41 protein-coding genes and 1 pseudogene (2 of these 42 cut by a window edge) are annotated in these 57,671 nt (G+C 69.0%); 23 read left to right on the forward strand and 19 right to left on the reverse strand.

Going from position 1 to position 57,671, the window contains the following annotated elements; genetic code table 11:
- The 16 genes from G6N37_RS18870 to G6N37_RS18945 all read left to right on the forward strand — a co-directional run.
- Positions 1-377: the end of an SPFH domain-containing protein gene (locus G6N37_RS18870; protein ID WP_163682710.1), read on the forward strand. 763 nt of this gene lie to the left of the window's left edge; only the last 377 of its 1,140 coding nucleotides appear in the window; the start codon falls outside the window, past its left edge; the stop codon is at positions 375-377.
- Positions 378-505: 128 nt separating this feature from the next.
- Positions 506-985: a GreA/GreB family elongation factor gene (locus tag G6N37_RS18875; RefSeq protein ID WP_163682712.1), complete on the forward strand. Its 480-nt coding sequence runs from the start codon at positions 506-508 to the stop codon at positions 983-985.
- Between the two features lie 53 nt (positions 986-1,038).
- Positions 1,039-1,467 (forward strand): GtrA family protein, encoded by a 429-nt coding sequence (locus G6N37_RS18880; RefSeq protein ID WP_232075093.1) that lies wholly within the window; start codon positions 1,039-1,041, stop codon positions 1,465-1,467.
- A gap of 31 nt (positions 1,468-1,498) precedes the next feature.
- The gene (locus G6N37_RS18885; protein WP_163682714.1) at positions 1,499-2,890 is read left to right on the forward strand and encodes an FAD-binding oxidoreductase; all 1,392 of its coding nucleotides are present in this window, start codon (positions 1,499-1,501) and stop codon (positions 2,888-2,890) included.
- An 11-nt stretch (positions 2,891-2,901) separates the two neighbouring features.
- The gene (locus G6N37_RS18890) at positions 2,902-3,666 is read left to right on the forward strand and encodes a decaprenylphospho-beta-D-erythro-pentofuranosid-2-ulose 2-reductase (protein WP_163682715.1); all 765 of its coding nucleotides are present in this window, start codon (positions 2,902-2,904) and stop codon (positions 3,664-3,666) included.
- Between the two features lie 2 nt (positions 3,667-3,668).
- Complete coding sequence (locus tag G6N37_RS18895; RefSeq protein ID WP_163682718.1) at positions 3,669-5,567, forward strand: galactan 5-O-arabinofuranosyltransferase; 1,899 nt, start codon at positions 3,669-3,671, stop codon at positions 5,565-5,567.
- A 10-nt stretch (positions 5,568-5,577) separates the two neighbouring features.
- Positions 5,578-8,844, forward strand: a complete 3,267-nt coding sequence (locus G6N37_RS18900; protein WP_163682719.1) for an arabinosyltransferase domain-containing protein — start codon at positions 5,578-5,580, stop codon at positions 8,842-8,844.
- A gap of 63 nt (positions 8,845-8,907) precedes the next feature.
- Positions 8,908-9,231, forward strand: a complete 324-nt coding sequence (locus tag G6N37_RS18905) for an ArsR/SmtB family transcription factor (RefSeq protein WP_163682721.1) — start codon at positions 8,908-8,910, stop codon at positions 9,229-9,231.
- Entirely contained in the window at positions 9,228-9,713 is a 486-nt protein-coding gene (locus tag G6N37_RS18910) for an SRPBCC family protein (protein ID WP_163682723.1), read from the forward strand. Before G6N37_RS18905 ends, G6N37_RS18910 begins: the two co-directional genes overlap by 4 nt.
- A complete protein-coding gene (locus tag G6N37_RS18915; RefSeq protein ID WP_163682725.1) occupies positions 9,710-10,333 on the forward strand; it encodes a maleylpyruvate isomerase family mycothiol-dependent enzyme in 624 nt (207 codons plus the stop codon). The genes G6N37_RS18910 and G6N37_RS18915 overlap by 4 nt, the downstream gene beginning before the upstream one ends.
- A 65-nt stretch (positions 10,334-10,398) precedes the next feature.
- On the forward strand, positions 10,399-13,725 hold the full coding sequence (locus G6N37_RS18920; protein WP_163682727.1) for an arabinosyltransferase domain-containing protein: 3,327 nt from the start codon (positions 10,399-10,401) through the stop codon (positions 13,723-13,725).
- The gene (locus G6N37_RS18925; RefSeq protein WP_163682730.1) at positions 13,722-16,949 is read left to right on the forward strand and encodes an arabinosyltransferase domain-containing protein; all 3,228 of its coding nucleotides are present in this window, start codon (positions 13,722-13,724) and stop codon (positions 16,947-16,949) included. Before G6N37_RS18920 ends, G6N37_RS18925 begins: the two co-directional genes overlap by 4 nt.
- 156 nt (positions 16,950-17,105) lie before the next feature.
- A complete protein-coding gene (locus G6N37_RS18930) occupies positions 17,106-17,612 on the forward strand; it encodes a hypothetical protein (RefSeq protein ID WP_163682732.1) in 507 nt (168 codons plus the stop codon).
- 124 nt (positions 17,613-17,736) lie between these two features.
- Positions 17,737-18,204, forward strand: a complete 468-nt coding sequence (locus G6N37_RS18935) for a hypothetical protein (RefSeq protein ID WP_163682734.1) — start codon at positions 17,737-17,739, stop codon at positions 18,202-18,204.
- Positions 18,201-18,650: an FHA domain-containing protein gene (locus G6N37_RS18940; RefSeq protein WP_269475730.1), complete on the forward strand. Its 450-nt coding sequence runs from the start codon at positions 18,201-18,203 to the stop codon at positions 18,648-18,650. The genes G6N37_RS18935 and G6N37_RS18940 overlap by 4 nt, the downstream gene beginning before the upstream one ends.
- Positions 18,651-18,660: 10 nt before the next feature.
- Positions 18,661-20,433: an acyl-CoA dehydrogenase family protein gene (locus G6N37_RS18945; RefSeq protein WP_163682736.1), complete on the forward strand. Its 1,773-nt coding sequence runs from the start codon at positions 18,661-18,663 to the stop codon at positions 20,431-20,433.
- On the opposite strand, the gene G6N37_RS18950 is transcribed toward G6N37_RS18945, so the two are convergent.
- Positions 20,430-21,371 (reverse strand): SDR family NAD(P)-dependent oxidoreductase, encoded by a 942-nt coding sequence (locus G6N37_RS18950; protein WP_197745711.1) that lies wholly within the window; start codon positions 21,369-21,371, stop codon positions 20,430-20,432. The two genes, G6N37_RS18945 and G6N37_RS18950, sit on opposite strands and share 4 nt — an antisense overlap.
- A 112-nt stretch (positions 21,372-21,483) precedes the next feature.
- On the opposite strand from G6N37_RS18950, the gene G6N37_RS18955 reads away from it, so the two are divergent.
- On the forward strand, positions 21,484-22,329 hold the full coding sequence (locus G6N37_RS18955) for a helix-turn-helix transcriptional regulator (protein WP_163682738.1): 846 nt from the start codon (positions 21,484-21,486) through the stop codon (positions 22,327-22,329).
- Positions 22,330-22,343: 14 nt separating this feature from the next.
- On the opposite strand, the gene G6N37_RS18960 is transcribed toward G6N37_RS18955, so the two are convergent.
- The 11 genes from G6N37_RS18960 to glf all read right to left on the reverse strand — a co-directional run bounded on the left by G6N37_RS18960 (position 22,344) and on the right by glf (position 41,638).
- The gene (locus G6N37_RS18960; RefSeq protein WP_232075564.1) at positions 22,344-23,849 is read right to left on the reverse strand and encodes an acyl-CoA carboxylase subunit beta; all 1,506 of its coding nucleotides are present in this window, start codon (positions 23,847-23,849) and stop codon (positions 22,344-22,346) included.
- 65 nt (positions 23,850-23,914) lie between these two features.
- Positions 23,915-29,284, reverse strand: coding sequence for a polyketide synthase Pks13 (pks13, locus tag G6N37_RS18965; RefSeq protein ID WP_163682742.1), 5,370 nt, complete (start codon positions 29,282-29,284; stop codon positions 23,915-23,917).
- Positions 29,285-29,297: 13 nt separating this feature from the next.
- Positions 29,298-31,196, reverse strand: a complete 1,899-nt coding sequence (gene fadD32, locus G6N37_RS18970; RefSeq protein WP_163682743.1) for a long-chain-fatty-acid--AMP ligase FadD32 — start codon at positions 31,194-31,196, stop codon at positions 29,298-29,300.
- A gap of 288 nt (positions 31,197-31,484) precedes the next feature.
- On the reverse strand, positions 31,485-32,495 hold the full coding sequence (gene culp6, locus G6N37_RS18975) for a carboxylesterase Culp6 (RefSeq protein WP_163682745.1): 1,011 nt from the start codon (positions 32,493-32,495) through the stop codon (positions 31,485-31,487).
- Between the two features lie 155 nt (positions 32,496-32,650).
- Positions 32,651-33,553: an esterase family protein gene (locus G6N37_RS18980; protein ID WP_163685238.1), complete on the reverse strand. Its 903-nt coding sequence runs from the start codon at positions 33,551-33,553 to the stop codon at positions 32,651-32,653.
- A 158-nt stretch (positions 33,554-33,711) separates the two neighbouring features.
- Entirely contained in the window at positions 33,712-34,752 is a 1,041-nt protein-coding gene (gene ag85A / locus G6N37_RS18985; RefSeq protein WP_163682747.1) for a diacylglycerol acyltransferase/mycolyltransferase Ag85A, read from the reverse strand.
- A 329-nt stretch (positions 34,753-35,081) separates the two neighbouring features.
- Entirely contained in the window at positions 35,082-37,061 is a 1,980-nt protein-coding gene (gene aftB, locus G6N37_RS18990) for a terminal beta-(1->2)-arabinofuranosyltransferase (RefSeq protein WP_269475731.1), read from the reverse strand.
- Positions 37,048-37,965 (reverse strand): decaprenyl-phosphate phosphoribosyltransferase, encoded by a 918-nt coding sequence (locus tag G6N37_RS18995; protein WP_163682749.1) that lies wholly within the window; start codon positions 37,963-37,965, stop codon positions 37,048-37,050. The genes aftB and G6N37_RS18995 overlap by 14 nt, the downstream gene beginning before the upstream one ends.
- Positions 37,958-38,506: a phosphatase PAP2 family protein gene (locus G6N37_RS19000; protein ID WP_163682751.1), complete on the reverse strand. Its 549-nt coding sequence runs from the start codon at positions 38,504-38,506 to the stop codon at positions 37,958-37,960. Before G6N37_RS19000 ends, G6N37_RS18995 begins: the two co-directional genes overlap by 8 nt.
- Positions 38,499-40,394, reverse strand: coding sequence for a glycosyltransferase (locus G6N37_RS19005; RefSeq protein WP_163682753.1), 1,896 nt, complete (start codon positions 40,392-40,394; stop codon positions 38,499-38,501). The genes G6N37_RS19000 and G6N37_RS19005 overlap by 8 nt, the downstream gene beginning before the upstream one ends.
- The gene (glf, locus tag G6N37_RS19010; protein WP_163682755.1) at positions 40,394-41,638 is read right to left on the reverse strand and encodes a UDP-galactopyranose mutase; all 1,245 of its coding nucleotides are present in this window, start codon (positions 41,636-41,638) and stop codon (positions 40,394-40,396) included. Before glf ends, G6N37_RS19005 begins: the two co-directional genes overlap by 1 nt.
- A 265-nt stretch (positions 41,639-41,903) precedes the next feature.
- On the opposite strand from glf, the gene G6N37_RS19015 reads away from it, so the two are divergent.
- Together G6N37_RS19015 and G6N37_RS19020 are read left to right on the forward strand one after the other, a co-directional pair.
- Positions 41,904-42,980 carry a PirG gene (locus G6N37_RS19015; protein WP_174813851.1) on the forward strand — a complete coding sequence of 359 codons (1,077 nt, stop codon included), beginning with the start codon at positions 41,904-41,906 and terminating at the stop codon, positions 42,978-42,980.
- Between the two features lie 132 nt (positions 42,981-43,112).
- Entirely contained in the window at positions 43,113-44,747 is a 1,635-nt protein-coding gene (locus tag G6N37_RS19020; RefSeq protein WP_179961862.1) for an LGFP repeat-containing protein, read from the forward strand.
- Between the two features lie 13 nt (positions 44,748-44,760).
- Here G6N37_RS19020 and G6N37_RS19025 read toward each other — a convergent pair whose 3' ends face one another.
- Genes G6N37_RS19025 through G6N37_RS19040 form a run of 4 tightly spaced genes read right to left on the reverse strand, consistent with a single transcriptional unit; the run spans position 44,761 to position 47,940 of the window.
- A complete protein-coding gene (locus G6N37_RS19025) occupies positions 44,761-45,576 on the reverse strand; it encodes an HAD family hydrolase (RefSeq protein WP_163682759.1) in 816 nt (271 codons plus the stop codon).
- Between the two features lie 34 nt (positions 45,577-45,610).
- Entirely contained in the window at positions 45,611-46,396 is a 786-nt protein-coding gene (locus tag G6N37_RS19030; protein WP_163682761.1) for a lysophospholipid acyltransferase family protein, read from the reverse strand.
- Positions 46,397-46,410: 14 nt separating this feature from the next.
- On the reverse strand, positions 46,411-47,166 hold the full coding sequence (locus G6N37_RS19035) for a lysophospholipid acyltransferase family protein (RefSeq protein ID WP_163682764.1): 756 nt from the start codon (positions 47,164-47,166) through the stop codon (positions 46,411-46,413).
- A 6-nt stretch (positions 47,167-47,172) separates the two neighbouring features.
- On the reverse strand, positions 47,173-47,940 hold the full coding sequence (locus G6N37_RS19040) for a lysophospholipid acyltransferase family protein (protein WP_163682765.1): 768 nt from the start codon (positions 47,938-47,940) through the stop codon (positions 47,173-47,175).
- A 231-nt stretch (positions 47,941-48,171) separates the two neighbouring features.
- On the opposite strand from G6N37_RS19040, the gene G6N37_RS19045 reads away from it, so the two are divergent.
- Entirely contained in the window at positions 48,172-49,722 is a 1,551-nt protein-coding gene (locus G6N37_RS19045; protein ID WP_163682767.1) for an MBL fold metallo-hydrolase, read from the forward strand.
- Entirely contained in the window at positions 49,719-50,054 is a 336-nt protein-coding gene (locus G6N37_RS19050; protein WP_163682769.1) for a hypothetical protein, read from the forward strand. Before G6N37_RS19045 ends, G6N37_RS19050 begins: the two co-directional genes overlap by 4 nt.
- Here G6N37_RS19050 and G6N37_RS19055 read toward each other — a convergent pair.
- Entirely contained in the window at positions 50,037-51,461 is a 1,425-nt protein-coding gene (locus G6N37_RS19055; RefSeq protein WP_163682771.1) for a condensation domain-containing protein, read from the reverse strand. The genes G6N37_RS19050 and G6N37_RS19055 overlap by 18 nt on opposite strands.
- Positions 51,462-51,906: 445 nt before the next feature.
- Here G6N37_RS19055 and G6N37_RS19060 point away from each other — a divergent pair, with 445 nt between their 5' ends.
- Positions 51,907-52,644 carry a GAP family protein gene (locus G6N37_RS19060; RefSeq protein ID WP_163682773.1) on the forward strand — a complete coding sequence of 246 codons (738 nt, stop codon included), beginning with the start codon at positions 51,907-51,909 and terminating at the stop codon, positions 52,642-52,644.
- A 41-nt stretch (positions 52,645-52,685) separates the two neighbouring features.
- Positions 52,686-53,607 (forward strand): annotated as a pseudogene (locus G6N37_RS19065) (PE-PPE domain-containing protein); the annotation flags it as partial.
- Positions 53,608-53,780: 173 nt separating this feature from the next.
- Here G6N37_RS19065 and G6N37_RS19070 read toward each other — a convergent pair.
- Both G6N37_RS19070 and G6N37_RS19075 read right to left on the reverse strand, forming a co-directional pair.
- Positions 53,781-56,984 carry an MMPL/RND family transporter gene (locus tag G6N37_RS19070; protein ID WP_232075104.1) on the reverse strand — a complete coding sequence of 1,068 codons (3,204 nt, stop codon included), beginning with the start codon at positions 56,982-56,984 and terminating at the stop codon, positions 53,781-53,783.
- A 23-nt stretch (positions 56,985-57,007) separates the two neighbouring features.
- On the reverse strand, positions 57,008-57,671 hold the 3' end of the coding sequence (locus G6N37_RS19075) for a condensation domain-containing protein (protein WP_163682777.1). The gene runs 773 nt beyond the window's last position; 664 of the gene's 1,437 nt are visible here — the last part of the coding sequence; its start codon lies beyond the right edge, outside the window — the gene reads right to left on this strand; its stop codon occupies positions 57,008-57,010.

Raw genomic sequence — 57,671 nt, forward strand, 5'->3', positions numbered from 1 at the left:
TGCGCCAACAGGAACTGGTCGCCGAGGTGGTCAAACCCGCCGAGGCCGACGCCGAACGCGTCCGGATCCTGGCGATCGCGGACGCGGAGAAGATGAAGATCCTGGCCGAGGCGGCGGCGTCGCACGACCGGGTGGCGCTGGACAAGGCGCTGATCGACCAGCTGCCCGAGATCGTGGAGAAGGCCGCCCGGGGGCTCGCCAACGCGAACGTGACCGTGCTCAACGGGGCCGAAGGGCTTACCGAGGTGGCCAGCGGCCTCGTCGCGCAGGGCCGGGCCATCTTCGACGCCCTGCGCGGCACCGTCGACTACTACGACGACGAGGACGCCGCACCGCCGATCGCCACCAACTCCGAAGCCGGCTCGGCCGCCCGCTGAGCCGGCCGGCGCGGATACCGGTTCGGCAACGGGGCGAACGCTTGCCGGATAATGGTGGCGGGCGTCTCGCCGTGGTGCAACACTGGAACGCCACCCACCTGTGCAAACCGGGCGAAAGGTCCATCGACGTGAGCAAGAAGGTCCAATCAGCGGCGGACGCTGCGCGGGAGAACCTCGCCGCGGAGCTGGAGCGGCTACGGCAGCGGCGGGACCGCCTCGATGTCGAGGTCAGGAACGACCGCGGCATGGTGGGCGATCACGGCGACGCCGCCGAGGCGATCCAGCGCGCCGAGGAGCTGGTCGGGCTCAGCGACCGGATCAACGAGTTGGACCGCCGGCTGCGGACCGGGCCGTCGCGGTCCGACGAATCGGAGACGCTGCCCGGCGGCACCGAGGTCACCCTGCGGTTCTCCGACGGTGAAGTGGTCACGATGCACGTCATCTCGATCGTGGAAGAGACGCCGGTCGGCCGGGAAGGTGAAACGTTGACCGCGCGCAGCCCATTGGCCCAGGCCCTGGCCGGACACAAGGCGGGCGACACGGTGACCTACTCGACGCCGCAGGGCGAGGATCAGGTCGAGCTGATAGCGGTCAAACTCCCCCGCTGACGCGCCCCCGCCGCGCCCCCGCCCGTTCCGGCGGCCCGGTTAGACTCCCCCCAATGGTTGCCCCGCTGCCCGATGCCGCGCCGCCCAGCCCGCAGTTGAGTCTGACGACACAGGTGACGCGGTTCGTCGTCACCGGCGGCCTGGCGGGGATCGTTGACTTCGGCCTCTACCTGGTGCTGTACCAGGCGGTGGGCGTCCAGGTCGACCTCGCCAAGGCCGTCAGCTTCGTCGTCGGCACCATCACCGCCTACCTGATCAACCGCCGGTGGACGTTCCAGGCCACCCCGAGCACCGCGCGCTTCGTCGCCGTCATGATCCTCTACGGCATCACCTTCGCCGTGCAGGTCGGGCTCAACCATGTGTGCCTCGCGCTGTTGCAGTACCGCGGGTGGGCGATACCCGTCGCGTTCGTGATCGCGCAGGGCACCGCGACCGTGATCAACTTCGTCGTCCAGCGAGCCGTTATCTTCCGCATCCGCTGAGCCACCGGCGCAAGCGGTACCCTCTTTGACGATGTTGAGCACCGAGGCTTCGACCACCCCCACCCGGCTGACCGGCTTTGGCCGCACCGCGCCGTCGGTGGCCGAGGTGCTCTCGACCCGCGATCCGGAGGCGATCGCCAAGGCCGTCGCGCGGGTGGCCGAATCCGGCGGGCCGAACGGGCGGGGCGTCATCGCGCGCGGGCTGGGCCGCTCCTACGGCGACAACGCGCAAAACGGCGGCGGCCTGGTGATCGACATGACCGGCCTCAATCGCATCCACTCGATCAGCGCCGACACCCGGTTGGTCGACGTCGACGCCGGCGTCAGCCTGGACCAGCTGATGAAAGCCGCGCTGCCCTTCGGGCTGTGGGTTCCGGTGCTGCCGGGCACGCGCCAGGTCACCGTCGGCGGCGCGATCGCCTGCGACATCCACGGCAAGAACCACCACAGCGCCGGCAGCTTCGGCAACCACGTGCGCTCGATGGACCTGCTGATGGCCGACGGCACCGTCCGCACCGTCACCCCCGACGGTGAGGACGCCGAGCTGTTCTGGGTCACCGTCGGCGGCAACGGCCTGACCGGGATCGTCCTGCGCGCGACCGTCGAGATGACGCCGACGGAGACGGCGTACTTCATCGCCGACGGCGTGGCCACCAAGGATCTCGACGAGACGGTCGCCGTTCACCTCGACGGCAGCGAGGCCAACTACACGTACTCCAGCGCCTGGTTCGACCTGATCAGTCCGCCACCCAAGCTGGGCCGGGCCGCGGTTAGCCGCGGCAGTTTGGCCAAGCTGGACCAGCTGCCCACCAAGCTGGCCAAGAACCCGCTGAAATTCGATGCGCCGCAACTGTTGACGGTGCCGAACGTCTTTCCGGTCAGCGCCATGAACAAGCTGTCCTTCATGGCCATCGGCGAGGTGTACTACCGGCTGGGCGGCACCTACACCGGCAAGATCATGAACCTGTCGCAGTTCTACCACATGCTCGACCTGGTCAGCGGCTGGAACAACGCCTATGGCCCAATGGGTTTCGCCCAACACCAGTTCCTGGTCCCGCCGGACGCGATGGACGAATTCAAGGCCATCATCCGCTGGATCCAGACCCGCGGCCACTACTCGGCGCTGAACGTCTTCAAACTGTTCGGCCCGGGCAACCGCGCGCCGCTGAGCTTCCCCATGGCCGGGTGGAACGTCGCCATGGACTTCCCCAACAAGCCCGGCATCAACGAGTTCCTCAACGAACTCGACCGGCGCGTACTGGAATTCGGCGGCCGTGTCTACACCGCCAAGGATTCCCGGACCAGCGCCGAGACCTTCCACGCCATGTACCCGCGCATCGACGAGTGGATCGCGGTGCGCCGCAAGGTGGATCCCTCCGGGGTGTTCGCCTCGGACATGGCCCGACGTTTGGAGCTGTTGTAAATGGTGCGCCAATGGTTTTAGATGCCGTGGGAAATCCGCAGACGATCCTGCTGCTCGGCGGCACCTCGGAGATCGGGCTGGCGATCTGCGAGCGCTACCTGCAGAACGCACACGCCCGGATCGTGCTGGCCGCCATGCCCGACGATCCGGGGCGCGACGCCGCCGTCGCCCAGATGAAGGCGGCGGGCGCGCGGTCGGTGGAGCTGATCGACTTCGAAGCCACCGATCCCGACAGCCATCCGAAGATGATCGATCAGGCGTTTGCCCATGGCGACGTCGACGTGGCGATCGTCGCCTTCGGCATCCTCGGCGACGCCGAGGAGCTGTGGCAGGACCAGCACAAGGCCGTGTTGGCGGCCGAGATCAACTACACCGCCGCGGTTTCGGTGGGGGTGCTGCTCGGTGAGAAGATGCGCGCCCAGGGCTTCGGCCAGATCATCGCCATGAGCTCGGCGGCCGGAGAGCGGGTGCGGCGGTCCAACTTCGTCTACGGCTCCACCAAGGCCGGACTGGACGGCTTCTATCTGGGCCTCGGAGAAGCGTTGCGCGAGTACGGGGTTCGCGTTCTGGTGATCCGCCCGGGTCAGGTGCGTACCAGGATGAGCGCCCACGTCAAGGAGGCCCCGCTCACCGTAGACAAGGAATACGTCGCCAACCTCGCGGTGACCGCGGCCGCAAAGGGTAAGGAATTGGTTTGGGCGCCAGCAGCATTCCGTTACGTGATGATGGTGTTGCGACACATCCCGCGGAGCGTGTTCCGCAAGCTGCCAATCTGATCATGCGTAACGCGCTGGCCGCCCTGGGCCAGATGGCTCTGGCGGTTGCGGTGGCCGTCGTCGTCGCCGCGATCTCGCTCGTGGCCATCTCCCGGGTGCAGTGGCCGGCGTTCCCGTCGTCCAACCAACTGCACGCGCTGACCACCGTGGGCCAGGTCGGCTGCCTGGCCGGCCTGGTGGCCGTGGGCTGGGCATGGGGACGCTCCGGCCGGTATCGGTGGGCGGCCCAGCTGGGCGGGTTGGTGTTCGTCTCCGCGTTCACCGTCGTGACGCTGGGCATGCCGCTGGGCGCGACCAAGCTGTACCTGTTCGGCATCTCCGTCGACCAGCAATTCCGCACCGAGTACCTCACTCGGCTCGCCGACAGCCCGGCCCTGCGCGACATGACCTACATCGGGCTGCCGCCGTTCTACCCGCCGGGCTGGTTCTGGATCGGCGGGCGGGCCGCCGCGCTGAGCGGAACGCCGGCCTGGGAGATCTACAAGCCATGGGCCGTCACCTCGATCGCCGTCGCTGTCGCCGTCGCCCTGGTGCTGTGGTGGCGGATGGTCCGCTTCGAGCACGCGTTGATCGTGACGACCGCCACCGCCGCCGCGACCCTGGCCTACGGCTCACCGGAGCCCTACTCGGCGATGATCACCGTCCTGCTGCCGCCGGTGCTGGTGCTGACCTGGTCGGGGCTGCGCGCGGGCGAGCGGGGCGGTTGGGCCGCGGTGATCGGAGGCGGGCTGTTCCTCGGCTTCGCGGCCACCTGGTACACGCTGCTGTTCGGCTTCAGCGCCTTCACGATGTCGGTGATGGCGCTGCTGCTGGCCGGCGCGCGCTGGCAGCAGAACAGGGGGGCTGGCGGCATCAGGGCCGCGTTGGATCCGCTGCGCCGGCTGGCCGTCATCGCCGTCATCGCCGCGGCCATCGCGAGCACCACCTGGCTGCCGTTCGCGTTGCGGGTGGCGACCAGCCCGGTCAGCAACAGCGGCAGCGCCTTCCACTACCTGCCCGCCGACGGCGCCGAGCTGACCTTCCCGATGCTGCAGTTCTCCCTGCTGGGCGCGATTTGCCTGCTGGGCGCGCTGTGGCTGGTGGTGCGTGCCCGGTCGTCGGTGCGGGCCGGCGCCCTGGCCATCGGCGTGCTGGCCATCTACCTGTGGTCGCTGCTGTCGATGATGACGACGCTGGCGCGCACCACGCTGCTCTCGTTCCGGCTCCAGCCCACCCTGACCGTGCTGCTGGTGGCCGCCGGGGCGTTCGGTTTCATCGAGGCGGTGCGGGCGCTGTCCGCCCGGGGCCAGGCCTGGGAAAAGGCGACACTGCCCGTCGCGGGGGCCGTCGGCCTGGCCGCTGCGATCGCGTTCAGCCAGGACATTCCCGACGTGCTGCGCCCGGACCTCACCATCGCCTACACCGACACCGACGGCAACGGCCAGCGCGGCGACCGGCGCCCGCCGAGCTCGGAGAAGTTCTACCCCGACGTCGACCACGCCATCGCGACCGTGACCGGCAGGCCCCGCGACCAGACCGTGGTGATGACCGCCGACTACAGCTTCCTGTCCTTGTATCCCTATTGGGGATTTCAGGGACTGACGTCGCACTACGCCAACCCGCTGGCGCAGTTCGACCTGCGGGCCGCCCAGATCAACAAATGGTCCAAGCTCAAGTCGGCCGACGAACTCCTCCACGCGCTCGACACCTGTCCCTGGCCGCCACCGACGGTTTTCCTCATGCGCCGCGGGGCGAACGGCAACTACACGCTGCGGCTGGCCGAGGACGTGTATCCCAACCAGCCCAACGTCCGTCGCTACACCGTCGACCTGCGGGCCGCCCTCTTCGACAGCCCCCAGTTCGTCGTGCACAGCGCCGGCCCGTTCGTGGTCGCCATCCGCAAGCCCCCGGCGGGCCACTGACAAGCCGCCGATGAGCACCGACACCTCGCCGCCGAGCGTCGAAGAACTAGCATCTAGCACCGTGACCGACACGGGAGCCAACCACCGGATCACCCGGTGGGTTGCTACCGTCGCCGGGCTGCTGGGGGCCCTGCTGGCCATCGCCACGCCGCTCCTGCCGGTCAACCAGACCACCGCGCAGCTCAACTGGCCGCAGAACGGCACGTTCGAGAGCGTCGACGCGCCGCTGATCGGGTACGTGGCGACCGACCTCAACGTCACCGTGCCGTGCCAGGCCGCCGCCGGGCTGGCCGGCCCGCAGAACGCCGGCAAGACGGTGCTGCTGTCGACGGTGCCCAAGCAGGCCCCCAAGGCCGTCGACCGCGGGCTGCTCATCCAGCGCGCCAACGACTACCTGGTGGTGGTGGTGCGCAACGTCGCGGTGGTGACCGCGCCGCTGAGCCAGGTGCTCAGCCCGGCCTGCCAGCGGTTGACCTTCACCGCGCACGCCGAGAAGGTCACCGCCGAGTTCGTCGGTCTGACCCAGGGACCCAACGCCGAGCACCCCGGCTCGCCGCTGCGCGGCGAGAAGAGCGGCTACGACTTCCGGCCACAGATCGTCGGCGTGTTCACCGATCTCAGCGGGCCGGCCCCGCCGGGCCTGAGTTTCTCGGCGACCATCGACACCCGCTACAGCAGCAGCCCCACCCAGCTGAAGATGGCCGCGATGATCCTCGGGGTGGTGCTGACCGCCGCCGCCCTGGTCGCGCTGCACCTGCTCGACACCGCCGACGGCACCCGGCACCGCCGTTTCCTGCCGTCGCGCTGGTGGTCGGTCAGTGGGCTGGACGCGCTGGTCATCGCCGTGCTGGTGTGGTGGCAGTTCGTCGGCGCCAACACCTCCGACGACGGCTACATCCTGACCATGGCCCGGGTCTCCGAGCACGCCGGCTACATGGCCAACTACTACCGCTGGTTCGGCACGCCGGAGGCCCCCTTCGGCTGGTACTACGACCTGCTGGCGCTGTGGGCCCACGTCAGCACCGCCAGCATCTGGATGCGGTTGCCCACCCTGGTCATGGCGCTGACGTGCTGGTGGGTGATCAGCCGTGAAGTCATGCCGCGCCTGGGTCGTGCCGTCAAACAGAATCGTGGTGCGGCGTGGACGGCGGCCGGCATGTTCCTGGCCGTGTGGCTACCGCTCAACAACGGCCTGAGGCCCGAGCCGATCATCGCGCTGGGCATCCTGCTGACCTGGTGCTCGGTGGAACGCGCGGTGGCCACCAGCCGGCTGCTGCCGGTGGCGGTCGCCTGCATCATCGGTGCGCTGACGCTGTTCTCCGGGCCGACGGGCATCGCCTCGATCGGCGCCCTGCTGGTCGCGATCGGGCCGCTGCGGACGATCCTGCACCGCCGATCCAGACGGTTCGGCGCGCTGCCACTGGTCGCGCCCCTGCTGGCCGCGGCCACCGTCACCGCCATCCTCATCTTCCGCGACCAGACCCTGGCCGGCGAGGTGCAGGCCAGCATGCTCAAGCGCGCCGTCGGGCCCAGCCTGAGTTGGTTCGACGAACACATCCGCTACGAGCGGCTGTTCATGGCCAGCCCCGACGGCTCGGTCGCCCGCCGCTTCGCCGTGCTGGCGCTGGTGCTGGCGCTCGGCATCACGGTCGCAATGTCCTTGCGCAAGGGCCGGATTCCGGGCACGGCCGCCGGGCCGAGCCGCCGCATCGTGGGGATCACGATCATCTCGTTCATCGCGATGATGTTCACTCCCACCAAGTGGACCCACCACTTCGGGGTGTTCGCCGGCCTGGCCGGGTCCCTGGGCGCGCTGGCCGCGGTCGCCGTGACTGCCGCGGCGATGCGATCGCGGCGCAACCGCACCATGTTCGCCGCCGTGGTGCTGTTCCTGTGCGCCCTGTCGTTCGCCAGCGTCAACGGCTGGTGGTATGTCTCCAATTTCGGTGTGCCATGGTCGAATTCGTTCCCCGCGTGGCACTACGCCTTCGCCACCGCGCTGCTCGGGCTGACCGTCCTGGTGTTGCTGCTGGCGGCGTGGTTCCATTTCGTCTCGCCAAACGATGGGCCGCCCAAGACCCGCTACGGAGCACGCGTGGCGGGAATCGTCCAGTCCCCGTTGGCAATTGCGACGTGGGTGCTGGTGGTGTTCGAGGTGGCGTCGCTGACCCTGGCGATGACGGCCCAGTACCCCGCGTGGTCGGTGGGCCGCTCCAACCTGCAGGCTCTGGCCGGCAAGTCCTGCGGCCTGGCCGAGGACGTGCTGGTGGAACAGGACCCCAACACCGGCGCGCTGTCGCCGGTGAGCGCCGCCGTGGGCGGTGCCCTCGGCGCGGGCCTCTCGGAAGCCTTCACGCCCAACGGCATTCCCGCCGACGTCCGCGCCGACCCGGTCATGGAGCGCCCGGGTGACCGCAGCTTCATCAACGACGACCGGCTCGTGACCGGCGCCGAGGCCGGCACCGAGGGGGGCACCACCCCGGCGCCGGGGATCAACGGTTCGGTCGCCCAGCTGCCCTACAACCTGGACCCCTCGCGCACGCCGGTCCTGGGCAGCTGGCGCCCGGGCATCCAGGTGCCGGCCCACCTGCGATCGGGCTGGTACCGGCTGCCGGCCCGCGACCGGGCGCGGCCGCTGCTGGTGGTCAGCGCGGCCGGCCGCTTCGACCCCCGCGAGGTCCAGGTCCAGTGGGCCACCGACGAGGAAGCGGCGAGCGGACACCCCGGTGGGTCGTTCCAGTTCGCCGACGTGGGGGCCTCGCCGGCGTGGCGGAACTTGCGGCTGCCGCTGTCGGCCATCCCCGGCAGCGCCACCCAGATCCGGTTGGTCGCCGACGACGAAGACCTGGCGCCCCAGCACTGGATCGCGCTCACACCGCCGCGGATTCCTCAGCTGCGCACGCTACAAGAGGTGGTCGGCTCGAAAGACCCGGTGTTCCTGGACTGGCTGGTCGGCCTGGCGTTCCCGTGCCAGCGGCCGTTCGGCCACCAGAACGGCGTCGACGAGACGCCGAAATGGCGCATCCTGCCGGACCGTTTCGGCGCCGAGGCCAATTCGCCGGTGATGGACAACAACGGCGGCGGTCCGCTCGGGGTGACCGAACTGCTGGTGAAGCCGACGACGGTGGCCACTTATCTGAAGGACGACTGGTCGCGCGACTGGGGCTCGCTGCAACGGTTGACGCCGTACTACCCCGACGCGCAGCCCGCCCGTCTGCAGCTGGGAACGGCCACCCGCAGCGGCCTGTGGAACCCGGCGCCCCTGCGCAAGACCTGAGCAGCGCCTTCGCCTTCGACGGAGCCTTGCCGCCCCCCATCCGTAAGTCTATGCTTACCGTTCGTGGCCACTTACCAAAGCGGCGACGTGTGGCTGGCCCTGGCCGACGGGACACGGCGGGCCATCGTGGAACGTCTCGCGCACGGCCCGTCGGCGGTCGGCGAATTGGCTCGCGGCCTGCCCGTCAGCAGGCCGGCAGTGTCCCAACACCTCAAGGTGCTCAAGTCCGCGGGATTGGTGCGCGACCGCGTCGCGGGAACGCGTCGCGTCTACCAGCTCGACCCGGCGGGGTTGGCGGCATTGCGCGCCGATCTCGACCGGTTCTGGACGCAGGCGCTGGCCGGCTACGCCCAAAAGGTCGACGAGATCGAGGGAGAAAGCCTGTGACGCAACGCATTCCGAACATCGCGCACCACGTGTTCGTCAACGCCCCGATCGACCGGGCGTTCGCCGTCTTCACCGAGCGGTTCGGCGACTTCAAACCCCGGGAGCACAACCTGCTGGCCGTTCCGATCGCCGAGACGGTCTTCGAGCCCCGGGCCGGCGGGCACATCTACGACCGCGGCGTCGACGGCAGCGTGTGCCGCTGGGCGCGGATCCTGACCTACGAGCCGCCCCACCGACTCGTGTTCAGCTGGGATATCGGCCCCACCTGGCAACTGGAACCCGACCAGTCGAAAACCAGCGAAGTCGAGGTGCGCTTCACCGCGGAGTCGGGCGAGCGCACCCGCGTCGACCTCGAACACCGCCATCTGGACCGCCACGGCCCCGGATGGGAATCCGTCGCCGACGGGGTCGACGGCGACGGAGGCTGGCCGCTGTATCTGGGTCGCTACACCCGCCTGCTGCCCGCCGGGCACCGGCAATGACGGCCACCCTGATGAGCATGGCCCGCGACGAGCGGGCCGACCTGGCGGAATTTCTCGCGACGCTGACGCCGCAGCAGTGGGACGCGCCCAGCCTGTGCGCCGGGTGGACGGTCAAAGACGTTGTCGCGCATATGATCAGCTACGAAGAGCTGGGTGCGCTGGGGCTGCTCAAGCGTTTCGCGAAGGGCCGGGTGGTGCGGGCCAACCAGGTGGGCGTGGACGAGTTCGCGCACCTGAATGCCCAACAGCTGCTCGACTTCCTTCGCGCTCATCTCCAACCGCGCGGGCTGACAGCGGGTTTCGGCGGAATGATCGCGCTCGTCGACGGAACCATCCATCACCAGGACATCCGCCGCGCGCTGGGCCGACCGCGCACCGTCCCGGCCGACCGGCTCGAGCGGGTGCTCGGCTTGGTGCCCGGTAACCCCAGGATCGGCGCCGGACGCCGGATCAGGGGACTGCGCCTGCGCGCCACCGACGTCGACTGGGCCCACGGCACCGGACCGGAAGTCACCGGTCCCGGCGAGGCCCTCCTGATGGCGATGGCCGGCCGGCCAACGGCGCTCGCCGACCTCGCCGGGCCGGGCCTGGACACCCTCGCCGCCCGGCTCGCCCACTGACGCCGCGCCGCGGCGCGGCCCCGCGTCCTCAGCGGAGAAAGCGGCTTCGCCTACCATCGAGCCTCGTGCCCCCCGACGGTAATCAGCGATCGCAGCGGATCCCACGGCTGGTGGCCGGCATCGCGGGGATCGTCGGACTGCTGTTGTGTGCGCTCGTCCCGTTGCTGCCCGTCAGGCAGACCACCGCGACCGTGCTGTGGCCCCAGGGCACCACGGACGGGCACGTCACCCAGATCACCGCGCCCCTGGTGTCCGGGGCGCCGCGCGCGCTGGACATCTCGATCCCGTGCGCGGCGATCGCCACCCTGCCCGCCGGCGGGGGCCTGGTGGTCTCGACCCTGCCCGCCGGCGGAGTGGACGCCGGCAAGAACGGGCTGTTCGTCCGCGCCGACAAGGACCTGGTGGTCGTCGCGTTCCGCGACACCGTCGCCGCCGCTGCGCCGCGCCCGGCCGTCGCCGGCGGCGCCTGCAGCGCGCTGCACGCCTGGGCCGACGCGGGTTCGGTAGGCGCGGAGTTCGTCGGCATCCCCGGCGCCGCCGGAAAACTGTCCCCGGAAAAGAAGCCCCAGGTCGGCGGGATCTTCACGGACCTGAAGGTGCCCGCCCAGCCGGGGTTGTCCGCCCGAATCGACGTCGATACCCGCTTCATCACCGCCCCCACCACCGTCAAGAACCTGGCGATGACCGTCGGCGCCCTGGCCGTCCTCACGGCCGTCATCGCGCTGGCCGCGCTGGACCGTCGCAGCCGCGGCGGCGGCACGCTGGTCAATTGGCGGTCGCCGATCGTTTGGCTCGCCCGGTACCGCCCCCGGGCGCGGTGGAGTTCCTGGCGCCGCGTCGGGGTCGCCACCTGGATCGCCGACGCCGGGGTGATCGCGACGCTGCTGGTCTGGCACGTCATCGGCGCCACCTCGTCCGACGACGGCTACAACCTGACCATCGCCCGCGTCGCCCCGAAGGCCGGCTACCTCGCCGATTACTACCGCTACTTCGGGACGACGGACGCGCCGTTCGACTGGTATCTCGGGGTGCTGTCCAGGCTGGCATCGGTGAGCACCGCCGGCGTCTGGATGCGGTTGCCCGCGACGCTGGCCGGGATCGCCTGCTGGCTGGTGATCAGCCACTGGATCCTGCGCCGGCTGGGGCCGGGCAGGGGCGGCCTGGCCGCGAACCGGGTGGCGGTGTTCACCGCGGGCGCGGTGTTCCTGGCCGCCTGGTTGCCGTTCAACAACGGGCTGCGGCCGGAACCGCTGATCGCCCTCGGCGTGCTGATCACCTGGATACTCGTCGAACGCGCGATCGCGCTGCAGCGCCTGGCCCCGGCCGCGATCGCGATCTTCGTCGCGATGCTCAGCGCGACGCTGGCGCCGCAGGGCCTGATCGCCGTCGCCGCGCTGCTCACCGGGTCGCGCGCGGTTGCCCAGGCGATCCGGCGCCGCCGGGCCACCGACGGGCTGCTGGCACCGCTGGCCGTGCTGGCGGCGTCGCTGTCGCTGATCACCGTGGTGGTGTTCCACAGTCAGACGCTGGCCAACGTCGCCGAGTCGGCGCGCATCAAATACAAGGTCGGGCCGACGATCGCCTGGTACCAGGACTGGCTTCGCTACTACTTCCTCACGGTCGAGTCCAACCCCGACGGATCCATGTCGAGGCGATTCGCGGTGCTGGTGCTGTTGCTGTGCCTGTTCGGCATGCTGGTCATCCTGCTGCGCCGGGGGAAGGTGCCGGGGGTGGCCAGCGGCCCGGCGTGGCGGTTGCTCGGCACCACGGCCATCGGCCTGCTGCTGTTGACGTTCACCCCGACCAAGTGGGCGGTCCAGTTCGGCGCCTTCGCCGGGCTGGCCGGGGCGCTGGGTGCGGTCACCGCGTTCGCGCTCGCGCGGATCGGCCTGCACAACCGCCGCAACCTGACGCTGTACGTGACCGCGCTGCTGTTCGTGCTGGCGTGGGCCACCTCCGGCATCAACGGCTGGTTCTACGTCGGCAACTACGGCGTGCCGTGGTACGACATCCCGCCGGTGATCGCCAGCCACCCGGTCACGTCGATGTTCCTGACGTTGTCCATCCTCACCGGACTGCTGGCCGCCTGGCAGCACTTCCGCATGGACTACGCCGGCCACACCGAAGTCAAGGACAACCGGCGCAACCGCGTTCTGGCGTCGACCCCGCTGCTGGTGGTCGCGACCATCATGGTGGTCGGCGAAGTCGCCTCGCTGACCAAGGGCGCGGTGTTCCGCTATCCGCTCTACACCACCGGCAAGGCCAACCTCGCGGCCATCACCTCCGGGCTGTCCCCGACGAGCTGCGCCATGGCCGACGACGTGCTGACCGAGCCGGACCCGAACGCCGGCATGCTGCAACCGGCGCCCGGCCAGACCTTCGGCCCCGACGGCCCGCTCGGCGGGATCAACCCGGTCGGCTTCAAACCCGACGGCGTCGGCGATGACCTCAGGTCGTACCCGGTGGTGACCAAACCCGGCGTGGTGAACTCCGACGCGTCACCCAACAAGCCCAACGCCGCGATGAGCGACTCGGCGGGCACGGCCGGCGGGAAGGGCCCCGTCGGCGTCAACGGCTCGCACGCGGCGCTGCCGTTCGGCCTCGACCCGGCCCGCACCCCGGTGATGGGCAGCTACGGCGAGAACTCGCTGGCCGCCACGACGACCTCGGCGTGGTACCAGCTGCCGCCCCGCACCCCGGACCGGCCGATCGTCGTGGTGTCGGCGTCCGGCGCGATCTGGTCGTACAAAGAGGACGGCACCTTCACCTACGGGCAGTCGCTGAAACTGCAGTGGGGGGTCACCCGCCCCGACGGCACCACCCAGCCGCTGGGCGAGGTCCAACCCATCGACATCGGCCCCGAGCCGGCGTGGCGCAATCTGCGCTTCCCTATGACCTGGGCGCCGCCCGAGGCCAACGTGGCGCGCATCGTCGCCTATGACCCGAATCTGAGTTCGGATCAATGGTTCGCGTTCACGCCGCCCCGGGTGCCGGTGCTGGAAACCCTGCAGCAGCTGATCGGGTCGCGCACACCCGTGCTGATGGACATCGCGACCGCCGCGAACTTCCCCTGCCAGCGGCCGTTCTCCGAACACCTCGGCGTGGCCGAACTTCCGCAATACCGCATCCTGCCCGATCACAAGCAGACGGCGTCGTCGTCGAACGGGTGGCAGGCCAGCGAGGCCGGGGGTCCGTTCCTCATCACGCAGGCGATGCTTCGTACCTCGACGATCTCGACGTATCTGCGGGGCGACTGGTATCGCGACTGGGGATCCGTGGAGCAGTATTTCCGGTTGGTGCCGGCTGACCAGGCGCCGGACGCCGTGATCGAACAGGGTGTGATGACAGTGCACGGCTGGAGCCGGCAGGGACCGATTCGGGCACTCCCATGAGCGTGACGACGGTCGACAAATCCCACGAGGAGGCGGCCTCCCGTCAAGACGTGCGCGTGACGCGCTGGGTCGCGACGATCGCCGGGCTGATCGGCTTCGTGTTGTCGGTCGCCACGCCGCTGCTGCCCGTCGTGCAAACGACCGCGACGCTCAACTGGCCGCAGGGCGGCCAGTTGAACAGCGTTACGGCGCCGCTGATTTCGCTGACTCCGGTCGACGTGACGGCGACGGTGCCCTGCTCCGCGGTGCGCGCCCTGCCACCCGAGGGCGGGGTCGTGCTGAGCACGGCACCCAAGAAGGGCAAGGACGCCGCGCTGAACGCGTTGTTCGTCGTCGTCAACGGCAAGCGCGTCGACGTCACCGACCGCAACGTGGTGATCGCCAGCGCTTCTCGCGACCAAGTCTCCTCACCGCAGTGTCAGCGCATCGAGATCACCTCGACCAAAGCCGGCGCGTTCGCCACGTTTGTCGGACTGAAGGATTCGGCGGGCAGGCCGATCGGCGGCGGCTTCCCCGACCCGAACCTGCGGCCGCAGATCGTGGGGGTGTTCACCGACCTCAGCGGCCCCGCCCCGGCGGACTTGAAGTTCTCGGCAACCATCGACACCCGGTTCTCCACCACGCCGACGACGCTGAAGCTGGCCGCGATGGTGCTGGCGATCCTGTCCACCATCGTCTCGCTGGTCGCGTTGTGGCGGCTCGACCAGTTGGACGGCCACCGCATGCGCCGGCTCATCCCCGCGAACTGGCGCACGTTCACGCTGGCCGACGTCACGGTGATCTTCGGCTTCGTGCTCTGGCACGTGATCGGGGCGAACTCGTCGGACGACGGCTACATCCTGGGCATGGCCCGGGTCGCCGACCACGCCGGCTACATGTCGAATTACTTCCGTTGGTTCGGCAGCCCCGAGGACCCCTTCGGCTGGTACTACAACCTGCTGGCGCTGATGACGCACGTCAGCGACGCCAGCCTCTGGATGCGGCTACCCGACCTGATCGCGGGAATCCTGTGCTGGCTGCTGCTTTCGCGTGAGGTGCTCCCACGGCTGGGACCCGCGGTGGCCGCCAGCAAGGCCGCGAACTGGGCGGCGGGCATGGTGTTGCTGACGGCGTGGATGCCATTCGACAACGGCCTTCGCCCCGAGCCGATCATCGCCCTCGGTTCGCTGGTCACCTACGTGCTGATCGAGCGGTCGATGCGCTACAGCCGTCTGACGCCCGCCGCGCTGGCGGTCATCACCGCGGCGTTCACCCTCGGTGTCCAGCCCACTGGGTTGATCGCGGTCGCCGCGCTGGTCGCCGGTGGGCGTCCGATCCTGCGGATCCTGGTGCGACGCCACCGGTTGGTCGGCACGCTGCCGCTGGTGGCCCCGATGCTCGCGGCCGGCACGGTGATCCTGACCGTGGTGTTCGCCGACCAGACGCTGGCAACGGTGTTGGAGGCCACCAGGATTCGCACCGCGATCGGGCCCAGTCAGGCCTGGTACACCGAGAACCTGCGCTACTACTACCTGATCCTGCCCACGGTCGACGGCTCGCTGTCGCGCCGCTTCGGCTTCCTGATCACCGCGCTGTGCCTCTTCACGGCCGTGTTCATCATGTTGCGGCGCAAGCGGGTTGCGGGCGTCGCCCGCGGGCCGGCCTGGCGCTTGATGGGCGTCATCTTCGGCACCATGTTCTTCCTCATGTTCACCCCGACCAAGTGGGTGCACCACTTCGGGCTGTTCGCCGCCGTGGGCGCCGCGATGGCGGCGCTGACGACGGTGCTGGTGTCGCCGAAGGTGCTGCGCTGGTCGCGCAACCGGATGGCGTTCCTGGCGGCGGTGATGTTCGTGCTGGCGCTGTGCTTCGCCACCACCAACGGCTGGTGGTACGTCTCCAGCTACGGCGTGCCGTTCAACAGCAGCATGCCGAAAATCGGCGGAATCACAATCAGCGCAATCTTTTTCGCGCTGTTCGCGATTACCGCGGTGTACGCGGCGTGGTTGCATTTCGCCGACACCGGCCACGGGGAGGGCCGGCTGGCGCGGGCGCTCACGGCGGCGCCCATCCCCCTCGCCGCCGGCTTCATGGCGCTGGTGTTCGTGGGGTCGATGGTGGCCGGCATCGTCCGTCAGTACCCCACGTACTCCAACGCCTGGGACAACCTGCGCGAGTTCAGCGGGGGCTGCGGCCTGGCCGACGACGTGCTCGTCGAACCGGACAGCAACGCGGGCTTCATGGCGGCCCTGCCCGGCGATTACGGCCCGCTGGGACCGCTGGGTGGTGTCAACCCCGCCGGATTCACCCCGAACGGCGTGCCGGACCGCACCCTGGCCGAGTCGGTCAAGGAGACGTCGGTCCCGCAGCCCGGGACCGACTACGACTGGGATGCGCCGCTCAAGCTGGCGGCGCCGGGCATCAACGGGTCGACGGTGCCGCTGCCCTACGGCCTCGACCCCGGCCGGGTTCCGCTGGCCGGCAGCTACACCAGCGGCGCGCAGCAGCAGAGCAAGCTGACCTCGGCGTGGTACCAGCTTCCGAAGGCCGACGCCGGGCACCCGCTGGTGGTGGTGACCGCGGCGGGCACGATCGCGGGCAACAGCATCCTGCATCACCACACCGGCGGGCAGACCGTGGAATTGGAATTCGGCAGGCCGGGTCCCGGCGGCTCCGTGCTGCCGGCCGGGCGCCTGGTGCCCTACGACCTGTACGGCGAGCAGCCGAAGGTGTGGCGCAACCTTCGCTTCCCGCGCTCGCAGATGCCCGCCGACGCGGTCGCGGTGCGGGTGGTCGCCGAGGACCTGTCCCTGACGCCCGACGACTGGATCGCCCTCACCCCGCCGCGGGTGCCGGAACTGCGCTCGTTGCAGGAGTACGTCGGTTCGACGCAGCCCGTGCTGATGGACTGGGCGGTCGGACTGGCCTTCCCGTGCCAGCAGCCGATGCTGCACGTCAACGGCGTCACCGAGATCCCCAAGTTCCGCATCACCCCGGACTACAACGCCAAGAAGCAGGACACCGACACCTGGCAGGACGGCGTCAACGGCGGCCTGCTGGGCATCACCGATCTGCTGCTGCGGGCTCATGTCATGTCGACCTACCTGTCCCACGACTGGGGCCGGGACTGGGGCTCGCTGCGCAAGTTCGACACCGTCGCCGATGCCCGGCCCGCGCAGCTCGACCTCGGCACCGCGACCCGCAGCGGGTGGTGGTCGCCGGGCCAGATCCGCATTAAGCCATAGCGGGTGATAAACCAATACCGCCGTAATTCGTCAACCGCCCAATAAAGGGTCGGAATTGACGGTTGAGTAATTGCCGGAAATAGGTTTGATTTCGTCGCGCCCGGGTTAATACCTAACCGCTGTGATCCGCTTCACACGGGAAAAATAGGTGGCCCCATGAGCGCGCTGACACCCCTTGGAACATGTGCGGCGGTGTTCACCGCGGTGATCGCCCCGGCGACGACGTTCGCAATCACCACGGCGGCCGCCGAGGGCGGCACCACCGTCGTCCTGGACAACTACTTGCGGCGCTGCGACTTCAGCCGCGTCAGCATCGCGCCCAAGGTGCCGAGCCCGATGCTCGGCACGGGTTCGGTCCTCATCCATACCACCGGGTCACGAGCGGTGGCCGAGGTGCATCTCTACGACGAACCCGAACCCGGCACCCACTTCGACGTCGGTCTCATCGAGATGCCGCGGCCGGCGACGGGCACCTGCGGGCCGGGTGACCCCGGCACCGCCTTCACCGGAATGGACACCGACGCGGCGGGCAACGGCACGGCGACCGTGCAAGACACCATCCGGCCGGGAACGACGGGCGTGTGGGTGATTATCGAGCGGCGCAACGCAAACTCGCAGAATCCGGCCGAGTTCTACACTTCCGAGTTCGTGGCGCCGGTATAACCACTGTCCGGCTATAACGTCGGTCCCGCCCAGGCGGTGCCATAAGTCCCTATCTCGACGCCCCGGTCAAGTGCTCCGATAAAGGGCATCGCCGAATGACCGGCGTCAGATGAGAGGCACGGCAATGAACGTTTCACCATCGGCACCGACCGCGACGCGCTTCTTGGCCCGCGTGCTCGGCCCCTTCCTCGTCGTCGTCGACGTGACGGCGGTGGCGCGCGCCTCCGACATGCAGACGCTGCTTTCGCAATTCGAGGCGAATTCGATGTGGACGTTTGTCACCGGCGCCTTCATCTTGCTGCTCGGCCTGAGCATCGTTGCCGCCCACCAAAGCTGGCGCGGCCCCGCGGCCGCCATTATTTCCCTGCTCGGCTGGCTGATCGTGCTCCGCGGGCTGCTCCTGGTGGCCTTTCCCAAATTCTTCGCCTCGATGGCCGATGCGATGATCGGCGCGCAGGGCTGGTGGATCGCGCTGTGCGTGGTGGCCGCCCTCGTCGGGGTCTACCTGACCTACGTGGGCTGGGCGCCCGCACCGAAGCGGCCGACGTCGCAAGCGGCGGCGGCCAATCCGGACGTGCCGCGAGCCGCGTGAGCGACACGGGCTCGACGCCGCACCGGCCAACCGAGCGGGAGGGCTCGGAGGAGCTGACCGGTGACATGGGTACCGCCGTAACCGCCGAGTTCGACGCGCCGGCAACTGCCGCCGCCGACGCGGCGGTCGAGAACAGGCCGGCGTTGAGCCCGGGCTCCGCACTGCTGGTCGTCACGCGCGGGCCCAACACCGGGTCACGGTTTGCCCTGACCCAACCCGTCATGTCGGCGGGCCGGCACCCGGAAAGCGACATCTACCTCGACGACATCACGGTCAGCCGCCGGCACGCCGAATTCCTCAGCGAGGGTGGCCAATTCCGCGTCGTCGACGTGGGCAGCATGAACCACACCTATCTCAACCGGGAGGCCGTCGACTCCGCGGTGCTGGCCGACGGCGACGAAATCCAGCTCGGCAGGGTCCGTCTGCTTTTCCTCGCCAACGCGTAGCGTCTCTGGCATGAGCGACTACGCCGTTGAGGCGGTGGACCGGCTGCCCTTCTCCAATGCGGAGAAGTCGCGGCGCTACCGGACCGAGAACTACCGCGGGGCCGTGGGTCTCAATTGGTACCTCACCGATCCCACCCTGCAATTCACCATGGCGTACTACCTGCAGCCCGAGGAACTGGCGGTCGTGGAACCGCACCTGGTGCGCATGGGCGAGCTGACGGGCGGCCCCGTCGCGCGATGGGCGGAGGAGACCGACCGCAACCCACCCCAGCTGGAGCGCTACGACCGCTGGGGCCACGACATCAGCCGGGTCGTCATGCCGGCCTCCTTCACCGCGTCCAAGCGCGCGGTCCTGGACGCCCAACAGGCCCTGCGCACCGACGCGCGGGCTGCGACGGTGAGCTCAAGTCTGGGCCTGTTCGCGTCCAACTATCTGCTCAACCAGGCCGATATCGGGATGGGCTGCGCGCTCGGCACTGGTGGCGGCATGGTCTCCTCGCTGGTGGCCGCCTACGCGCCGGCCGACGTGCGGGAGCACGTGCTGGCCAAGTTCGCCTCCGGGGAGTGGGCGGGCGAGACGGCTCAACTGCTGACGGAACGCACCGGCGGCTCCGACCTGGGCGCGCTCGAAACGACGGCCACCCGCGCAGGTGACGCCTGGATTCTCAACGGCTTCAAGTGGTTTGCGTCCAACTGCGCCGGGGAGGCGTTCGTCGTGCTGGCCAAACCCGAGGGCGCACCCGACTCGACGCGGGGCGTCGCCAACTTCCTGGTGCTGCGCACCCGCCGCGACGGGTCGCGCAACGGGGTGCGGGTGCGCCGCCTCAAGGACAAGCTCGGCACCCGCTCGGTGGCCTCCGGCGAGGTGGAATTCGTTGACGCCGAAGCGTTTCTGCTGTCCGGCGAGCCCACGGGCGAGGCGGGGCCGTCCGACGGCAAGGGGCTGGGCCGCATGATGGAGCTGACCAACGCCGCGCGCCTGGGCATCGCCCTGTTCGGGCTCGGCAACGCGCGCCGCGCTTTGGTCGAGTCGTTGTGCTACGCCCGGCGGCGGCACGCGTTCGGCGGCGCGCTGATCGACAAGCCGCTGATGCGCCGCAAGCTCGCCGAGATGATCGTCGACGTCGAAGCCGCGCAGGCAATGGTTTTCGACGGCACCGGCGCCACCAACCACCGCCAGCCCCGCGCGATGCGGCAGCGCATCGCGGTGCCGGTCACCAAGCTCAAGGCCTGCCGCCTGGGCATCACCGCGGCGTCCGACGCGATCGAAATCCACGGCGGCAACGGCTATATCGAGACCTGGCCGGTCGCCCGGCTGCTGCGTGACGCGCAGGTCAACACCATCTGGGAGGGCCCCGACAACATCCTCTGCCTGGATGTGCGGCGCGGCATCGAGCAGACCCGCGCGCACGAGGTGTTGCTGGCCCGGCTGCGCGACGCGGTGTCGGTGTCCGACGACGACGACACCACCCGGCTGGTGGCGGGGCGCATCGAAGATCTGGACGCGGCGATCACGGCCTGGTCCAAGTTGGACCGCGACATGGCCGAGGCGCGGCTGTACCCGCTGGCCCAATTCATGGGCGACGTGTACGCCGCGGCGTTGCTCGCCGAGCAGGCCGCCTGGGAACGCGCCACCGGCGGTGGGGAGCGCAAGGCGCTGGTCGCCCGGCTCCACGCGCTGCGGTATCTCGCCGACCGCGGGGCGCTGCGCGGCATCGACGCCGACCGCGACGAGGCGCTGGAGCGCTTCGACGAACTGGCCGACGGCGCCCTGACGGGCTAGGCGGGCGGGGCGCCGTCGAGCAGTTCGGTGGTGGCCTCCCACAGCCGTGCTTCGCGCTGCCGATCCTGTGCGAACGATTTCACCTGTTGCTCTCGGGTTTTGACGACGAACGCGCCGTCGCGCAAATGCGCCCATCGGCCGTCGAGCACGATCGACGCCAGCGCGGGGCCGGACCGGTCCGGTGACGAGACGCCGGGGATTCGCTCGATGACGCGCCCCACCCGCTGCATGGCGGGGCCGTGGGCCCTGCTCAGCCCGGTGCCCGGCATGAATCCCGGTTCGAACACCGTTACGTTCACTCCGGCGGGCGCGCGCCGTTGCAGTTCGTGCCCGTAATAGAGGAGCGCGAGTTTCGAGTTGGAATAGGCGATCCCGCATTGCTCGAACGTCGACGGTGTGTCCGCAGGGGTCGGCCGAGCCAGCTCCAGCGGGTCGCGCCAGCGTGCCGGCGGGACGTGTAGCCACCGGCGAAACACGTTCTGGTGGTAGGTGTTCGAACCGACGAGCACCACGCGGGCCGGAACCGAAAACGAGCCGAGGAGGTCCCCGATGAGCTGCGCATGCGCGAGGTAGTTGACGGCGAAGGTCAGCTCGTATCCGTCCGCTGACGCGTTGTGCGTGTCGGCAACGCTAAGCCCGGCGTTCGCTACCAGTCCGCGCAGCGGGCGCACTGCGCCGGACACCAGCAGGTCCTTGGCCATCTGGCCCGCGCTGCGCACGTCGGAAAGCCGGGCAAGGTCACAGGCGATCTCCTGAACGGTCGCGCCCGCCGACCTGGCCTCATCGGCCACTTCTGTGAGCGCCCGACCCGGCCTGCCCACCAGCAGCAGATCAGGACGTTCGGACGGGGGACGATGGGCAATGGCCAGCATCGCAGCCTTTCCCAGACCGCCGGTCGGCCCGGTGAGCAAGACGGTGCCGGAAGTGATGTCGTTCATGGTTGCAGTGTTGGCCCTCGTCGAACGCTCAGGCAGTCGTCAGGTTGTCGTAGGACTGCCAGGGCCAGGACAACCCCTTTCCCGTGAAGCCGGCGTCGCGCACAGTGAAGGGATGGATTCGTGGGGGTTCGGGCGAACAGTGCGGCATTGGCGTGACCACGTTGCGCCCGCCGCGGTCGGTGTCCCGGTCGGCAGGCGCCGACGCGCGGCGGGCCTACGCCGCGAAGAGCTCGCGGCGCTGGCCGGGATCTCAGTGGACTACCTGACCAGGCTCGAACAGGGCCGCGCCACTTCACCCTCGATCCAGGTCGTCGAAGCCCTCGCCCGTGCGTTGCGTGTCTCCGACTCCGAACGCGAGTTGCTTTTCCGTCTGGCCGGGCACGCCACGCCCGGGCATCACATGGTGTCGTCGCGGGTAACGCCGAGCGTGCAGCGGGTCCTGGATCGCCTGGCGAACACCCCGGTCGCCGTCTACGACGCCACCTGGACCCTGCTCGTCGCCAACCCCCCGTACGACGCACTGATGGGACCGACGACGGTATGGCGGGGAAACGAGCGAAACAGCCTGTGGCGCAACCTGATCGGCCCGGGAAACCGGGCTGTACACACGCCCCAGGAGAGAGCCGAGTTCGAGGCCGGCCTAATCGCCGACCTGCGGTTGACCGCCGCCCGCTATCCCGCCGATCAGCGGTTGAAGTTGCTGATCCGCGAACTTGCCGCGCACAGCCCGCGCTTCGTCGAGCTCTGGGAGGCCGGCGCACCGCAGCCGCAACGCGACTTCGGCCGGCACAAGGTGATCGACCACCCCCAGGTCGGCCACATCACGCTCGAATGTGACACGTTCATCGTCGCGGCCGACGACATCCGCATCATGATCTACACCGCCGAACCCGGCACCGAGGATGCCGAGCGGCTGGCCCTGGCCATCGTCCTGGGAACGCAGTCGCTGGTCGACTAGGTTGCGACTCGCCCTTAGACCGGGATCAGCCCGTGCTTGCGCGCCGTGCGGAACCACAACTGCTTGTCCCGCAACAACTTCAGCGACTTGCGCAGCAGCAGCCGGGTCTCGTGCGGGTCGATGACCGCGTCGATGAACCCGCGCTCGGCGGCGGTCCACGGGATCGCCATGTTGAGGTTGTAGCCCTCGATGAAGTCCTTCTTGATCTGCTGCGCCTCGGGCGTGGTCGGGTCGGGGAAGCGCTTCATCAGCAACTGCGCGGCACCCTCGGCGCCGATCACCGCGATGCGCGCGGTGGGCCAGGCGAAGTTGAAGTCGGCGGTCAGCTGCCGGGAGCCCATCACGGCATAGGCGCCGCCGTAGGACTTGCGCACGGTGATGGTCACCTTCGGCACGTCGGCCTCCACGACCGAGTACAGGAAGCGGCCGCCGCGCTTGATGATGCCCCGCTTCTCCTCCTCGGCGCCGGGCAGGAAGCCCGGGGTGTCCACCACGAAGACCAGCGGGATGTTGAACGCGTCGCAGAACCGGACGAACCGCGCCGCCTTGTCGGACGCCTCGTTGTCGATCGCCCCCGACATGTACATGGGCTGGTTGGCGATCACCCCCACGGGGTGGCCGTCGACGCGCGCGTAACCGGTGATGATGGCCGGGCCGTGCTGCGCGGCGACATCGAGGAAGTCGCCGTCGTCGAAGATGCGCAGCAGGATCTCGTGCATGTCGTAGGCCGCGTTGTCGGAGTCCGGCACGATCGCGTCGAGCTCCAGGTCGCTCGGGGTGATCTCCGGCTCCAGCCCGGGGTTGACGATCGGCGGCGTGCCGAAGGTGCTCGACGGCAGGAACGACAGGAAGTCGCGCACGTACTGGAACGCCTCGGCCTCGGAGTCGACCACCTGGTGGATGTTGCCGTAGCGGGCCTGCGCGTCGGAGCCGCCCAGCTCGTCGAGCGTGACCTCCTCGCCGGTGACCTCCTTGATCACGTCGGGGCCGGTGACGAAGAAGTAGCCCTGGTCACGCACCGAGACGAGCAGGTCGTCCTGGATCGGCGAATAGACCGCTCCCCCGGCGCATTTGCCGAAGATGAGGGAGATCTGCGGCACCAGGCCGGACAGCGCCTCGTGGCGGCGGCCCAGCTCGGCGTACCACGCCAGGGAGGTGACGGCGTCCTGGATGCGTGCGCCGCCGGAGTCCTGGATGCCGATGATCGGGCAGGCGACCATCGCGCACCACTCCATCAGCCGGGCCACCTTGCGGCCGAACATCTCCCCGACCGTGCCCTGGAAAACCGTCTGGTCATGGGAGAACACCCCGACCGGGCGGCCGTCGATCATGGCGTGGCCGGTGACGCACCCGTCGCCGTAGAGCGCGTTCGGGTCGTCCGGCGTCTTGGCCAACGCCCCGACTTCCATGAAGGTGCCCGGGTCGACCAGCGCGTGGATGCGGGCGCGGGCGCTGGGGATGCCCTTCTTTTCGCGCTTGGCGACGGCCTTCTCGCCGCCGGGCTCCTTGGCCAGCTCCATGCGGACATGGAGCTCGGCCAGCTTTTCGGCTGTCGTGTGAGCGCGAGAAGGCTCCGCACCGGTCACTACTTGCCCACCTCACTCGTCCGGCGGCGCCCCGCCTCGATGTCGTGCTCGATCTCGTTCAAGGCCTCGGTCATGTGTGCGCCCACCTTGGCGATGATCGGCTCGTCGATGGCCTGGATGTGTTCCCCACCGATCGGCACGACCTCGAGGTCGGACACGTACTCGCCCCAGCCACCGTCCGGCTGGCGAACGGCATACCGCGGCTCGAACATGATCGCGTCGTCATGGTAGCGATCGGCCATGTAGAGGGTGACATGCCCGTCGTACGGCTGGATCTGGGCGGTGTCGATGGCCCGGTTGTCCAGGTACGACGTGCGCTGGTGCTCGATGATCCCGGCCGGGATCTGCACACCGCTCTGGCTGACCGCGTCGAGCACGAACCGGATCTGGCCCTCGTCGTCGAGCTCCTCGAGCTGCTCGTACGGGATCTCCGGGATGGTGACGTTGAAGGTCTTCTCGGCGAACCGGGCGTAGCGGTCCCAGCGTTTGCGGATCTCCTCCTTGGTCTGCGGGACCTCCTCGCCCGCGCGGACCGCGTCGATCAGGCCCACCCAGCGGACGTCCTTGCCCAGCCGCTTGAGCCCGATCGCGCACGCGTAGGCGAGCACGCCGCCCAGCGACCAGCCGGCCAGGATGTAGGGCCCGTCGCCCTGCATCTCGATCAGCTTCGGAATGTATTGCGCGGCACGCTCTTCGATCGAGCCCTCGACCCGCTCCAATCCGTACATCGGGGTGTCCGACGGCAGCCGGTTGAGCAACGGCTCGTACACGACGGTCGAGCCACCGGCCGGGTGGAACACGAACACCGGCGGCTTGGTGCCGCCCTCGGGCCGCGGCCGCAGGGTGCGGACGAACCCGTCGATCACGCCGGCCTCCAGGTACTGCCGCACCTTCTCGGCCAGCGCCTCGATGTTCTCCGACGTCAGCACGTCCTCGACGGTGATCGGACCCTCGGCGCGCTCGGCGAGGCGCTGCGCCATCTTGGCGGCCTGCTCGTCGTCCAGCTTGGGCAGCGGGTTGAAGATGCCGCCCGGTGACTTGCCGGTGACGATCGCCCACGTGGCGAACGTGACCCGCTCGGCGGCGTCGCGCGGCGGCACGTCGGAGTTGAGCGCCGCCGCGACCGCCTGCTGGTTCAGCGCGTCGGCGGCGCCACTCAGGTTGGGCTGCTGCTGCGCGGCGCCATTGCCGTTGGGTCCCGACGGGTCCGTGGGCGGCGGCGGAATCGGGACGTCCGAGGCCGGCGGGGCCGGTTGGGTCTCGGGCTCGGCTTGCGGATCGGGCGCCGGCGCCGTCACCGTGGCCGGTGTCGCGCCACTCACCATCTCCGCCTGCATCCGGGCGATCTCCTCGGCCGACTGCGTCTTCTGGTAGTCGTGCAGCTGCTCGACCTCGTCGCGGTGCTCGACCGCGTACTCGATCAGCTTCTCCACGTTGTAGAGGTTGGCGTCACGCACCGCGGCCAGCTGGATCGGCGGCAGATCGAAGTCGTACTCGACCCGGTTCTTGATCCGCACGGCCATCAGCGAGTCCAGGCCGAGCTCGATCAGCGGCACCTCCCACGGCAGATCCTCGGGCTCGTAGCCCATCGCGGAGCCGACGATCAGGCCCAGGCGCTCGGCGATGGTCTCCCCCGAGTCCGGCGACCACTTGCCCATGCTGGCCGAGAAGTACCGGTTGGTCAGGCTGTCCGTCAGGGTTTCGGCTTCGGCCTCGTCGGCGGGCGCCTCCGGCGCGGCCGCCGCCCCGTTGGCGGGAGCCGTGAGGGCCGCGCCCGCGCCGACCGCGGCCGGCAGGGCGACACCCGCCTCCCCGGCCCGGGTCACCAGCGCGTCGTAGACCAGCGTGAAGGACTCGTCGATGCGGGCGTGCACCTGCACCGAGGCACCGCCGGGGTGCCGGGTCAGCGTGGTCACCAGCCGGGCACCCTCGCCGGGCACCGCGCGCTGCTCGGCGGCCGCCAGCTGGGCGTCCGGAAGCACCTCGGCCGCAGCGGCTTTCACCAGCGCGGGCAGGTCCGTCAGGCCGCGGGGGTTGTACTCCCACACGTGGCGGCCGTCCGGCAGCGCGACGTGGTTGCCGGGCATGAGCACCGAGCTGCTGCCGTGCCCGAAGTGCACGTCCAGCCAGTGCTCCTTGCGCTTGAACCGGGTCGGCGGGATGTTGGCGTAGTCCTGCGGTCCGGTGGCGCGGGTGAACAGCGTCCAGATGTTCAGGTCGTGGCCGTAGACGTAGAGCTGCGCCATCGTCGAGATCATCGACTCGACCTCGTCCTGCTTGCGGGCCAGCGTCGGGATCAGCTGCGCGTCGTGCAACCCGGCCGCGGCAGTGGTCAGGCCCACCTGCATGAGCGCCACCGGGTTGGGGGCCAGCTCCAGGAAAGTGGTGTGGCCGCTGTCGACGGCGTTGCGGACGCCGTGGGTGAAGTAGACGCTGTGGCGCAGGCCCTTCTTCCAGTAGTCGACGTCGTGGATCGGCTCGCCGCCGGGCTTGATGTAGCTGCCCTCGTGCACCGTCGAGTAGATCCCGACCGTCGGGCTCATCGGCTTGATGCCCTGCAGCTCCGCGGCGAGCTCACCGAGCAGCGGGTCCATCTGCTGGGTGTGGCTGGCGCCCTTGGTCTGGAACTTGCGGGCGAACTTGCCTTCGGATTCCGCGCGGGCGATGATCGCGTCCACCTGCTCGGGCGGACCGCCGATGACGGTTTGGGTGGGGGCGGCGTAGACGCACACCTCCAGGTCGGGGAAGTCGGAGAACACCGTCTTGATCTCGTCGGCGGAGTATTCCACCAGCGCCATCAGCCGGATGTACTCGCCGAACAGCATCGCCTCGCCCTCACCCATCAGGTGCGAGCGCGAGCAGATGGTGCGGGTGGCGTCGCGCAGCGACAGGCCGCCGGCGAAGTAGGCCGACGCGGCCTCGCCCAGCGACTGGCCGACCACCGCGGCGGGCTTGGCGCCGTGGTGCTTGAGCAGCTCACCCAGCGCGATCTGGATCGCGAAGATGGTGACCTGGGTGGTCTCGATGCCGTAGTCCTGCGAGTCGTCGAGGATCAGCTCGAGCACCGAGTAGCCCAGCTCGTCCTGGATCAGCGCGTCGACCTTCTCGATCCACTCGGCGAAGACCTCGTTGCGCAGATACAGGCTCTTGCCCATCTTGCGGTGCTGCGCGCCGAACCCGGCCAGCACCCACACGGGGCCGTTGGTCACCGGTCCGTCAACGCTGAACACACCCGGCCGCTGCTTGCCCTCGGCGACCGCGCGCAGGCCCTTGACGGCCTCCTCGTGGTCGTGGGCCAGCACCACCGCGCGGGAGCGGCCGTGGTTGCGCCGCGACAGCGCCCGCCCGATCGATTCCAGCGACGACGCCTGCCCCTCCGGGCTTTCCATCCAGTCCGCCAGCTCGGCGGCCGCGGCCTTCTTGCGCGACGTCAAGAACGCCGACACCGCGAGCGGGATCAGCGGCTTGGTGGGCTCGGCGGCCTCCTGCGCCGCCAGCTCTTCCAGCGCGATCTCCTTGAGCCGCAACGCCTCGTCGGTGACGCCCGGCAGTTCGGGCTCTTCCTCCTCGGGCGCCTCGGCGTCGGGAATGATGTTGCCGAAGTCGTCGAAGCGCAGCGCGTGGGCTTCCATGGTCGGCGCCTCGGCGGTGGCCGAGGAGGCCTTCAGCTCGGGTTCGGGCTCGGGCTCACGCTCGATCACGTCGCGGGGCAACACCTCACGCACCACCAGGTGCGCGTTGGCCCCGCCGAAGCCGAAGCTGGACACCCCGGCCAGCGCGTAGCCGCCGTAGCGCGGCCAGTCGGTGGCCTGGTCGACAACCTTCAGGTGCATCGCGTCGAAGTCGATGTACGGGCTGGGGCCGGCGAAGTTGATCGACGGCGGCAGCTTGTCGTGCTGCAGGGCCAGCACCACCTTGGCCATGCTGGCCGCGCCGGCCGCCGACTCCAGGTGGCCCACATTGGTTTTCACCGCGCCCAGCAGCGCCGGGCGGTCGGCCGGGCGGCCCCGGCCGACGACGCGGCCCAGCGCCTCGGCCTCGATCGGGTCACCGAGGACGGTGCCGGTGCCGTGCGCCTCGATGTAGTCGACGGTGCGCGGGTCGATGCCGGCGTCCTTGTAGGCCCGGCGCAGCACGTCGGCCTGCGCGTCCTGGTTGGGCGCGATCAGTCCGTTGGACCGGCCGTCGTGGTTGACCGCGCTGCCCGCGATCACGGCCAGGATCTGGTCGCCGTCGCGGCGGGCGTCGTCGACCCGCTTGAGCACCACCATGCCGCCGCCCTCGGAGCGGGTGTAGCCGTCGGCATCTGCGGAGAACGACTTGATCCGGCCGTCGGGGGAGAGCACCTGGCCGATCTCGTCGAAACCGAGCGTGACCACCGGGGTGATCAGGGCGTTGACGCCGCCGGCGACCGCGACGTCGGCTTCGCGGTTGCGCAGCGCCTGGACGGCCTGGTGGATGGCCACCAGCGAGCTCGAGCACGCGGTGTCAACCGCGACCGATGGGCCGCGGAAGTCGTAGAAGTAGGAGACCCGGTTGGCGATGATCGACGTCGCGGTGCCGGTGATCGCGTAGGGGTGAGCGACCGTCGGGTCGGACACCGCCAGGAAGCTGTAGTCGTTGTTGGAGACGCCGACGTACACGCCGACGGACTCGCCGCGCAGGCTCGACGCCGGGATGCGGGCGTGTTCGAGCGCCTCCCAGGTGAGCTCGAGCGCCATCCGCTGCTGCGGATCGATGTTGTCGGCCTCGGTCTTGGCGACCGCGAAGAACTCGGAGTCGAAGCCCTTGATGTCCTTCAGGTAGCCGCCGCGTGTGCGGGCCTTGGCGACTCGTTCGGCCAGCCGCGGCTCCTCGAGGAACTCCTCCCAGCGACCCTCGGGCAGGTCGGTGATGGCGTCGCGGCCCTCCATCAGCGCCTGCCACGTCTCGTCGGGGGTGTTCATGTCGCCGGGCAAGCGGGTGGACAGGCCGACGATCGCGATGTCGACCCGCTCGGCGGGGCCGTTACGCGTCCAGTCGGAGACGTCGTCCCCGCTCGTGTCCGCTTCCGGCTCGCCCTCGATGATCCGCGTGGCCAACGACTCGATGGTCGGGTGCTGGAAGGCCACCGCGACCGACAGGGTGACGCCGGTCATGTCCTCGATGTCGGCCGCCATCGCCACGGCGTCGCGCGACGACAGGCCCAGCTCCACCATCGGCACGGACTCGTCGATGTCGTCCGGCGACTTGCCGACGGCCCTGCCCACCCAGTTGCGCAGCCACTCGCGCATCTCGGGGACCGTGAGGTCGGCCTTCTTGGCGGGGACAGCCCCCTCGGGCGAGGAGGTGCTGTTGTCGGGATTCTCGGAGTGATCGGTGTCAGCCATAGTTCTCTTGGGTTCAGTCTGTGGAGCTGGCGAAGGCGGTCGGCGAACCGACGCCGCTGCGCAGGCTGCCGTCGAGGTAAGCGGCGCGGCATGCGCGGCGCCCGATCTTGCCGCTGGAGGTGCGCGGAATGGTTCCGGCCTGCACCAGCAGCAGGTCGCGGATGGTGACCCCGTGCCGCACGGCGATGGCCGCGCGGATCTCGTCGGCGATGGGCTGGTAGTCGAGCTTGTGCGTGCCCGGGGCCCGCTCGGCGACGATCACCAGCTGCTCGGAGCCGTCCTCGGGGTCGTACTTGAGGCCGGTGTGCGGGTTGTCGAACACCACCTGCGGCAGCTCGTTGGCCGGAACGGAGAACGCGGCCACGTAGCCCGTACGCAGGGCCCGGCTGGCTTCCTGGGCCGAGTACTCGAGGTCCTGCGGATAGTGGTTGCGGCCGTCGATGATGACAAGGTCCTTGATCCGGCCCGCTATATAGAGGTGGCCCTTGTGGTAGGTGCCGTAGTCGCCGGTGCGCACCCACAGCCCGTCGTCCTCGGCTCCCTCGGCGTGCGACTGGCTGATGCGCGACTTGAGGATGTTGCGGAAGGTCTCCTGGGTCTCCGCCTCCTTGCCCCAGTAGCCCAGACCCAGGTTCTTGCCGTGCAGCCAGATCTCGCCGATCTGGCCGTCGGGCAGCTCGCTGGCGGTGTCGGGGTCGACGATCACGGCCCATTCGTCGACGCCGATGACGCCCGCGGATACCTGCGCGACGGCGTTGGGCGCGTCGGGGGCCACCTCGACGAAGCGTTGCTTGTTGAGTTCGTCGCGGTCGACGTGGATGACCGTGGGCGCCTGATCCATGGGAGTGGTGGAGACGAACAGCGTCGCCTCGGCCAGGCCGTAGGACGGCTTGATCGCGGTCTCGCGCAGGCCGTAGGGCGCGAACGCCTCGTAGAACTTGCGCATCGACGCCGGGGACACCGGCTCGCTGCCGTTGAGGATCGCCTTGACGTTGCTCAGGTCCAGCGGCGGCTCACCCTCCTTGGGCACACCCCGCACCGCGGCGTGCTCGAAGGCGAAGTTCGGCGCGACGGTGATGACCTCGCTGTCCGGGGCGTCCTCGGGCTTGCGTGCCATCTCCCGGATCCACCGGCCGGGCCGGCGCACGAACGCGGCCGGCGTCATGAAGGTGAAGTTGTGACCGATCACCGGCGACAGCAGCGCGGTGATCAGGCCCATGTCGTGGAAGAACGGCAGCCAGGACAGGCCGCGGTCGCTCTCCTTGCCCTCGAGCCCGTTGAGCACCTGCAGCACGTTGGTCGGCAGGTTCAGGTGGGTGATCTCGACGCCGGTCGGGGTGCGGGTGGAGCCGGACGTGTACTGCAGGTAGGCGATGGTGTTCTCGTCGGCCTCCGGCTCAACCCAGGTGGAGGCCACCTCGTTGGGCACCGCGTCGACGGCGATCACGCGGGGCCGCTCCTTGGCGGAGCGGGCGCGGATGAACTTGCGGACCCCTTCGGCGGCCTCGGTGGTGGTCAGGATCGTCGAGGGGGTGCAGTCGTCGAGCACCGCGTGCAGGCGGCCGACGTGGCCCGGCTCGCCCGGGTCGAACAGCGGCACCGCGATCCGGCCGGCGTAGAGCGCGCCGAAGAAGGCGATGAGGTAGTCCAGGTTCTGCGGGCACAGGATGGCGATGCGGTCACCCGGCTGGGTGACCTGCTGCAGCCGGGCGCCCACGGCCCTGTTCCGGGCGCTGAAATCGCGCCAGACGATGTCGCGGGCGATGCCGTCGCGTTCGGTGGAGAAGTCGAGAAACCGATAGGCCAACTTGTCGCCGCGAACCCTCGCCCACTTCTCAACGTGCTTGACCAGGTTGGTGTTGTCGGGGAACCTGATCTTTCCATTCACGATGAACGGGTTGTGGTACGGCATTCCGCTCTCCTGTCACACCTGTTTAAGGCCGGCGCTACGCCGGCGTTTTGTTCTCTGGTCGGCGACGCCGACAATTCCATCTCTACGCGGGCCAGTCCTCGCGCGACGCCACCGGCGCCGGCCTCCTGTCCATCCCAGGCCGGCTCCCACCAGGACCGGGTCCGCAACGAAGTCTGATAGCTCTTAAATTCCTCTTAATGTTAAGGGGCGGCCCGCAGCACACCAAATCACAAGGTACCGCTGATCTGCACCGGCAACCGGCTCCTGACGGCTGTGTCCCGCGGCCGGTCATCCATGTTTGGGATGCGGCGCGTTGGTGATCAACCCTTGGACCCAGTTCAACGTCCAATCGGTCGCGGCCTGCCCGTCGAGGTTCCAGAACTGTGTCGTTGCGTACAGCGCGTGGATGGGCTGTCCGCCATTTCCGGCCAGGGTGTTCAGCGTGTTGGGCAGGTTGGCCACGCTGAACGCCTCTTCCGGCGCCGCGCAGATGAGGTCGCCCGGCGCGCAGATCTCATTGGTCTTGCCGTCGAGCGCGCCGAACCCACCGGGCCGCGCGCCGGTCATGGTCAACCCCAGACCGGACAGCACCGGCACTTCGTGCAGCGTGACCTCGGCGCCCTGCCCCGGCGGGTTGGGCCCGACGTCCTTGCCCACGCCCGGCTGGCGGCGACCGTCGGCGATCAACGTCACACCGAGCACCAGGTCGTCGTCGACGGGTCCGCGGCCGTTACCGATATCGCTGGCGATGTCACCGGCGATCACCGCGCCCTGGGAGAAGCCCGTCAGCACGTAACTGGTCAACGGGCACTTGGCGTTCATGTCCGTCATCGCCTGCACCGTCGCCCGGGTGCCCTCGGCGCGGCTCTCGTTGTACGACATCTGGGTGTCACCGCCCAGCGGGTTGTGGAACTGCGCGGTGTAGGGCGTGGTGTACTCCTGCACCCGCGACGCGGGGAACTGCTGGGTGATCGCCGTGGTCACCTTGTGCAGCAACGCGTTGGGGAACTGCATCGGGTTGAGCGGGTCGTCCTGAGGAGCGGACTCCCAGGTGCCGGGGACGTTGACCAGCTGGACGTCGGGACACGACGCGTCTTGGGAAGCCGGCCGCGGTTTGTGGGGGTGGGTGGTCGTGGGCGGCGACGGCAGGACGCCGGGTGGCACCGCGCTGGGCGGCGACTCGTGGCCGCGCAGCAAGACGACCACCAGCACGATGACCAGCAACACCACCCCCGCCATCGTCAAGGCGGCGGTCCAGGCGAGGGCGCGGTGGCGCTTACGCCGAGCGTTGGTAGCCATGTTCTCCTGCTGGCAGAGTCGGTGGATCGCGGCGAAGCGGTCCTCCCGACCCCTGCCGCACCCCCTACACGGTACCGGCTCCCCCGAGCGGACCCGTCCGGCCGCGACCCGCTAAAGAATTCGGCGTCGACCCGCTTCGCCGCTGGCGAATGGCGCTAGCGAATGGCGCCGACGATGTCGCCCGACATGGCTCCCAGCTGCCCCGACCACGAGCCCCAGCCGTTGTCGCCGCCACCCGGGAAGTCGAAGTGACCGTTGTGCCCGCCGTTGCTGCGGTACTGCTGGTAGAACTCCCTGGAGCTGCCCATCGCCGCGCCCGCCTGGCCGATCATGGCGGCGTCGTCGCCGCCCATGTTCGTCGGGCTGTAGACCCAGACGCGGGTGTTGTTCTGCGCCAGCAGCGAGGCGTGCACGTAGGGGTCGTGCCACTTCCACCGGCCCAGCTGCGGGGCGCCCCACATGCCGTTGCCGTCCACGCCGCCGTACTGCTGCAGGCCGGCCAGGATCGCGCCGTTGTAGTTGGTGCTCGACGGGTACAGGAAGCCGGACAGCGATCCGGCGAAGCCGAAGCGGTCGGGGTGGAAGGCGGCCAGCGCCATCGCGCCGTAGCCGCCCTGCGAGGCGCCGACGGCGGCGTGGCCACCGGGCGCCAGGCCCTTGTTGGCGGCCAGCCAGTTGGGCAGCTCGCTGGACAGGAAGGTGTCCCACTGCTTGCTGCCGTCCTGCTCCCAGTTGGTGTACATGCTCCACGCCCCGCCCGCAGGCGCGACCACCGAGATGCCCTTTCCGCCCAGCGTGTTCATCGCGTTGCCCGCGGTGACCCAGTTGCTGACGTCCGGGGCGGCATTGAAGGCGTCCAGCAGATAGACCGCGTGCGGACCGCCCGCGAGGAAGGCCACCGGGATGTCGCGGCCCATCGCCGCCGACGGCACCATGAGGCTCTCGTAACCGGCCGCGCGCGCCTTGCCGGCGGGCCCGCCGGTCACCGTCACGCCGATCAACCCGATCGAGAGCGCCGCCACGGAGAACACCCGAAGAAGCGCTGTCATACCCCGCACGACCCTCATGTCCACCCTCCATCGTCTAGTCGCTGTCTGCACACTAGCCAGCGCCGTAGTTCCCCCGCCCACGGGGTAGTGAAACAAATCACACACCAAAACGACTGGCGGCGGAAACCCCGAGGGGTCCCGCCGCCAGTCGCGTTTGTTTCTCGGGCCTAGGTGCCCTGGCCGTTGCCGGCCGCCGTAGCGGCCGTGGCCGGGCCGGCGCCCGGGGTGGCGCCCAGCGCCGACTGCAGGTCAGGCTTCATCGCCTGCAGCTGCGCGCCCCAGTAGGGCCAGTCGTGGGTGCCGTTGGCGTCGAAGTTCCACACCGCGTTGTGGCCACCGGCCTGGTTGTAGGCGTCCTGAAACTTCAGGTTGCTGGTCCGCACGAAGCCCTCGAGGAACTTGGCGGGCAGGTTGTCGCCACCGAGGTCGGACGGCTTGCCGTTACCGCAGTACACCCAGATGCGGGTGTTGTTGGCGACCAGCTTGCTGACCTGAAGCGACGGGTCGTTGCGGGCCCACGCCGGGTCCTCCTTGGGGCCCCACATGTCGGCCGCCTTGTAGCCGCCCGCGTCACCCATGGCCAGGCCGATCAGCGACGGGCCCATCCCCTGGGACGGGTCCAGCAGCGCCGACAGCGAGCCGGCGTAGACGAACTGGTTCGGGTGGTACGCGGCCAGGATCAGCGCCGACGAGCCGGCCATCGACAGACCGACGGCGGCGTTGTTGGTCGACTTGACCTGCTTTTGCGCCGACAGGTAAGCCGGCAGCTCGCTGGTCAGGAAGGTCTCCCACTTGTAGGTGGTGCAGCCGGCCTTACCGCAGGCGGGCTTGTACCAGTCGGAGTAGAAGCTGGACTGGCCACCGACGGGCATGACGACCGAGATACCGGACTGGTTGTACCACTCGAAAGCCGGGGTGTTGATGTCCCAGCCGTTGAAGTCGTCCTGCGCGCGCATCCCGTCGAGCAGGTACAGCGCCGGCGAGTTGGCCCCACCGCTCTGGAACTGGATCTTGATATCGCGGCCCATCCCAGCGGAAGGAACCTGCAGGTATTCCACCGGCAGACCGGGGCGCGAGAAGGCACCAGCGGTCGCCGAGCCCCCCACGGCGCCAATCAGGCCCGAGAGCAGCGCCGCGCCAGCGGCCGCCACCACGAGCCGCCGCGGCATACCGGCCACGGCGCCGCGAAACCTGTCGACAAGCGTCATCCTTGCTTCCTCATCCTTTCGGCGCGCCCATCACCCGGACGCGTCCATGATTTGGGTCGTACTGCATGCGATCTCCGCGCAGCAGTGCTCGTGTAGTCAACCACACCTTCACCCGCCCGGTCGCATCGAGGCGGCCCCCCAAAGCGCCAACCGGGCGCCGTTACCCGGTCTTTTCCAGGCGAAACATCGACGCGATATCCGTCGTTTCCGCATGTGCTTGAGCGCCGTGGTCAGCTGGTAAAGGCCCAAATGTGATGTTGCTGGCAAGCTTTCACCGGGTGCGGGTCGTGATCATTTCGAGATTGGCCGAAAATTCTTCTGCGCGGACCTTACTCGCGGGGCGGCGGCGGTGCCTCCGGGGGCACCGGGAGCCCGCACCGGGCGAGCTCGTAGCGCGGCACGCGGTCGATCCGATACTTGGTGAACTCATAGGAATGCAGCAGGTTGGACAGGAATCGGCGCGGGGTCATCGGCGCGCGCACCGAGCTCAGCACCGCCTGGGTCTCGGGGCATTTCAGGGCAGCCACCGCCTCCGCCACCCACTGCTCGTCCAGATAGCCGGGAATGCCCGGGTACACCTTCACCCAGGGGCCGTCGGCGATCACCCAGTCCGGGAACAGGTTCTTGTCGTGCCCGATGCGGCCGTGCGTCAACCGTTCCGTGTGTTGCGCAAGCGGATTCGCCAATCCGATCTGGTCGATCACCCTGACATCGAGCCCGACGTTCATGCCCACCATGCCGAGGTTGGTGAAAAACACTGCGTGCTGGGGCTTTTGGGGCTCCTTGCCGGCGCCTCCCGGCGGCGGCTGGGCCATCGGCACCAGGTCCCATTGGATGTAGTTGCCCGAGGGCAGCAGTAACGCGCCGTCCGGGGTGTTGTCCAGCGCTGTCAGGATGGCCGCCATCCGCGGATAGCCCAGGTAGTCGGCGGCGGTCAAAGGATGGGCGTGCCCGGTGGCCTGCGCGTAGAACCGGCGCTCGTCGACGATCCCCGAATAGGTGACGTGGGTGGCGTCGTCGCCCATCCCCGGTGAATTCGCCGCCCATAGCGACCAGCCGGCCACACCCAGCCAGAGCGCGCCGGCCGCCCCGGCCACCCAATAGCCCGTCTCCCGCGAATAGTCCTGGCCGTCCGGGATGGCCACCGGGATGACGGCCACCGGGGCCAGCATGCAAAACAGCGGCGCAAGCAGCACCCGCCCGTGCATGAAGTCGCCGCCCTGCCTGATCCAGTAGAGCGCCTGCAGCAGACCGCTCACCAGAACGAAGGCGACGGCGGCCGGCGGGCTCTGGACCGCCCGGGCCACCCGGCCGTAGTTGGGCGCCAGCGCCGGCCGCAAGAACGACGGGCGGCGGCGCGCCGCCAGCAGCAGCACCCCCAGCGGCACGAGGAGCACCACCGGCACCCATACGGCGTAGGGCGCGTCGAAGTTGGAGAGGTAGATCATGCCCTGCGACCACTTGTCGCCGGCCGCATCCTTGGCCAGCGCGGTGCCGGGCACCAGCAGTCCGTAGTAGCCCATCCGGAAGATCTCGTAGGCGACCGGCAGCAACCCACCGGCCACCACGATCAACACCCGTCGGCGCCACGTCCGCGCCGCGACCAGCATCATGATCAGCGCCAGCCCGCCCATCAGCGCCAGATCCGGCCGGACCAAGACGCTGAAGCCGGCGACGAACGCGAACGCGCCGACGAACACGCTGCGGTCCGGGCGGTTGCGCACCGGCTGCGCCCAGCAGACCATCATCCACCACAGCAGTCCGAGGTAGGCCAGCGTGAGCCCGCTCTCCAGTCCCGAGGTGGCGAAGTCACGCGCGGGCGGCAGCGCGACGTAGACCAGCGCGCCGGCGGGCAGCATGACGGCCCTGCGGCCCCGCAGGCTGGGCGCATACAACCGGGCGGCCCCCAGCATGAGCAGCGCCACGCCCACCACCGAAAGCGTCAGGGCCAGCGCCAGCGCCACATATTCCATGCGCATCGGCCCGCCCACCCAGCTGCCGACGTACATCAGATAGGTCCAGGCCGTGGACGTGTTGGCCTCCACCCGCTCGCCCTGGTTGAAGACCGGGCCGTTGCCGGCGAGCAGGTTGCGCACCGTGCGCAACACGATCAGGCCGTCGTCGGCGATCCAGCGCCGCTGCCACGCGCCCCAGGCGAACAGGACGCCGACCACCCACACGCTGACCCACAGGCTGACCCGCACCATCGGGGTGTACGGGAAGACCGGCCAGCCCAACCGCCTGACGACCGGCCGGCTGCGCATCATGCGCGCTTTGAGGGCCTGCAGTTCGGAGCTAGCCGAAGGCAACGGCGGCTCCAACTGTCGCGATCCACGCCACCGCCAGCAGCTGCAACACCCGGTCCCGCAACGCGATGTCCTCGGGCTCTCCGGCCAACCCGCCGTCCACGTCGACCGCGTAGCGCAGGATAGCGATGGTGAACGGGACCATCGAGACCACGAACCAGCCCGCCGCGCCGTGTTCCCGGTCGAAGGCCCACAGCCCGTAGCAGACCACCAGCGCCGTCGCCGACAAGGTCCAGACGAACCGCAGGTAGGTGCTCGTGTAGTTCTCCAGCGCCTTGCGGATCTTGGCCCCGGTGCGCTCGGCCAGCTGCAGCTCGGCGTACCGCTTGCCGGCCACCATGAACAGCGACCCGAACGCCATCACCAGCAGGAACCACTGGGTCAGGCGGATGTCGGTGGCCGCGCCCCCGGCGATGGCCCGCAGCAGATAGGCCGACGACACGATGCAGATGTCCATCACCGCTTGGTGTTTGAGGCCATAGCAGTAGCCGAGTTGCATCGCGAGGTAGACGGCGATTACCAGCGCGAGATTCGGTGTGATCCACCAGCCGATGACCAGCGAGGCGATCCCGAGCAGCGCCGCCAGCGCGTAGGCCAGCCACTCCGGCACCACGCCCGCAGCGATCGGGCGGAACCTCTTGGTGGGGTGCTCGCGGTCGGCCTCGACGTCGCGCGCGTCATTGACCAGGTAGATCGACGAGGCGGCGAGACAGAACACCACGAATGCGCCCATGGCCGGGTAAGCCTTGTCCAGCACGTCGCGGTAGTGGTAGTGCAAGGGGCCGCCCAAGGCGGCCAGCGGCGCGGCCAGCACCAGGACGTTCTTCACCCACTGCCGCGGGCGGATCGCCTTGATTACCCCGACCACCACGTTGCCCGGGGGCCCCGTCACCACGTCCTCACTCATTCGGCCAGACCTCCCGCGCCCGGCCCTGCAGCCGGACGGCGATTCGAGCGACGGTGGCACCGAGGGCGATGCCGCACGCCACGTCGCTGGGATAGTGCACCCCCAGCAGCATCCGCGACAACGCCATCGGGGGAACCAACAGGGCGGTCAGCGGCAAACCGGTGATCCGGCCCATCAGGATCGCCGCGGCCGTCGTCGACGTGGCATGCGCTGACGGAAAGCTCAGCTGGCTGGGGGTTCCGACGTTCACCGCGACGGCCGGATCATGCGGCCGCTTGCGCCGCACCACGCGCTTGACCAACACGGCGGCGGCGTGCGCGGTGAACGCGCCGGCCCCGGCGACCAACCAGTCGCCGGCGCGCTTCGGCATCAGCAGCGCGCCGACCGCCGCCACGGCCAGCCAGCCGATGCTGTGCTCACCGAAATGGGACAGGGCGCGCGCCGCCGTCAGCACTCCGGGGCGACCGGCCAGGGCCGACTGCACGGCCACCAACGCGGCCACCTCGCCGGTTGGGGGCGCCGAGGGAGGAGCTTCAGGCATGCTCGCGCTCGGCGTGCGCGGGTAGCAGCGCCGTCTCCCACTTCTGCTTGCTGGACAGCACCGGCAACGCGTCACGGTAGGTCTTGCGCATCTCGTCGAACCGGCTCGCCAGGCGGCGCTGCCGGCGCAGCGAGGCGAACAGCAGCTGGAACATCTTGCGCCGATCGCGTTGCCGGTAGACCACCCCGCACCCGTCGGCCGTCGTCACGGTGACACCGTCGACCGTGCACAGCCGGAACCACCGAGCGTCCTGGGTCGGCACGTTGAATTCCGGGCGCCGGTGAGCTTCGGGGTCGGCCTTGGTCGCGTTGTGCGCGATGCCGCGGGCCAGCCGGTAACCGATCGACAGCGGGTTCACCGGTGGCTTCATCGCCCTGGTCTTGTTCGCCGGCGCCGGCAGCTCGCTGGCCGCAGGCAGCACCACCGCGTCCGGGTATTCCTTGCGCAGCCGATGCACTTCGGGCAGCGCCGATTCCAGGATCGAGAAGATGTGCTCGGGGCCGGCCAGAAAGTCGTCGATGGCCCTGTTTTGGATCGCCACCGTCGAATACTCAAGGCAGGCAAGGTGTTTCAGCGTCGCCTTGAGGTGGCTGCGAACCAGTCCGGTGACATCGCCGTCCCAGTGCATCGCGGCGACCACCAGCCGGTTACGCAGGTGGAAGTAGGCCTGCCAGTCGATGGCGTCGTCCTTGTCGCTCCAGGCCATGTGCCAGATCGCCGCGCCGGGCAGCGTCACGGTCGGATACCCGTGCTCGCCGGCGCGCAGACCGTATTCGGCGTCGTCCCACTTGATGAACAGCGGAAGCGGCTGGCCCAGCTCCTCGGCGACCTGCCGCGGGATCATGCACGTCCACCAGCCGTTGAAGTCGACGTCGATGCGCCGGTGCAGCAGTGCGCTCCGAGAGTTCTTGTCGTTCAACGGGAATTCGGCGAAGTCGTGGTCGTACTCGGCGTGCGGTGCCGCGGTCCACATGAAGTTCGCCTGGTTGACGACCTCGCCCATGATGTGCAGGTGCGACGGCTCCTGCAGGTTGAGCATCTGACCACCGATGAGCATCGGCGCCTTGGCGAAGCGGTGCAGCGCCAGCACCCGCAGGATCGAATCGGGCTCGATGCGGATGTCGTCGTCCATGAACAGGATCTGTTGGCAGTCCGTGTTTTTCAGCGCTTCGTACATCACCCGGCTGTAACCGCCGGAACCGCCGAGGTTGGGCTGGTCGTGGATGGACAGCCGGTTGCCCAGACCCGCGGCCGCCGCCGCGAAGTCCGGGTGATCGCGCACCTTTCGGACGCCCTGGTCCGGGACGATCACCGCACCGATCACCTCGTCCACCAACGGGTCCGCGGTGAGGTCGGCCAGCGCGTTGACGCAGTCAGCGGGCCGATTGAACGTGGGGATGCCGACGGCGATGTTGGCCGTGCCCGGCGCCGGCTCGGTCGCATACCAGCCGCCGCTGACCAGCCTGACGGCGGTGTCGGTGGTGACGTCGAACCAGATCCAGCCGCCGTCCTCGAACGGCTTGAGCGGCACCTCGATCTCGACGACGGCCGGCTGATCGTCGGTGCCGACGAACTGGCGGCCCTCCACGGAGATGCGCACCCCGGTGGCCTTCGTCCGGTACACGTCGACGCGGCCGGTTCCGGTCAGCTCGACCCGCAGCACCACCGACGTGCAGATCGACCAGCGGCGCCAATAGCTGGCCGGGAAGGCGTTGAAGTACGTGGCGAACGACACCTCGGACTCTTTGCCGATCTCCAGCGAGGTGCGGCTGGTCGCGTGTGCCCGCCGGGCGTTGGTGGTCGATTCCTCCAGGTACAGCTTGCGCACGTCGAGTGGCTCGCCCGGACGCGGCAGGATGATCCTGGAAAGCAGGCTTACAGCAGTCATCAGGCGCCGCTCCTCCCCCTCGCTTCGCTTTGCATCGTTCCCGGCGCGCTTCCCCCCGCGCCTTCCTCCACAAGAGCCTTGCCGTCGCGCAGGTGCGGCGCGAGCGTGTTGTCGTACATGTTCAGTGCGCTGGCAATCGCCATGTGCATGTCCAGATATTGGTAGGTGCCCAGCCGGCCACCGAAAAGCACTCTCGAGGAGGCGGTTTCGGCCTTCGCCCGCGCTCGGTAGGCGGCGAGCAGGGCACGGTCGGCCTCGGTGTTGATCGGATAGTAAGGCTCGTCGTCGTCTTCGGCGAACCGCGAGAACTCCCGCATGATCACCGTCTTGTCGGTCGGGTAGTCACGCTCGAGGTGGAAGTGGCGGAACTCGTGGATGCGGGTGTAGGGGACGTCGATATCGTTGTAGTTCATCACCGGCGTGCCCTGGAAGTCCCCGATCGGCAGCACCTCCACCTCGAAATCCAGTGTGCGCCAGCCAAGCCGGCCCTCGGCGTAGTCGAAGTAACGGTCCAGCGGGCCGGTATAGACCACCGGCGCCTCGGGGCTGTCGGCGCGCAGCTGGTCGCGGACGTCGAACCAGTCCGTGTTCAGCCTGACCTCGATGCGGTCGTCGGCGGCCATGTTCTGCAGCCACGCGGTGTACCCGTCGACCGGCAGGCCCTCGTAGGTGTCGCTGAAGTACCGGTTGTCGAAGGTGTAGCGCACCGGCAGCCGGGTGATGTTGGAGGCCGGCAGTTCCTTGGGGTCGGTCTGCCACTGCTTGGCGGTGTAACCCTTGACGAACGCCTCATACAGCGGCCGGCCGATCAGCGAGATCGCCTTCTCCTCGAGGTTCTGCGCGTCCTCGGGTTTGATCTCGGCGGCCTGCTCGGCGATCAGCCGGCGGGCCTCGTCCGGGGTGAAGTATCTGCCGAAGAACTGCGACACCAGGCCCAGGCCCATCGGGAACTGGTAGGCCTGCCCGTCGTGCATGGCGAACACCCGGTGCCGGTAGTCGGTGAAGTCGGTGAACTGCCGCACGTAGTCCCAGACCCTCTTGTTGGAGGTGTGGAACAGGTGGGCGCCGTATTTGTGGACCTCGATGCCGGTCTGCGGCTCGGCCTCCGAATAGGCGTTGCCACCGATGTGCGGGCGACGTTCCACCACGAGCACGCGCTTCCCGAGTTGGGTAGCAACGCGCTCGGCAATGGTCAGGCCGAAAAATCCGGAGCCGACGACGAGGAGGTCGAAGCGAGCGGTCATCGGTTGCTTAGGGTATCCGACCGCGTGGGCCTAACCCATTTGGCGAGGCCACGAAGTCCGGGTTGGGCCGCAGCCGGTGCGTTCGGGGCAACCTCGGCTCGGCGATCACGGTCGGGGTCGCAATTACCTCACGATTCAATATCACCACTCTAGTCACAGCAATCTCACTCGTACCATCGACTCTGTGTGGTTCTCGCCAGGAAAAACGGCAGGCCGCGCCGACACAACAAGTTGAGATTGAGTTGTCCAGATTGAGGAGACTTCCGTGCCGAACCGACGCCGACGCAAGCTTTCGACAGCCATGAGCGCGGTCGCCGCTGTGGCAGTGGCGAGTCCTTGCGCATACTTCCTTGTCTACGAATCGACGGCCGGCAGCAAGCCGCCCGAGCACCACGACTTCAAGCAGGCGGCCGTGATGACCGACCTGCCGGGCGAGCTGATGGGCGCGCTGTCGCAGGGGCTGTCGCAGTTCGGCATCAACCTGCCCCCGGTGCCCGCGCTGAACGGGGGCGCGGCAAGCACTCCGGGCCTGACCAGCCCCGGCCTGGGCACCCCGGGCCTCGGGACGCCGGGCCTCGGGACGCCGGGCCTCACCAGCCCGGGCCTGACCAGCCCCAGTCTGACCAGCCCAGGTCTGACGAGCCCGGGCCTCACCAGCCCGGGCCTGACCAGCCCCGGCTTGACGAGCCCGGGTCTGGCGCCCACGACGCCGGGACTCACCGCGCCCGGCGCGCTGCCGACCACCCCGGGCGCCGGTGTGGCGACCCCGGGTGCGGGGCTGAACCCGGCGCTGTCCAACCCCGGGCTCACCAGCCCGGCCGGGATCGCGCCCGGACTGGGCACCCCGGCGGCCCAGGGTGAGGTGCCGATCACCGCTCCGGCGAGTCTGGACCCGGGTGCCGACGGCACCTATCCGATCCTCGGCGACCCGTCCTCCTTCGGTAACGGCTCACCGATCGGTGGCGGCACCGGCCTCGGCGGCGGCAGCGGTACCTCCAGCGGCGGCGGTGGCGGTCTGGTCAACGACGTCATGCAGGCCGCCAACCAGCTGGGCGCCGGTCAGGCCATCGACCTGCTCAAGGGCTTGGTGATGCCGGCGATCACGCAGGGCATGCAGCACGGCGCCGCGGGCGCGCTGCCGGGTGCCGCCGGTGCCCTGCCGGGCGCGGCCGGTGCCTTGCCGGGTGCCGCCGCGGGCGCTCTGCCCGGCGCGGCGGGTGCCCTGCCGGGCGCCGCGGGTGCCCTGCCGGGTGCCGCGGCGGGAGCCCTGCCGGCCGCCGCAGGCGCTGCCGGTGCGTTGCCGGCCGCCGCGGCTGCCGCGCCGGTCCTGCCCCCCGTCTAGCCCTCCGGAAAACCCTTCAACCAGACGGCACCGCAGATTTCCTCTGCGGTGCCGTCGATTTTGTGCAGATTGCCGACGCCCCAGGTCGTGTCGTCTCATCATTAACATTAGAAACACAAGTAACATCGCCTGGTGTCTCCTAGTCGTGGGCCGACGACGCTGCTCACCGCCATCGCCGCGACTGTCGTCATCGTCTCCTGGGTGGCCGACACGACGCGCGAGCGCGGCACCGCCGGCCCGCCGCCCGCCCACGACACCCAACTGGCCGAGCAGCCGCTGATCGGGCTGGGCGGTGGCGTGACCGTTCGCGACATCAGCCAGGACACCCCGTTTTCGCTCGTCGCGCTCACCGGCGACCTGGCCGGCACCTCGACCCGGGTGCGGGCGAAGCGGCCCGACGGTTCGTGGGGGCCCTGGTATCAGACCGAGTACGAGACCGCGGCGCCCGACGGAGCGACGGCGGCCGGGTCGCTCGAGGGACCGCGGGGCACCGACCCGGTGTTCGTCGGCACCACCACGACGGTCCAGATCGCGGTCACCCGTCCGATGGATGCGCCGGTGACCCAACCGCCCGCCGCACCCGCCACCGAGACCGGCCTCGGCTACAAGCCGGCGTCCCGGGAACAACCCTTCGGGCAGAACATCTCCGCCATCCTCATCTCTCCGCCGCAGGCGCCGGCGAAAGCGCAGTGGACGCCGCCGTCCGGCGTCCTGATGCCCGGTCAGGCCCCCGCCATCATCAGCCGGGCGGAATGGGGTGCCGACGAGTCGCTGCGATGCGGTAGTCCGCAGTACGACAACGGCGTTCGCGCCGCCGTCGTGCACCACACGGCGGGCAGCAACGACTATTCGCCGCTGGAATCGGCCGGGATCGTCAAGGCCATCTACACCTATCACAGCAAGACGCTGGGCTGGTGCGACATCGCATACAACGCCCTCGTCGACAAGTACGGTCAGGTGTTCGAGGGCAGCGCCGGGGGACTCACCAAGGCGGTCGAGGCCTTCCACACCGGCGGGTTCAACCGCAACACCTGGGGGGTGGCGATGATCGGCAACTTCGACGACGTGCCGCCGACGCCCATCCAGCTGCGCACCCTGGGCCGGCTGCTCGGCTGGCGGCTCGGCCTCGACGGCGTCGACCCCAAGGGCACGGTGGCGCTGGAGTCGGCGGGGAGCCACTACACCACGTTCCCGGCCGGTTCCATCGCGACGCTGCCGACGATCTTCACCCACCGCGACGTCGGCAACACCGATTGCCCGGGCAACGCGGCCTACGCACTCATGGACGAAGTGCGCGACGTCGCTTCGCATTTCAACGATCCGCCGGAGGAATTGATCAAGGCCCTGCAGGGCGGCGCGATCTACGACCACTGGCAGGCGATGGGCGGCATGAACAGCGTGCTCGGCGCGCCGACCTCCCCGGAGGACAACGCGGAAGGTGACGCGCGGTACGTCACGTTCGCCAGGGGCGCGATGTACTGGTCGCCCGACACCGGCGCCCAACCCGTCACCGGCGCGATCTACGACGCGTGGGCGTCGCTGAGCTACGAACGCGGACCACTCGGCCTGCCGACCAGCGCGGAAATCCAAGAGCCGCTACAGATTACGCAGAACTTCCAGCACGGGACGCTGAACTACGAGCGGCTCACCGGAAACATCACCGAGGTCGCCGAGGGAATCACGACTCCGCTTTCGACCCAATCACCCAGCGGCCCGACCGTCCCGCCCGAACATTTCTCGCTCCCCGCGCACCCGTCGGCCACCTAGCGCCACAGCAGCGCTAAAGCCACCAGCGCTCCAGTACCCGTCCCACCCCGTCGTCGTTGTTGGGGGCGGTGACCTCGTCGGCGGCGGCCTGCACCTCGGGATGGGCGTTGCCCATCGCCACCCCATGACCGGCCCAGCGCAGCATCGGCAGGTCGTTGGGCATGTCGCCGAAGGCCACCACTTCCCCGCTCGTGATCTGCAGGGGCCTGGCGATTTCGTCCACACCGGTGGCCTTGCTGATGCCCAGCGGCACGATCTCCACCAGGCCGTTGTTGGTGGAGTAGGTGATATCGCCCTCGATGCCGACATGCTTGGCCAGTTCGGCGGCCATGTCGGCGCTGCGGGCCCCGCTCTTGCGGATCAGCAGCTTGATCGCCGGCGCGCTGAGCAGGTCCTCGATCGACACCTCGGTGTTGTCCGGGTTCAGCCAGGCGTGCTCGTAGCCGGGTGAGCTGATGAACTGCGGCGTCGCCGTGTCGTGGGCACGCTCGCCGATTCGCTCGACGGCCAGGCCGGCGCCGGGGATGACGCGCGTCGCGAGCTCCGCCAGCTCGGCCAGGGTGTCGACGGGCAGCGTGCGCGCCGACAGCACCCGGTCGGCCGCCGGGTCGTAGACGACGGCACCGTTGGCGCACACCGCGATCGGCGCGAAGCCGAGCGCGTCGACGACGGGGCGGATCCACCGCGGCGGGCGGCCGGTCGCCACGACGAATGTCGCGCCCGCGGCGACTGCGGCACGCACGGCATCGCGGGTGCGCGGGGTGATGGTTTCGTCGTCGTCGAACAGGGTGCCGTCGACGTCGCAGGCTATGAGCGCCGGCAGGGTCATCGGGACGGTCCACCCCCGCCGTTCGCCGGTCTGATCAATGGACGCCGCTCTGGTTCTGTCCCGGTCGCGTCACGCCGTCGGTGCCGTACTTCTGCATCCGCGCCTGCAGCTCCGACAGCCGGATCGCCCGGGAATCGTCCTGGGTGGGCGCGGCGCCGCCCAGCCGCCGCGGCACCCAGAACTCCCCCTCGGGGTGGGGGTATTCCTCCTGCACGCGGTACAGCAGCGTGTTCATCGCCTCGCGCAGCGTCGCGTTGAGTTGCTCCGGCGTGCCGTGCGGCGGCAGCGGCGGCCCGGCCGCGACGGTGATCGGGACCTTGTTGCGCCACACCTTTTTGGGATGGTCTTTCGGCCAGATCCGATGCGCGCCCCAGACGATGACCGGGACGATCGGCACCTGGGCGTCCAGCGCCATCCGGGCCGCGCCGGTCTTGAACTCCCGGAGCTCGAAGCTACGGCTGATCGTGGCTTCGGGGTGCATCCCGATGAGCTCGCCCTGCCGCAGGCGCTGCACGGCCACCTCGAGCGCGTCGTGCCCGGTCCTGCGGTCCACGGGGATCAGCCGGGCATGGTTGATGACGTAGTTGACCGCCTTCACGTCGGCCATTTCCGCCTTGATCATGAAGTAGGCGCGCCGGCGCCGTTCCCGCACGGCGAGCAACGTCGGCAGCCAGTCCAGGTAGCTGGTGTGGTTCTGGGCCAGCAGGGCGGCGCCGCGGTCGGGAATGTTCTCCAGGCCGCGATAGGTGAACGTCGTCCCCTGCATCGCGACCATCGGCGGGACGATCCACTCGCACAGCCGGTAAAACCCCTCGGGCATGTCTTCTCCTTCACCTACCGCGACGGTCGTCCACTACGGCCGGCGGCCCGCGCCGCGGCCTCGTCTGCCTCCATCCGGGCGGCCTCCGCCATGGTCGGTGCCCCTCCGCCCAGCCGGCGCGGCGTCCAGTACGCGCCGGGTTCGTGCGGGTAGCCCTGCTGCGCCTGGTTTAGCAACCTGGTCATCGATTCGCGCAGCGCGGCGTCGGTCCGCGCGATGTCTTCGGCCGCCCGCACCGGCGCACCCACCTGCACATGTATCGGCACTTTGGCGCGCCCCAGTGTATGCGGGTGGTCCTTGGTCCAGATCCGGTGCGCGCCCCAGACGATCAACGGGACGATCGGCACATCCGCTTCGATGGCCATGCGGGCGGCGCCGGTCTTGAACTCCTTGAGCTCGAAGCTGCGGCTGATCGTGGCCTCCGGATACACCCCGACCAGCTCGCCCTCACGGAGCCGCTGCACGGCCACCGCGTACGCGCCGGCCCCAGCGCCGCGGTCCACCGGAATGGTCCGGGTGTGCTTGATCAGGAAGTTGACGATCTTCACCTGCTGCATTTCGGCCTTGATCATGAACCTGAGCCGGCGGCGCCGGCGATGCACGGCCAGCGCCGCGGGCAGGAAGTCGACGTAGCTGGTGTGGTTGATCGCGATCACGGCGCCACCGGATTCGGGAATGTTCTCCTCGCCGCGGTAGGAGATCCGGGTGCCGGTGGCCAGCACCGACAGCCGCGCCAGAACCTCGAGCGTGCGGAAGGTCGGCTCAACCATCGATCGCTACTCCGGCGCTCCCGCGGGTCGAGCCCGGCGAGCTGCGCGGGCAGCCGCCTCCTCGGTGTCCATCCGGGCGGCTTCGGCCAGCGATGGGGCACTGCCGCCCAACCGCCGCGGCACCCAGAACTCCCCGGCCGGGTGCGGTCCGTACATTTCCTGGGCCCGCTCCAGCAGGTGTTGCATCCGCGAGTGCAGCAGCCCCTTCAATTCCTCGACGCCCAGGGTCGGTTCGATCGGCTCACCGACGAGGACGATGATGGGCACCTTCGGGCGCAGCAGCTTCTTGGGGTGCCCCTTGGTCCAGATGCGCTGCGCGCCCCAGACGATCACCGGAACGATCGGCACCCCGGCCTCTACCGCCATCCGGGCGGCCCCCGACTTGAATTCCTTGATCTCGAAGCTGCGGCTGATCGTGGCTTCCGGATAGACGCCGACCAGCTCACCGTCCTTGAGATTCCTGACCGCTTCCTCGTAGGAGGCGGCCCCGTCCTGCCGGTTCACCGAGATGTGCCGCAGGCTGCGCATGATCGGCCCGGTGATGCTGTGGTCGAACACCTCCTGCTTGGCCATGAACCGCACCTTGCGGCCCAGGCCCTGCTGGTAGGCGGGCAGACCGGCGAAGGTGAAGTCGAGGTAGCCGGTGTGGTTGATGGCGATGACCGCACCGCCGCTCTTGGGCAGGTTTTCGACGCCCGCGACCGTGATTTTGAGGCCCTGTAAGCGCCAAACCAGCCGGGCGAGCTGGATGACAGTCCCGTATACCGGTTCCACAGCTGATCAGCCTAGTGCTCCCGGCTGTGAGTCACCCGGAGTGCCGAAAAGAGGCGGCTCCCTGAGCTGCGCCGCTCGCCCGCCCCGCCGCCCGGGGTCGTCCTCGCGACCCGGGGCGCATCGACTTCCACCGCCGGTCGCGGCGGGCCGGCGGTGCCGCCTCGCGCTAAGCTCGGGGGCTGAAAAGCCGTTACCGGGCCGTGCGCCGTCGCGGCCCCGAGGAAGGTGTTTGTGCAGGTCACGAGCGTAGGTCACGCCGGTTTTCTGATCGAGACCCCCGCGGGCAGCATCCTTTGCGACCCCTGGGTCAATCCCGCGTACTTCGCGTCGTGGTTCCCCTTCCCGGACAACAGCGGGCTGGACTGGGACCGGCTGGGCGACTGCGACTACCTCTACGTCTCGCACCTGCACAAGGATCACTTCGACCCCAAGAATCTGGCCGAGCACGTCAACAAAGACGCGGTGGTGCTGCTGCCCGACTTCCCGGTGCCGGACCTGCGGAACGCCTTGCAAGAGCTCGGTTTCCACCGGTTCTTCGAGACCTCCAATTCCGTCAAGCACCGGGTCAGCGGCCCGAAGGGCGAACTCGACGTCATGATCATCGCCCTGCGGGCACCGGCCGACGGCCCGCTCGGCGACTCGGCGCTGGTGGTTTCCGACGGCGTGACAACGGCTTTCAACATGAACGATGCCCGGCCCGTCGACCTGGACGTGCTGGCATCGGCGTTCGGGCACATCGACGTGCACATGCTGCAGTACTCCGGGGCGATCTGGTACCCGATGGTCTACGACATGCCGGCCCGCGCCAAGGAGTCGTTCGGCGTCCAGAAGCGGCAGCGGCAGATGGACCGCGCCCGCCAGTACATCGCACAGGTGGGCGCGACGTGGGTCATCCCGTCGGCCGGCCCACCGTGCTTTCTGGACCCCGAGCTGCGTCATCTCAACGACGACCACGGCGATGCGGCCAACATCTTTCCCGACCAGCTGGTGTTTCTCGACCAGATGCGCCGCCACGGGAACGACGCCGGCCTGCTGATGATCCCCGGCTCGACCGCGGACTTCACCGGTACCACCTTGAATTCGCTGCGCCATCCGTTGCCCGACGATCAGGTAGAGGCGATCTTCACCACCGGGAAGCAGAACTACATCGCGGAGTACGCCGAACGGATGGCCTCCGTCCTGGCCGAGGAGCGGGCGAGCTGGGCCCCCGCCACCGGCGATCCACTGCTGGAGCAGCTGCGCGCGCTGTTCGAACCGATCATGTCGCAAAGCGACGAGATCTGCGACGGCATCGGCTATCCCGTCGAACTCGTGATCGGCACCGAGACCGTCGTCCTGGACTTTCCGAAACGCGCGGTGCGCGAACGCATTCCCGATGAGAAGTTCCGCTACGGGTTCGCGATCGCGTCGGAGTTGGTCCGCACCGTGCTGCGCGATCGGGAACCGGACTGGGTCAACACGATCTTCTTGTCCACCCGATTCCGGGCGTGGCGCGTCGGCGGTTACAACGAATACCTGTACACGTTCTTCAAATGCCTCACCGACGAACGGATCGCCTATGCCGACGGCTGGTTCGCCGAGACGCACGACGATTCGTCGTCGGTCACGCTGGACGGCTGGGAGATTCAGCGCCGCTGCCCACACCTGAAGGCCGACCTCTCGAAATTCGGTGTCGTGGAGGGCAATACGCTGACCTGCAACCTGCATGGCTGGCAGTGGCGATTGGATGACGGGCACTGCCTGACCGCCAGGGGTCACCAACTGCGAAGTTCACGAGCATGAACGACCAGTCATACGACGACGGCCTGATCCAACTGGACCGCGCGGCCGTCACACTGCGCCGCTATCACTTTCCGTCTGGCACGTCGAAAGTCATTGCGCTGGGCGCGATCCGTGGGTACAAGGCCGAGGGGCTGGGCCTGTTCACCCACCGATTCCGGATCTGGGGCAGCTCCGACCTCCGCCGCTGGCTGCCGCTGGATGTCGGCCGGCCATTGAAATCGACGTTGATCACGTTGGACGTGCCGGGCACCCGGCCCAGCCCAGCCTTCACACCGGCTCGGCCGGATGAGTTCACCGCGCTCCTGGATGAGCTGCTAAGTCAGCGCGGTTAGCGGCGCGCGCGAGTGGGCAAACACCCGCCCGCCGTCGGCCACCCGGACGTACGCCGACTTCATGGCTTGGATGTACCGGCCCACCGATTCGCGGGCGACCGGGTTGTCGGGGAACAGCACCGTCACCTTGGTCTCATGCTGGAGCCGGATCACCCACAGCGAGACCTGATGGGAGACCCTGCCCTCGTCGTAGATCCGAAAGTTCAAGTCGGAGTTGGCGACAGCGGACAGCGGGGCGATGCTCGCGTCCAGGAACGACATCACGAAGTTGCCCGGCCGCGGCCGGCCCAGGCCCGCCTCCGCGGGCGCCAACTCCAGCACCCGGTCGAACGGCACGATCGCCAATTCGATGCCCGCATCGAAGGACGCCTGTGCTGATTGCGCCGCGTCCTCGAACAGCCCCGCGCCGACGCCGACGGTGACTGGAACCAAGCCGGTGAACCAACCCGTCGTCATCAGTTCCGTCGGCGTTCTGCGGGTATCGGTGGTGGTGACCACCGAAAACGTTTCCGCGCCGGTCAATTCACGCTGGGTGAGGCCCGCGCAACCGAAGACGCCGCCGCTGAATCGGGCACCCGCAGCGACGCAGGCCCGCTCGAATCGCTCCGTCCGCCGTTCGTCCAGCAGCGTCTCGGTGACGAGCCTGCCGGCGTAGGGCACCGAGAGGTCGCCCAGGGGCAGCGGAAAGTACGGCAGCGTTCCACCGTTGTTGGCGGCGAACTCGATCCACGCGCGCACCTCGGGGGAGTCGGCCGTCAACGCGTCCATCTCCGCCCGCTGCCGGACGCAGTAGTCGCCGTAGCGGCCGGCCTCCGGGAGTTCGACGGGTGCGTCGCCGCCGACCAGGGCGGCGTACATCATGTGGATCTCCGTGAAGAGCACGCCGACGATCATCGGGTCGACGCACAGGTGCGCGATGCTCGCGTAGAAGGTGAAATGGTGGTCGCTTTGCACCACCCCGAAGAAGAAGCAATCCCACTGCAGCGGCTGTGGGGTCGATATGTGGTCCCGCAATTCCTCCGGCGTGAGTTGCCCATGGTCGACCGGGACGAGTTCGATGTCGGCGGGGTCCGCGATGGTGTGGCGGACGATGCGTCGCGCGTCGCGGTACTCGAACCAGCTGTGGTAGGTGTCGTGTCGACGAATGTGCGCATTGATCGCGTAACTCATGGCGCGGATGTCACAGCGGCCCGGGACGTCCCAGGTGAAGATCATCAAGCGCGACATGTCCAGGCCCCGGGCCGCGTGATCGCTGTAGCGCCGCAGATGCTGTGTTTGCTGATAGCTGGGCGGCACCGGACTGACCGGTGCTTCCGCCGCGTTGGCCTTCGCCGCGGGTGAAGCATGCCAGCAGATCACGGGTCCCGCTTGCGGTGTCCAGTCGTGGAGTGTCGTTATGCCGAACACTGAATACCCTGCACCTCCACGCTATTCGGCTCGGCACGGCGGTAGCTGAGCCGCCCGCCGAGCGATGCTTCAGACGAGCTGCGGTCCGCGCTGTCGCCACGGAGCCCAGCCCGCCAGTGCGCCCGCAGCAACCCACACGGCCAGGGCGTGGATATGCTCCCCCGCGAAATCCCTTGGTGGACACCAAATGATGGCGGGCGCCGAACCGGTAGGTCCGACTGCCCCCGGGATTTCTCCGGCCGCAAGTGGAGCTGCGGGAACCATCAGCATAACCGCTTGGGGCGCCGGTCGCTCCGCGAAACCCCGTGCGGGGGTTACTTCTGAATTACGGCCGCCTGAACGCCCGACGCCGAAACCCGGTATCCCCGGGCCTGATCAGCGGCGGGACGGTCGACCGGGCGGGTTTGCGCACGGGGCCCCACCACGTGCGGTACGGTTGCCCAGCATGTGGATCACCGTGCTGGTACTGGCCGGCTCGGTGATCTTCGAGCCGATCCGGCTCGGTTTGGTGATCCTCCTGCTCAGCAGGCGGCGCCCCCTTCTGCAACTGCTCGTGTTTCTGTGCGGTGGCTTCGCCCTGGGAGTCGGCGCCGGCCTGGTGGTGCTCTTCGTCCTCAGGGCCGCCCCGGTCGTCGGCCAGTTGAGCGTTTCGGAGGTCCAGATCGGGTCGGGACTGGTGGCTCTGCTGATCGCCCTGGCGCTTGCCACGAGCGTTTCGCTGCGCAAGCGCGCGCGCCCCGTCCCGGCCGGCGCGGCGCTCGCCGGTGGCGGCGGTGATGGGGGCGTCCTCCTGCTGGAACGCACCGCACCGAACGGCCGGCAGCGGCTGGCCGACCGTGCACGCACGTTCTTGCGGGGCGACTCCCTCAGTGTCGCAGCGGTTAGCGGGATGGGGGCCTCGCTGCCGTCCGCGAACTACATGGGCTCGATGGCCGCCATCCTCGCCTCGCACGCCGCTCCGGTCGCACAGGTTCAGGCGCTGGTGGCGTTCAACCTGGTGGCGTTCACCGTGGCCGAGATCCCGCTGATCGGCTACCTGACCGCGCCCCAGAGGACGCGCGCCTTCATGGCCGCGCTGCAGACCTGGCTGCGATCCCGCGGCCACCGCGACGTCGCCGCCTTGGTCGCGGCCGGGGGCTGCTTCATGCTCGTCCTCGGGCTGACCGGCCTCGCCGCGAGGTAGCATCCCTGCTATAGCTCGATCGACAGGCCTGAGGGGAGCTCGTGAACAAACTGCTCACCGGGGCCGTCGCCGTTGGAATGCTGGCGTGCGCAACGGTTTTCGACGGCGGCGTCGCCGGCGCCGACACCGCTCTCATAGTGCCCGGCACGGCGCCCTCCCCGTACGGGCCGCTGAGGTCGCTCTATCACTTCAACCCCGCGATGCAGCCCCAGATCGACGAGAACTACTACAGTCCCGCGGCCGTCCGGCGCGTGGTGCCCTATCCCGGCAGCTTCTGGCCGGTCACGGGCCTGAATTCGCCGACCGTCAACAGCTCCGTCACCACCGGGACGAACAATCTCGACGCCGCGATCCGGGACACGCCGGGCCCCATCTCGGTGGCCGGCCTGTCCCAGGGTTCGCTGGCGCTCGACCGCGAGCAGGCGCGCCTGGCGCACGACCCGACCGCGCCGCCGCCGGGTCAGCTCACGTTCATCAAAGCCGGCAACCCCGACAACCTGCTCTACAAGGTGTTCGGGCCCGGGGCGCATGTGCCGATCATCGACTACACGGTCCCCGCGCCGGTGGAGAGCCAGTACGACACCATCAACATCGTGGGTCAGTACGACCCGTTCTCCGACCCGCCCAACCACCCCGGCAATCTGCTGGCCGACCTGAATGCGGTTGCCGCCGGGGGTTATTACGGCCACAGCGCCACGGCGTTCTCCGACCCGTCACGTGTCGCGCCCTGGGACATCAAGCGCACCACCAACAGCCTGGGCGGCACCGAGACGACGTATTTCATCCGGAACTCCGAGCTGCCGCTGGCCCGGGCACTCGTCGACGGCGCGGGCATGCCCCCCGAGGCGGTCGGCCCCATCGACGCGGTGCTGCGGCCGATGATCGACAGGGCTTACGACCCGGGGCCGGCGCACGACCCCGTCCAAATCATCAATGGCATCGCCCACATTCCCACGATCATCTCCGCCGTCTCCTGGCCCGTCCGGGGTGCGAGCGCCGGCGTCAACCTGGCCACCAACTCACTGGCGGTCGCCAATCTGGCCCGAATCGTCGCCCCGGGTAACGGGCTCGGCAAGGGTCCCAAGGGCGTGTTGCCGAAAGTCGTGCGCGCGGTGGTCAAAGCCAAGAAGTAGGGGCTAGAGCCTCAGTCCGTCACGCGGCGAAAAGCCGACCAGCTGCTCGGCCGTCCACGCCGGTGACCTCTCTTCGTCGGGCAGCAGCGGCTTGCGTTTGACCGGCCCGCGGCGCCGCAGCGGCCACCGGGCGGCGGCGGGCCAGCCCGGCGGGCGCCACCAGTTCGCCCGCCCGACCAGCACGGCGATCGCGGGCACCGTCACCGTCCGCACCAGGAACGTATCCAGCAGCAGGCCCGTCCCGAGAACGAATCCGCCCTGAATCACCGTGGCCAGGCTGGCGAAGACGAGACCGTACATCGACGCGGCCATGATCAGGCCCGCCGCGGTGATCACCCCGCCGGTCGAGGACACGGTTCGGATGACGCCCGAGCGGATTCCCCATGCGGATTCGTCCCGCAGCCGGGATATGAGCAGCATGTTGTAGTCCGCGCCGACCGCGACCAAGATGACGAAGGTCAATCCCGGCACGCTCCAATGCATTTCCTGACCGAGAATGAATTGGAAGACGATGACGCCGATGCCGATGGCGGACAGATACGACAGGATCACCGTTCCCACCAGGTACAGCGGCGCGACGACCGCGCGCAGCAGGGCGATGAGAATGACCAGCACCACGCAAATGGTCATCACGATGATCAATCGAAGATCGTGCTGGTAGTAGTCGCGCGTGTCCTTGAGTACCACGGGCAACCCCACCACCGACACCTTGGCATCGGCCAGCGTGGTATTCGGTTGGGCGCCTTGCGCGGCGGCCCTGATCGCGTCGACCTGGTCCATCGCCGCGGTGCCGAACGGATCGAGATCGGTCTGGATCAGGTACCGCATGGCGTGGCCGTCGGGCGAAACGAAGGCAGCGGCAAGCCTTTTCAGCTGCCCGGCGGTCATGCCTCCCAGCAGGTCCTGCACCCCGCCCGGTAACGCCTCGGGCTTGCCGCCCGCACCGGTGGCGTAGGACAACGCCTGCGCGGGAATGTAGAAACCCGCCATCGCCGGCGTCGTCGCCTCCTTCTTCATCGACAGTAGAAACGCCGACGCCTCGCTCAGCCCGAAACCCATCTTCTTGACCTGGTCGACCAATTGCTGTACACCGTCTGCCAATTGGCGGCTGCCGTCCGCCAGGCTGTTGGTCCCCTGCTGCAGGAAGGTGATCTTCGCCCGCATTCCGCCCGGGCTGCCCATCCCCAGGGAGCCCATCGCGGCGACGACGGTGGACAACGCCCGGCGCAACCCGGAAACCGTTGCAGCCAGCGTCTGCACGGCCTGCGTCGCCCGCAGCTGGCGGGCCAGCTCCGATATCTTGCCCAGCGTTCCGTCGTCGCGCGCCGTCACCAGTCGCTGCAACTCCTCGCGCGCGTTGACGCAGGCGGGCTCGGCGCTGCACATCGGGCTGTTGTCCAGCGCCCCCAGCACCGGGTTGGCCCAATCAGAGTTGTTGGCAACGAAGTTGGCGTTCGCGCCGATGGCATCGCCAAGCGAACGCATGCCATCGATGAGCCGTTCGGCGCCATCGAGTTCCGCCAGCGCACGGTTCCCGCCGAAGATGTTCTGCAGCGTCGCCAGGGCGTCGACCAGGCCGCCGACCGCGGACACGGCCTGATTGACCTGGGTCCGCACGTCGCCGAGCTTGCCCGCCATCACGTTGGCGCCGCCCGCCAGTCGATCGAGATCACCGGTGTGGTCGACGATTTGCTTGGAGCCCGCATCCAGCTTGCCGCCGACTTCGCCGGCCTGCCATGACGTTTTGGCCTGCTCCAGGGACTGGCCGGTGGGCCGGGTGATGCCCCTGACCATGGCGACGCCCGGGACCTGGCTCACCCGTTGCGCCATCTGCTCGAGGTCGGCGAGGGCCTTCGCGGTGCGCAGGTCCTGCGGCGAGGAGATGAACAAGTACTCGGGGACGATCAGGTTGGTCGAGAAGTGCTTCGCCAGCGTGGCGTAGCCGACCGAGCTCTCCGCGTCGCCCGGCAGCGCCTTGCGATCGTCGTAGTTGTACCGGGCGAGGCCCGCGCACCCGGCCAGGATCACCAGGACCAGCAAGCTGGCCAACAGGTGGGCTTTGGGCCGCCGCACGATGTTGACGCCCGAACGCCGCCAGAAGCGCCGGCTGAGATCATCGCGCGGCGCGATCCAGCCGCGGCGGCCGGCGAGCACCAGCAGGGCAGGCAGCAGCGTGATCGCGGCGAAGAAGACGACGGCCACCGAGATGCCCAGCACCGGTCCGACGGTTCGCAGGATTCCCAACTGGGTGAACATCATCCCGAGAAATGTGACCGCCACGGTGGCCGCCGACGCCGCGATGACCTTGCCGATGGACGCCAACGCCTTGATGACCGCCTGGTCGGAGTCCACGCCCTGGCGCACATAGTCGTGATAGCGGCTGATCAGAAAGACGGCGTAATCGGTTCCCGCGCCGACCATCATCCCGCTCATGAAAATGACGGTCTGGTTGGCGATGCCCAGGCCGGCCAGCCCGACCAGGGCCACCACCCGCTGGGCCACCACCGCGGACATGCCGATCGTCAGCAACGGCAGCACCATCGTGACGGGGTTCCGGTAGATCACCAGCAGAATGACGAACAACAGCACGACGATCGCCAGTTCGATCCGCGTCCTGTCGCGCTGGCCGGTCACGTTCAGGTCGGCGACGGTGGACGCGGGCCCGGTCAGGTTGGCCGTCAGCGTCGATCCCGCCACGGCCTGCCGCACGATCGTGGCCACTCGCGCGTACGCCTGCTTGGACTTCGGCGATCCCAGATCGCCGGGCAGGCCCACGGGCAGCATCCAGGCCTGGTGATCCTTGCTGGTCATCAGCTCGCGCACCGGCGGTGTGCCGACGAAATCCTGCACCATCGCCACGTCCCGGGTGTCCCGGCGCAGCGCCTCGACCAGTTTCCGGTAGGTGCCTTCGTCGGCCGCGCTCAGCCCGCTGGCATCGCTGAGCACCACCACCGCGATACTCTGCAATCCGGCCTCGCCGAACGCGGCGTTCATGGTGCGGGTGGCGGACAATACCGGGGCGTCGGACGGCAGGATGGCGACCGGGTGTTGCTGGGAGATCTCCTCCAGCGACGGCGCGGTCAGCGCAAGGACGCACGCCAGCGCGCTCCAGACGCCGATCACCAGCCATGGCCTTCGCCCGACCAGGTGCCCGAGCCGGGGAAAGAGGCCCACGGGGCTGCCCCGGCCGATCTTCACTGGTGACATTCCGAACCGCATTCTTTTCCGCGTCAGTGCGCCGCCTGCCGGTCGCGGTCGGCGACGTTACGCGCACGCTCCGCCGCCCCGCCGTCGGCGATACGGGCGCACACGGATTTTATGGCACCCAGGTACCGGGTGACGTTATTTCGGGCCTCGGGGTGGTTGGGGAACAGCACGCTCGCCGCCGTCTCGTCGAACCGCCCCACCATCGTGCTCAACGGGTAGGTGACCCGGCCGTCACTGTGCGCACCGACGGTCAGGCCGTCGAACAATTTCGTCATCATCGACAGCGGACTGGCTTGCGCGTCAAAGAAATTCACCAGGGAGAACAGCGGCGGGGGCCTGCGCAACGACGGCGCCAGTTCCACAACCCGCTCGAAGGGCACCCTCGCCAGGTCCGCGCCCGAATCGAAGGACGCCTGCGCGCTTCTCGCCATGTCGTTGAACGACGACCCGGCGACGGGAACGGTGATGGGGATCTGTCCGGTGAACCAACCCTGCGTCGTGAGGTCGGCCGGGGTGCTGCGGGTGTCCTTCGGGGTGATGGCGAAATACGTTCCCGCGTCGGTCAACTCGTGCACGGCCAGGGCGAGGCACGCGAACATGCCACCGACGAAACGGGCGCCGGCGGCCACACAGGCGGTTTCGAACCGATGCGTTTGGTCCTCGTCCAGCAGGGTCACGCCCAGCAGA

This window comes from Mycobacterium seoulense (assembly GCF_010731595.1).
Lineage (GTDB): Bacteria > Actinomycetota > Actinomycetes > Mycobacteriales > Mycobacteriaceae > Mycobacterium > Mycobacterium seoulense.

Coding starts and splice junctions, on each gene's coding strand:
- G6N37_RS18930 (WP_163682732.1), top strand. CDS start 17,106: ATGAGCGCGCTGACACCCCTTGGAACATGTGCGGCGGTGTTCACCGCG.
- G6N37_RS18895 (WP_163682718.1), top strand. CDS start 3,669: ATGCGTAACGCGCTGGCCGCCCTGGGCCAGATGGCTCTGGCGGTTGCG.
- G6N37_RS19025 (WP_163682759.1), bottom strand. CDS start 45,576: ATGACCCTGCCGGCGCTCATAGCCTGCGACGTCGACGGCACCCTGTTC.
- G6N37_RS18995 (WP_163682749.1), bottom strand. CDS start 37,965: ATGAGTGAGGACGTGGTGACGGGGCCCCCGGGCAACGTGGTGGTCGGG.
- G6N37_RS19050 (WP_163682769.1), top strand. CDS start 49,719: ATGAACGACCAGTCATACGACGACGGCCTGATCCAACTGGACCGCGCG.
- culp6 (WP_163682745.1), bottom strand. CDS start 32,495: ATGGCTACCAACGCTCGGCGTAAGCGCCACCGCGCCCTCGCCTGGACC.
- G6N37_RS18945 (WP_163682736.1), top strand. CDS start 18,661: ATGAGCGACTACGCCGTTGAGGCGGTGGACCGGCTGCCCTTCTCCAAT.
- G6N37_RS19035 (WP_163682764.1), bottom strand. CDS start 47,166: ATGGTTGAGCCGACCTTCCGCACGCTCGAGGTTCTGGCGCGGCTGTCG.
- glf (WP_163682755.1), bottom strand. CDS start 41,638: ATGACCGCTCGCTTCGACCTCCTCGTCGTCGGCTCCGGATTTTTCGGC.
- G6N37_RS18935 (WP_163682734.1), top strand. CDS start 17,737: ATGAACGTTTCACCATCGGCACCGACCGCGACGCGCTTCTTGGCCCGC.
- G6N37_RS18890 (WP_163682715.1), top strand. CDS start 2,902: ATGGTTTTAGATGCCGTGGGAAATCCGCAGACGATCCTGCTGCTCGGC.
- fadD32 (WP_163682743.1), bottom strand. CDS start 31,196: ATGCCGTACCACAACCCGTTCATCGTGAATGGAAAGATCAGGTTCCCC.
- G6N37_RS18915 (WP_163682725.1), top strand. CDS start 9,710: ATGACGGCCACCCTGATGAGCATGGCCCGCGACGAGCGGGCCGACCTG.
- G6N37_RS18900 (WP_163682719.1), top strand. CDS start 5,578: ATGAGCACCGACACCTCGCCGCCGAGCGTCGAAGAACTAGCATCTAGC.
- G6N37_RS19000 (WP_163682751.1), bottom strand. CDS start 38,506: ATGCCTGAAGCTCCTCCCTCGGCGCCCCCAACCGGCGAGGTGGCCGCG.
- G6N37_RS19005 (WP_163682753.1), bottom strand. CDS start 40,394: ATGACTGCTGTAAGCCTGCTTTCCAGGATCATCCTGCCGCGTCCGGGC.
- G6N37_RS18950 (WP_197745711.1), bottom strand. CDS start 21,371: ATGAACGACATCACTTCCGGCACCGTCTTGCTCACCGGGCCGACCGGC.
- G6N37_RS18925 (WP_163682730.1), top strand. CDS start 13,722: ATGAGCGTGACGACGGTCGACAAATCCCACGAGGAGGCGGCCTCCCGT.
- G6N37_RS18880 (WP_232075093.1), top strand. CDS start 1,039: ATGGTTGCCCCGCTGCCCGATGCCGCGCCGCCCAGCCCGCAGTTGAGT.
- ag85A (WP_163682747.1), bottom strand. CDS start 34,752: ATGACGCTTGTCGACAGGTTTCGCGGCGCCGTGGCCGGTATGCCGCGG.
- G6N37_RS19070 (WP_232075104.1), bottom strand. CDS start 56,984: ATGTCACCAGTGAAGATCGGCCGGGGCAGCCCCGTGGGCCTCTTTCCC.
- G6N37_RS19060 (WP_163682773.1), top strand. CDS start 51,907: ATGTGGATCACCGTGCTGGTACTGGCCGGCTCGGTGATCTTCGAGCCG.
- pks13 (WP_163682742.1), bottom strand. CDS start 29,284: ATGGCTGACACCGATCACTCCGAGAATCCCGACAACAGCACCTCCTCG.
- G6N37_RS18960 (WP_232075564.1), bottom strand. CDS start 23,849: ATGGAGCTGGCCAAGGAGCCCGGCGGCGAGAAGGCCGTCGCCAAGCGC.
- G6N37_RS19030 (WP_163682761.1), bottom strand. CDS start 46,396: ATGCCCGAGGGGTTTTACCGGCTGTGCGAGTGGATCGTCCCGCCGATG.
- G6N37_RS18955 (WP_163682738.1), top strand. CDS start 21,484: ATGGATTCGTGGGGGTTCGGGCGAACAGTGCGGCATTGGCGTGACCAC.
- G6N37_RS18885 (WP_163682714.1), top strand. CDS start 1,499: ATGTTGAGCACCGAGGCTTCGACCACCCCCACCCGGCTGACCGGCTTT.